The 57,049-nt window shown below is 70.7% G+C and carries 53 protein-coding genes (1 of these 53 only partly in view); 20 read left to right on the top strand and 33 right to left on the bottom strand.

Annotated features, from left to right (window positions below):
- Positions 1–100: 100 nt before the first annotated feature.
- Positions 101–1,447, bottom strand: a complete 1,347-nt coding sequence (glnA, locus tag HEB94_RS37750; protein WP_202896766.1) for a type I glutamate--ammonia ligase — start codon at positions 1,445–1,447, stop codon at positions 101–103.
- Between the two features lie 418 nt (positions 1,448–1,865).
- Here glnA and HEB94_RS37755 point away from each other — a divergent pair, with 418 nt between their 5' ends.
- From HEB94_RS37755 to HEB94_RS37765, 3 genes are read left to right on the top strand one after another with little or no spacing between them, the layout of a single operon-like run.
- On the top strand, positions 1,866–3,671 hold the full coding sequence (locus HEB94_RS37755) for an NAD+ synthase (protein ID WP_192754274.1): 1,806 nt from the start codon (positions 1,866–1,868) through the stop codon (positions 3,669–3,671).
- A 14-nt stretch (positions 3,672–3,685) separates the two neighbouring features.
- A complete protein-coding gene (locus tag HEB94_RS37760; protein ID WP_192754275.1) occupies positions 3,686–4,660 on the top strand; it encodes an EamA family transporter in 975 nt (324 codons plus the stop codon).
- Positions 4,657–4,818, top strand: a complete 162-nt coding sequence (locus HEB94_RS37765; protein ID WP_192754276.1) for a hypothetical protein — start codon at positions 4,657–4,659, stop codon at positions 4,816–4,818. Before HEB94_RS37760 ends, HEB94_RS37765 begins: the two co-directional genes overlap by 4 nt.
- A gap of 3 nt (positions 4,819–4,821) precedes the next feature.
- Here HEB94_RS37765 and HEB94_RS37770 read toward each other — a convergent pair whose 3' ends face one another.
- Entirely contained in the window at positions 4,822–5,307 is a 486-nt protein-coding gene (locus HEB94_RS37770; RefSeq protein WP_192754277.1) for an Rrf2 family transcriptional regulator, read from the bottom strand.
- A 71-nt stretch (positions 5,308–5,378) separates the two neighbouring features.
- Here HEB94_RS37770 and HEB94_RS37775 point away from each other — a divergent pair, with 71 nt between their 5' ends.
- Complete coding sequence (locus tag HEB94_RS37775) at positions 5,379–6,836, top strand: MFS transporter (RefSeq protein ID WP_202896767.1); 1,458 nt, start codon at positions 5,379–5,381, stop codon at positions 6,834–6,836.
- On the opposite strand, the gene HEB94_RS37780 is transcribed toward HEB94_RS37775, so the two are convergent.
- From HEB94_RS37780 to HEB94_RS37800, 5 genes are all read right to left on the bottom strand, one after another.
- A complete protein-coding gene (locus HEB94_RS37780; RefSeq protein WP_192754278.1) occupies positions 6,805–7,368 on the bottom strand; it encodes a GNAT family N-acetyltransferase in 564 nt (187 codons plus the stop codon). The two genes, HEB94_RS37775 and HEB94_RS37780, sit on opposite strands and share 32 nt — an antisense overlap.
- Positions 7,369–7,401: 33 nt before the next feature.
- Positions 7,402–8,094: a hypothetical protein gene (locus HEB94_RS37785; protein WP_192754279.1), complete on the bottom strand. Its 693-nt coding sequence runs from the start codon at positions 8,092–8,094 to the stop codon at positions 7,402–7,404.
- A gap of 225 nt (positions 8,095–8,319) precedes the next feature.
- Positions 8,320–9,789, bottom strand: coding sequence for a catalase (locus tag HEB94_RS37790; protein WP_192754280.1), 1,470 nt, complete (start codon positions 9,787–9,789; stop codon positions 8,320–8,322).
- A 57-nt stretch (positions 9,790–9,846) separates the two neighbouring features.
- Positions 9,847–10,017 carry a hypothetical protein gene (locus HEB94_RS37795; RefSeq protein WP_192754281.1) on the bottom strand — a complete coding sequence of 57 codons (171 nt, stop codon included), beginning with the start codon at positions 10,015–10,017 and terminating at the stop codon, positions 9,847–9,849.
- A gap of 230 nt (positions 10,018–10,247) precedes the next feature.
- Positions 10,248–11,243 (bottom strand): TIGR03557 family F420-dependent LLM class oxidoreductase, encoded by a 996-nt coding sequence (locus HEB94_RS37800; RefSeq protein WP_192754282.1) that lies wholly within the window; start codon positions 11,241–11,243, stop codon positions 10,248–10,250.
- 73 nt (positions 11,244–11,316) lie between these two features.
- On the opposite strand from HEB94_RS37800, the gene HEB94_RS37805 reads away from it, so the two are divergent.
- A complete protein-coding gene (locus HEB94_RS37805) occupies positions 11,317–11,955 on the top strand; it encodes a hypothetical protein (RefSeq protein WP_192754283.1) in 639 nt (212 codons plus the stop codon).
- Between the two features lie 183 nt (positions 11,956–12,138).
- On the opposite strand, the gene HEB94_RS37810 is transcribed toward HEB94_RS37805, so the two are convergent.
- Complete coding sequence (locus HEB94_RS37810) at positions 12,139–12,753, bottom strand: hypothetical protein (protein WP_192754284.1); 615 nt, start codon at positions 12,751–12,753, stop codon at positions 12,139–12,141.
- Positions 12,754–12,926: 173 nt separating this feature from the next.
- Positions 12,927–13,130: an SPOR domain-containing protein gene (locus HEB94_RS37815; RefSeq protein ID WP_192754285.1), complete on the bottom strand. Its 204-nt coding sequence runs from the start codon at positions 13,128–13,130 to the stop codon at positions 12,927–12,929.
- 80 nt (positions 13,131–13,210) lie between these two features.
- Between HEB94_RS37815 and map the strand changes: the two genes are divergently transcribed.
- On the top strand, positions 13,211–14,068 hold the full coding sequence (map, locus tag HEB94_RS37820; protein WP_192754286.1) for a type I methionyl aminopeptidase: 858 nt from the start codon (positions 13,211–13,213) through the stop codon (positions 14,066–14,068).
- 60 nt (positions 14,069–14,128) lie between these two features.
- Here the strand turns inward: map and HEB94_RS37825 are convergent, their stop codons facing one another.
- The 7 genes from HEB94_RS37825 to HEB94_RS37855 form a co-directional block, all read right to left on the bottom strand.
- Positions 14,129–15,541 carry a glycosyltransferase family 39 protein gene (locus HEB94_RS37825; protein WP_192754287.1) on the bottom strand — a complete coding sequence of 471 codons (1,413 nt, stop codon included), beginning with the start codon at positions 15,539–15,541 and terminating at the stop codon, positions 14,129–14,131.
- Positions 15,542–15,575: 34 nt separating this feature from the next.
- Positions 15,576–15,728 (bottom strand): hypothetical protein, encoded by a 153-nt coding sequence (locus HEB94_RS37830; protein WP_192754288.1) that lies wholly within the window; start codon positions 15,726–15,728, stop codon positions 15,576–15,578.
- 133 nt (positions 15,729–15,861) lie between these two features.
- Entirely contained in the window at positions 15,862–16,371 is a 510-nt protein-coding gene (locus HEB94_RS37835) for a PH domain-containing protein (RefSeq protein ID WP_202896768.1), read from the bottom strand.
- 11 nt (positions 16,372–16,382) lie between these two features.
- On the bottom strand, positions 16,383–17,228 hold the full coding sequence (gene hisG / locus HEB94_RS37840; protein WP_192756922.1) for an ATP phosphoribosyltransferase: 846 nt from the start codon (positions 17,226–17,228) through the stop codon (positions 16,383–16,385).
- Between the two features lie 69 nt (positions 17,229–17,297).
- Positions 17,298–17,561 carry a phosphoribosyl-ATP diphosphatase gene (locus tag HEB94_RS37845; RefSeq protein WP_192754289.1) on the bottom strand — a complete coding sequence of 88 codons (264 nt, stop codon included), beginning with the start codon at positions 17,559–17,561 and terminating at the stop codon, positions 17,298–17,300.
- 146 nt (positions 17,562–17,707) lie between these two features.
- Positions 17,708–18,412: a response regulator transcription factor gene (locus HEB94_RS37850; RefSeq protein WP_337918191.1), complete on the bottom strand. Its 705-nt coding sequence runs from the start codon at positions 18,410–18,412 to the stop codon at positions 17,708–17,710.
- A complete protein-coding gene (locus HEB94_RS37855; RefSeq protein WP_192754290.1) occupies positions 18,405–19,556 on the bottom strand; it encodes a GAF domain-containing sensor histidine kinase in 1,152 nt (383 codons plus the stop codon). Before HEB94_RS37855 ends, HEB94_RS37850 begins: the two co-directional genes overlap by 8 nt.
- A 187-nt stretch (positions 19,557–19,743) precedes the next feature.
- Here HEB94_RS37855 and HEB94_RS37860 point away from each other — a divergent pair, with 187 nt between their 5' ends.
- From HEB94_RS37860 to HEB94_RS37875, 4 genes are all read left to right on the top strand, one after another.
- Complete coding sequence (locus HEB94_RS37860) at positions 19,744–20,466, top strand: SDR family NAD(P)-dependent oxidoreductase (RefSeq protein WP_192754291.1); 723 nt, start codon at positions 19,744–19,746, stop codon at positions 20,464–20,466.
- Entirely contained in the window at positions 20,463–21,575 is a 1,113-nt protein-coding gene (locus tag HEB94_RS37865; protein WP_192754292.1) for an S-adenosylmethionine:tRNA ribosyltransferase-isomerase, read from the top strand. Before HEB94_RS37860 ends, HEB94_RS37865 begins: the two co-directional genes overlap by 4 nt.
- Positions 21,576–21,706: 131 nt before the next feature.
- Positions 21,707–22,330, top strand: coding sequence for an SGNH/GDSL hydrolase family protein (locus HEB94_RS37870; protein WP_337918192.1), 624 nt, complete (start codon positions 21,707–21,709; stop codon positions 22,328–22,330).
- A 37-nt stretch (positions 22,331–22,367) separates the two neighbouring features.
- Positions 22,368–23,528: an RtcB family protein gene (locus HEB94_RS37875; protein WP_192754293.1), complete on the top strand. Its 1,161-nt coding sequence runs from the start codon at positions 22,368–22,370 to the stop codon at positions 23,526–23,528.
- A gap of 50 nt (positions 23,529–23,578) precedes the next feature.
- On the opposite strand, the gene HEB94_RS37880 is transcribed toward HEB94_RS37875, so the two are convergent.
- Positions 23,579–26,284: a VPS10 domain-containing protein gene (locus HEB94_RS37880; RefSeq protein ID WP_192754294.1), complete on the bottom strand. Its 2,706-nt coding sequence runs from the start codon at positions 26,282–26,284 to the stop codon at positions 23,579–23,581.
- A gap of 145 nt (positions 26,285–26,429) precedes the next feature.
- Entirely contained in the window at positions 26,430–27,302 is an 873-nt protein-coding gene (locus tag HEB94_RS37885) for a helix-turn-helix domain-containing protein (RefSeq protein WP_192754295.1), read from the bottom strand.
- 101 nt (positions 27,303–27,403) lie between these two features.
- Here HEB94_RS37885 and HEB94_RS37890 point away from each other — a divergent pair, with 101 nt between their 5' ends.
- On the top strand, positions 27,404–28,330 hold the full coding sequence (locus HEB94_RS37890; RefSeq protein WP_192754296.1) for an SDR family NAD(P)-dependent oxidoreductase: 927 nt from the start codon (positions 27,404–27,406) through the stop codon (positions 28,328–28,330).
- Positions 28,331–28,384: 54 nt separating this feature from the next.
- Here the strand turns inward: HEB94_RS37890 and fabI are convergent, their stop codons facing one another.
- A complete protein-coding gene (gene fabI, locus HEB94_RS37895) occupies positions 28,385–29,155 on the bottom strand; it encodes an enoyl-ACP reductase FabI (protein WP_192754297.1) in 771 nt (256 codons plus the stop codon).
- Positions 29,156–29,157: 2 nt separating this feature from the next.
- Entirely contained in the window at positions 29,158–29,862 is a 705-nt protein-coding gene (locus HEB94_RS37900) for a 3-oxoacyl-ACP reductase FabG (RefSeq protein WP_192754298.1), read from the bottom strand.
- A 377-nt stretch (positions 29,863–30,239) separates the two neighbouring features.
- Between HEB94_RS37900 and HEB94_RS37905 the strand changes: the two genes are divergently transcribed.
- Positions 30,240–31,283 carry an alpha-hydroxy acid oxidase gene (locus tag HEB94_RS37905; protein WP_192754299.1) on the top strand — a complete coding sequence of 348 codons (1,044 nt, stop codon included), beginning with the start codon at positions 30,240–30,242 and terminating at the stop codon, positions 31,281–31,283.
- A 15-nt stretch (positions 31,284–31,298) separates the two neighbouring features.
- On the opposite strand, the gene HEB94_RS37910 is transcribed toward HEB94_RS37905, so the two are convergent.
- Positions 31,299–33,083, bottom strand: coding sequence for an ABC transporter ATP-binding protein (locus HEB94_RS37910; protein WP_192754300.1), 1,785 nt, complete (start codon positions 33,081–33,083; stop codon positions 31,299–31,301).
- Complete coding sequence (locus HEB94_RS37915; RefSeq protein WP_192754301.1) at positions 33,076–35,127, bottom strand: ABC transporter ATP-binding protein; 2,052 nt, start codon at positions 35,125–35,127, stop codon at positions 33,076–33,078. Before HEB94_RS37915 ends, HEB94_RS37910 begins: the two co-directional genes overlap by 8 nt.
- Before the next feature lie 153 nt (positions 35,128–35,280).
- On the opposite strand from HEB94_RS37915, the gene HEB94_RS37920 reads away from it, so the two are divergent.
- Complete coding sequence (locus tag HEB94_RS37920) at positions 35,281–36,996, top strand: CocE/NonD family hydrolase (protein WP_192754302.1); 1,716 nt, start codon at positions 35,281–35,283, stop codon at positions 36,994–36,996.
- A complete protein-coding gene (locus HEB94_RS37925) occupies positions 36,993–38,432 on the top strand; it encodes a serine hydrolase domain-containing protein (protein WP_192754303.1) in 1,440 nt (479 codons plus the stop codon). The genes HEB94_RS37920 and HEB94_RS37925 overlap by 4 nt, the downstream gene beginning before the upstream one ends.
- A 39-nt stretch (positions 38,433–38,471) precedes the next feature.
- On the opposite strand, the gene HEB94_RS37930 is transcribed toward HEB94_RS37925, so the two are convergent.
- The 4 genes from HEB94_RS37930 to HEB94_RS37945 are packed head-to-tail and all read right to left on the bottom strand — an operon-like array spanning position 38,472 to position 41,927.
- Complete coding sequence (locus tag HEB94_RS37930; RefSeq protein WP_192754304.1) at positions 38,472–39,086, bottom strand: response regulator; 615 nt, start codon at positions 39,084–39,086, stop codon at positions 38,472–38,474.
- On the bottom strand, positions 39,083–40,207 hold the full coding sequence (locus tag HEB94_RS37935; RefSeq protein WP_238362969.1) for a sensor histidine kinase: 1,125 nt from the start codon (positions 40,205–40,207) through the stop codon (positions 39,083–39,085). Before HEB94_RS37935 ends, HEB94_RS37930 begins: the two co-directional genes overlap by 4 nt.
- A gap of 26 nt (positions 40,208–40,233) precedes the next feature.
- Positions 40,234–40,968 carry an ABC transporter permease gene (locus HEB94_RS37940; protein WP_192754305.1) on the bottom strand — a complete coding sequence of 245 codons (735 nt, stop codon included), beginning with the start codon at positions 40,966–40,968 and terminating at the stop codon, positions 40,234–40,236.
- The gene (locus HEB94_RS37945; RefSeq protein WP_337918194.1) at positions 40,965–41,927 is read right to left on the bottom strand and encodes an ABC transporter ATP-binding protein; all 963 of its coding nucleotides are present in this window, start codon (positions 41,925–41,927) and stop codon (positions 40,965–40,967) included. The genes HEB94_RS37940 and HEB94_RS37945 overlap by 4 nt, the downstream gene beginning before the upstream one ends.
- Positions 41,928–42,091: 164 nt before the next feature.
- Between HEB94_RS37945 and HEB94_RS37950 the strand changes: the two genes are divergently transcribed.
- Together HEB94_RS37950 and HEB94_RS37955 are read left to right on the top strand one after the other, a co-directional pair.
- Complete coding sequence (locus HEB94_RS37950) at positions 42,092–42,421, top strand: DUF3099 domain-containing protein (protein ID WP_192754306.1); 330 nt, start codon at positions 42,092–42,094, stop codon at positions 42,419–42,421.
- Positions 42,422–42,706: 285 nt separating this feature from the next.
- Positions 42,707–42,931, top strand: a complete 225-nt coding sequence (locus tag HEB94_RS37955) for a hypothetical protein (RefSeq protein WP_192754307.1) — start codon at positions 42,707–42,709, stop codon at positions 42,929–42,931.
- Positions 42,932–42,992: 61 nt separating this feature from the next.
- On the opposite strand, the gene moaA is transcribed toward HEB94_RS37955, so the two are convergent.
- The gene (moaA, locus tag HEB94_RS37960) at positions 42,993–43,991 is read right to left on the bottom strand and encodes a GTP 3',8-cyclase MoaA (protein WP_192754308.1); all 999 of its coding nucleotides are present in this window, start codon (positions 43,989–43,991) and stop codon (positions 42,993–42,995) included.
- Positions 43,992–44,164: 173 nt separating this feature from the next.
- Between moaA and HEB94_RS37965 the strand changes: the two genes are divergently transcribed.
- Positions 44,165–45,139, top strand: coding sequence for an SURF1 family cytochrome oxidase biogenesis protein (locus HEB94_RS37965; RefSeq protein WP_192754309.1), 975 nt, complete (start codon positions 44,165–44,167; stop codon positions 45,137–45,139).
- Positions 45,140–45,205: 66 nt separating this feature from the next.
- Here the strand turns inward: HEB94_RS37965 and alaS are convergent, their stop codons facing one another.
- The 3 genes from alaS to HEB94_RS37980 form a co-directional block, all read right to left on the bottom strand.
- On the bottom strand, positions 45,206–47,917 hold the full coding sequence (gene alaS / locus HEB94_RS37970; protein WP_192754310.1) for an alanine--tRNA ligase: 2,712 nt from the start codon (positions 47,915–47,917) through the stop codon (positions 45,206–45,208).
- Between the two features lie 240 nt (positions 47,918–48,157).
- Positions 48,158–49,477 (bottom strand): alpha-L-fucosidase, encoded by a 1,320-nt coding sequence (locus HEB94_RS37975; protein ID WP_192754311.1) that lies wholly within the window; start codon positions 49,475–49,477, stop codon positions 48,158–48,160.
- Entirely contained in the window at positions 49,474–50,253 is a 780-nt protein-coding gene (locus HEB94_RS37980) for an SIR2 family NAD-dependent protein deacylase (RefSeq protein ID WP_192754312.1), read from the bottom strand. Before HEB94_RS37980 ends, HEB94_RS37975 begins: the two co-directional genes overlap by 4 nt.
- Positions 50,254–50,454: 201 nt before the next feature.
- Between HEB94_RS37980 and HEB94_RS37985 the strand changes: the two genes are divergently transcribed.
- Entirely contained in the window at positions 50,455–51,201 is a 747-nt protein-coding gene (locus HEB94_RS37985; RefSeq protein WP_337918196.1) for an SDR family oxidoreductase, read from the top strand.
- Here the strand turns inward: HEB94_RS37985 and HEB94_RS37990 are convergent.
- From HEB94_RS37990 to HEB94_RS38000, 3 genes are all read right to left on the bottom strand, one after another.
- Positions 51,198–53,078: an ABC transporter ATP-binding protein gene (locus tag HEB94_RS37990; RefSeq protein ID WP_192756927.1), complete on the bottom strand. Its 1,881-nt coding sequence runs from the start codon at positions 53,076–53,078 to the stop codon at positions 51,198–51,200. The two genes, HEB94_RS37985 and HEB94_RS37990, sit on opposite strands and share 4 nt — an antisense overlap.
- Before the next feature lie 206 nt (positions 53,079–53,284).
- The gene (locus HEB94_RS37995) at positions 53,285–53,503 is read right to left on the bottom strand and encodes a helix-turn-helix domain-containing protein (RefSeq protein ID WP_192754314.1); all 219 of its coding nucleotides are present in this window, start codon (positions 53,501–53,503) and stop codon (positions 53,285–53,287) included.
- A 201-nt stretch (positions 53,504–53,704) separates the two neighbouring features.
- A complete protein-coding gene (locus HEB94_RS38000) occupies positions 53,705–55,303 on the bottom strand; it encodes an ATP-binding cassette domain-containing protein (protein WP_192754315.1) in 1,599 nt (532 codons plus the stop codon).
- A gap of 363 nt (positions 55,304–55,666) precedes the next feature.
- On the opposite strand from HEB94_RS38000, the gene HEB94_RS38005 reads away from it, so the two are divergent.
- The gene (locus HEB94_RS38005; RefSeq protein WP_192754316.1) at positions 55,667–56,269 is read left to right on the top strand and encodes a biotin transporter BioY; all 603 of its coding nucleotides are present in this window, start codon (positions 55,667–55,669) and stop codon (positions 56,267–56,269) included.
- A gap of 62 nt (positions 56,270–56,331) precedes the next feature.
- Positions 56,332–57,049 carry the 5' portion of a class I adenylate-forming enzyme family protein gene (locus tag HEB94_RS38010; protein WP_192754317.1) on the top strand. The gene runs 578 nt beyond the window's last position, so the window shows 718 of its 1,296 coding nt (coding positions 1–718); the start codon lies at positions 56,332–56,334; its stop codon lies beyond the right edge, outside the window.

Raw genomic sequence — 57,049 nt, forward strand, 5'->3', positions numbered from 1 at the left:
GGCCCAGAGACGGCCCAGGGGCAGTGAGACGCGATGGGGCCACCGGTCCACGACCGTTGGCCCCATGCCGAATCAGCGGGAAACCCGCTCTGACCTGCGCCTAAATCACTGGCAGCAGCCGGTCGCGTTCGAAGGCGGTCACCTGCTGGCGGTATTCCTCCCACTCGGCCTGCTTGTTGCGCAGGAAGAAGTCGAAGACGTGCTCGCCGAGGGTCTCGGCGACCAGCTCGCTGTTCTCCATGATCCGGATCGCCTCGTCGAGGCTCTGCGGCAGCGGATCGATGCCGAGCGCCCGACGCTCGCCCTCGGTCAGCGACCACACGTCGTCCTCCGCGCCCGGAGGCAGCTCGTACCCCTCCTCGACGCCCTTCAGTCCGGCGGCGAGCAGGACGGCGTAGGCGAGGTAGGGGTTTGCGGCGGAGTCCAGGGAACGGAACTCGATCCGGGTCGACTGTCCCTTGTCCGGCTTGTACATGGGCACGCGCACCAGCGCAGACCGGTTGTTGTGGCCCCAGCAGACGTAGGCCGGTGCCTCGCCGCCGCCCCAGAGCCGCTTGTAGGAGTTGACCCACTGGTTGGTGACGGCGGTGATCTCACCGGCGTGACGCAGCAGCCCGGCGATGAAGGACCTGGCGACCTTGGACAGGTGGTACTCGGCTCCGGACTCGAAGAAGGCGTTGCGGTCGCCCTCGAACAGCGACATGTGCGTGTGCATCCCCGAACCCGGCCACTCGGTGAACGGCTTCGGCATGAACGACGCCGAGATCCCCTGACCGAGCGCGACCTCCTTGACCACCACCCGGAACGTCATGACGTTGTCGGCGGTCGCCAGCGCGTCGGCGTAGCGGAGGTCGATCTCCTGCTGGCCGGGCGCCCCCTCGTGGTGGCTGAACTCGACCGAGATGCCCATCGCCTCGAGCATCGTGATCGCCTCGCGGCGGAAGTCCTGGCTCATGCCGTGGGCGGTGTGGTCGAAGTAGCCGCTCCGGTCGACCGGAATCGGCGTACGGCCGTTCTCGTGCCGGTCCTCGAACAGGAAGAACTCGATCTCGGGGTGGGTGTAGAAGGTGAAGCCGAGATCGGCCGCCTTCCCGAGGGTCCGCTTGAGGACGTAGCGGGGATCGGCGTACGACGGTGAGCCGTCCGGCATCAGGATGTCGCAGAACATCCGGGCCGTGGCCGGCGGACTGCCGCGCCACGGCAGGACCTGGAAGGTCGAGGGGTCGGGACGGGCCACCATGTCGGCCTCGTAGACGCGCGCGAACCCCTCGATCGCCGACCCGTCGAACCCGATGCCCTCGGCGAAGGCGCCCTCGAGTTCGGCCGGTGCGATGGCGACCGACTTGAGGAAACCGAGCACGTCGGTGAACCACAGTCGGACGAACCGCACGTCTCGCTCCTCGAGAGTGCGGAGTACGAACTCTTCTTGTTTGTCCACTGGTCCCATCTCCGCTCGGGTAGCACGCTGCCGACCGACGCCCATCCTTGTCCGGCCGCGTTTCTAGCACGTTACCGCCCGGAAGCGCACTCGCCGCGCGGTCCGACGCCCGCCTCGTGGCAGGGCAGGTCACGGACCTGGCTCGCCCGTGGTTCGCCCCAGGGTTCAGCGCTGGTTCGGCGCTGCTTCGACACCGTTCGACACCGTTTCGGCGGGCCTTCGAGGCCGTCCCGGAAACCTATGACCGAACCCGTCCCCCACACCGTGCTCCAGTCCCTCGCCGACATGTTGTCGACGTGCGTCTCCGCGCCGGTCGACGCGAACCCGCGCACAGTGCCACCGCGCGGGCGCAGACCGTGATCGAGCGGGCGAAATCCGACGTCCGGTCGGCTCCTGCCGCCCCGCTCTCACCCACTACGCTCAGGACGTGGCACAAATCCGCCTTGCGCTCGCGCAGCTCAACGTCACGGTCGGAGACATCGCCGGGAACGCCGAGGCCATCCAGAGGTGGGCACAGCATGCCGCCGACCGCGGTGCCCACGTCGTCGCCTTCCCGGAGATGGCGCTGACCGGCTACCCGGTCGAGGACCTCGCCCTGCGTTCTTCCTTCGTCGAGGCGAGCCGCGCGGCGATCGAGGAGCTCGCGGCGAAGCTCGCCGCGGCCGGCCTCGGACACCTGGTGGTGATCTGTGGCTACCTCGACCGAGACGAGAGCACCTTCGCCCACGGCGCCGGGCCGAAGGGATCGCCGCAGAACGCCGCCGCGGTGCTGCACCGGGGCCAGGTGGTCGCCCGTGCCGTCAAGCACCACTTGCCCAACTACGGCGTCTTCGACGAGTTCCGCTACTTCGTGCCGGGCGACACTCTCCAGATCCTCACCGTCCACGGCGTCGACATCGCCCTCGTGATCTGTGAGGACCTCTGGCAGGAGGGCGGCCCCGTGCGGGCGGCTCGCGCGGCCGGCGCCGGCCTCCTCCTCACCATCAACGCGTCGCCGTACGAACGCGCGAAGGACGACGAGCGGCTCAACCTCGTCACCCGTCGCGCCCGCGAGGCCATGTGCCCGCTCGCCTACGTCAACACGGTCGGCGGCCAGGACGAGCTCGTCTTCGACGGCGACTCCCTCGTCGTGGACGAGGTCGGCAAGGTTCTGACGCGGGCACCACAGTTCACCGAGGGCCTGCTCACGGTCGACCTCGACCTCGCCACCACCACCCACGGCGCGGACGAGTACGCCGGAATCCGGGTCGAGCGCACGGTAGTCAGCGACACCCCGGTCCCTGCCTACACCGCCACCCGTTCGGGCGTCGCACCGCGCCTGGAGGAGGAGGCCGAGATCTACACGGCCGTGGTGACCGGCCTGCGCGACTACGTCCACAAGAACGGCTACCACAGCGTCGCCCTCGGCCTCTCCGGCGGCATCGACTCCGCGCTCGCGGCGACCATCGCCTGTGACGCCCTCGGCCCGGAGAACGTCTACGCCATCTCCAACCCGAGCAAGTACTCCACCGACCACTCCAAGGACGACGCCGCCGACCTCGCCGAGCGCACCGGTCTCAACTACCGCGTGATCCCGATCGAGCCGATCGTGTCGACCTTCCTCGACAACGTCCCCTTGACAGGGGTCGCCGAGGAGAACCTCCAGGCCCGGATCCGCGGCATGATCTGGATGGGAATCGCCAACCAGGAAGGCCATCTGGTCATCGCGACCGGCAACAAGAGCGAACTCGCCGTCGGCTACTCCACGATGTACGGCGACGCGGTCGGTGCGTTCGCGCCGTTGAAGGACCTGCCCAAGACCAAGGTGTGGGCGCTCGCCCGTTGGCGCAACCAGGCCGCGCTCGACCTCGGCGAGACCCCGCCGATCCCGGAGAACTCCATCACCAAGGAGCCGTCGGCGGAGCTCCGCCCCGGCCAGCTCGACATCGACTCTCTACCGCCCTACGACCTCCTCGACCAGATGCTCGAGGACTACGTCGAGGAGGACGCCGGCGCGGGCGACCTCATCGCGGCCGGGTTCGACCCCGACCTCGTCGAGCGCGTGATCCGGATGGTCGACGCGGCGGAGTTCAAGCGTCGGCAGTACCCGCCGGGTCCGAAGATCAGCTTCAAGGCGTTCGGGCGTGACCGCAGGCTGCCGATCACCAACGGGTGGCGCGAGGCGACGATGCAGGGTCACCACCCGGTCGCCCCGCCTCGGACCGCACCGCCCGGTGAGGGACCTCGGACCTGACCACGGCCTGGAGCATGTCAGCAGTACCCAGATCAGTAATACCCCGAAGGAACGACCGCGAGGGACATGCGGTCGTCCTGGTCCTCGCCAGCGCCGTCTCCCTGCAGTGCGGTGCCGCCTTCGCCGTGCTCCTGCTGGACCGGGTGGGGCCGGTCGGAGCCGTCACGCTGCGGATGGTGCTCGCGGCGATCCTGGTTCTCACGGTGGTTCGACCCCGGTTGCGCGGCTACGGCCGACGGGATCTCGCGATCGGTGTCGCGTTCGGGCTGACGCTCGCGTTGATGAACTTCTGCTTCTACTCCGCCGTGGCGAGGCTGCCACTCGGCGCGGCGGTGACGCTTGAGTTCCTCGGGCCACTCGGCCTGGCCGTGGTGACCTCCCGCAGGATCCGGGACCTGGTCTGGGTCGGGGTCGCGGGTCTCGGCGTGATTCTGCTGAGCGAGACGGGCTTCGAACGGCTGAACCCGACCGGCGTCGCGTTCGCGCTCGGCGCCGGACTGTGCTGGGCGGGCTACATCCTGCTGGGCGCGCAGGCCGGCCGCCGGCTGTCGGGGGCCAACGCCCTCGCCGTCGCGCTCGCGGTCGCGAGCATCGCGATCGTTCCGGCGGCGGCGTTCACCAGCGGGCCGAACCTGTTCGAGCCGGTCACCTTGGCGCTCGGACTCGGCGTCGCCGTGCTCTCCTCGGCACTGCCGTACTCGATGGAACTCGCGGCACTGCGCCGGATCCCCGCGCGTACCTTCGGCGTCCTGATGAGCCTCGAGCCCGTGGTGGCCGTCCTCGTCGGCCTCCTCATCCTCCACCAGCGGCTCACCACGTGGCAGCTTCTCGCGATCGGGCTGGTCGTGGTGGCCAGCGCCGGCGCAACCCGTTCTGCCGGCGGACCCCGGCGGGGTGAGCGTGACGGGCCGGCGTCGTCCGTGCCGTCGCTGCCACCCGCCGATCCCCCCGAGGCTGCGGCCGGCCTCTCCCGGAGGGCGAAGCGATGAAGATCGTCTGTCCGAGGTGCGGCGGCAGCGGCATCGTCACGGCGGAGCGGGCGGCGATCGAGTTGTCCGGGACGCGAACCGGGACGGGGCTGGTCCACGAGCCCTGCGACACCTGCGCGGAGAACGGCTGGCTGCTCGACGTCGCCGGGTTCGTCTGAGGGTCACCGATCGCCGGTCGGCTCCCCCGTCAACCGCGCCCGGTTGCGCTTACGGGTGTGTGAGGGCACGAGCGCGACCAGATCGGCGACCGTCACCGAGGCGAGAGAGCCACGCCACGCCTCGTCGGCCTTGGCCATGACGACGCTGACCCCGCAGGGCCGGGTGCAGTCCTCCGGCGGGACGGCGCCGGTGCCGCGCTGGCGAATCTCCTGGCACAGAAAGGCCGGCGCTGTGCCCTCGATGGCCTCCAGGATCTCCAGCGCGGTGATCTGCTCGTCGGGCCGGGCGAGCCGGAACCCACCTCGCGGGCCGGGCGTCGCCGTGAGGACGCCGGCCCGGACCAACGCCTGCAGGTGCTTGGCGAGGTAGGCCTCGGGCAGCCCGTAGTGCTCGGACAGCAGCCGACGCGAGACAGCGATCCCGTCCGGCGCCTGCGCGACCAGCGCCGTGCAGTGCAGTCCCCACTCCACGCCTTGCGACAGCTTCACACCCCGATCCTAAACGTAGATAATGTGGACATACAATCACCACAAATTCCGGTCGCTCGGAAGGACGCCACGTGTCGGACGGTACGAGACAGCCGGTCGCGACGGCGGCAAGCCGCGAAGCGACGCTCCAGCTGCCGCGGGGACGCGTCCTCGCCGTGTTGTTGTCAGCGACGTTCATGGGACAGTTCGACTTCTTCGTGGTCAACGTCGCCGCTCCGTCCCTGCGGCAGGCCCTCGGCGCGGGAGACGCCGCGCTGGAGCTGATCGTCGGCGGTTACGCCTTCGCCTACGCGGCCGCGCTGATCTCCGGCGGCCGGCTGGGCGACCTGCTTGGCCACCGGCGCGTGTTCGTCACCGGCATGCTCGCGTTCGCCGTGACGTCCCTGCTGTGTGGCCTCGCGACGAGCCCGGGCACCCTCGTCGCCGCCCGCCTCGCCCAGGGGCTGGCGGCCGCGGCGATGCTCCCGCAGGTGCTGGCGCTCATCACGGCGACCTTTCCGCCGGCCGAGCGGAGTCGGGCCCTGGCGTGGTACGGCGTGGCCGGCGGCGTCGGCTCCGTGGCCGGACAGGTACTCGGCGGATTGCTGGTGTCGAGCGACCTCGGCGGCCTCGGCTGGCGGCTGATCTTCCTGGTGAACGTTCCCGTCGGCCTCGTCGCCGCGCTGCTCGCCCGTCGCATGCTGCCTGCTGGCGGCGCGAGGTCACGCGCGGCCGTGGATCCCCTCGGCGCGCTGGGGATCGCGGTCACCCTCGCCCTGGTGCTGGTACCCCTCACCCTCGGACGCACCGCGGGCTGGCCCCTGTGGACCTGGCTCAGCATGGCCCTCGCCGTACCCGTCGGAGTCGTCACGATCCGCTGGCAGCACCACCTGCACCGCCGCGGTGGAACCCCCGTCCTGGACCTGACGCTGGTGCGTGAGCCGGCCTTCCGCGCCGGCCTGGTGGCCAACGGCGCGTTCATGCTCTACTTCGCGAGCTTCATGTTCACCCTCACCCTGCTCCTGCAGGCGGGGCTGCGGCTGACGCCGTTCACCGCCGGGCTGGCCTTCGCCCCCGCGGGGATCGCCTTCGCCTCGAGCGCGCTGGCCGCCCGACCGTTGCTTCACCGGTACGGCACCCGGGTGATGCTCGCGGGCTGCGCCCTGATCATCACCGGCCTCGCCCTGCTGACCGCCTTCATGCTCGGGACCGGTCCCACGACCTCGGCGGTGTGGGTCTCCGTGTGCGCGGCGATCGCGAGCCTCGGGAACGGCCTCGTTCTGCCGTCCCTCATCGGCGCCGCGCTGACCAAGGTCCAGGCCCACCACGCCGGCGCGGCGGCCGGGGTGCTCACCACGGCCCAGCAGTTCGCGAGCGCGGCCGGCGTCGCATTGCTCGGAACGGTCTTCCTGGCCACCACCGACGCCCATCCAGGCACGACCGGCTACTCCGCCGGCATGGTCCGGTCGGCGGCACTCGACATCGCGCTCGTCCTCGCTGTGGCGCTGTCCGTCCACCTCATCCGTCGGGTGAACCGCGCCGAGCGCTGACCTCGTCGGAGACCGGACGGCCGGCGCGCAGCAGCACCCCGACCCCACCGGCGAACGTGATGCCCTGGAACGACGGGCTGCGGTCGGCCTCTACGAACCCGAAGGTCTCGTGGAGCGCGAGCGACGCGAGGTTCTGGACGTTGCTGAAGTACCACGCCACCTCCGAACGCCGCCAGATCCAGGCCAGCCGCGCCGCCGTCAGATCCGCCGCCAGCCCGCGACGTCGCCAGCGCCGCGCCACGGTCACTCCGGCCAGGTAGTAGCCAGCGGGCGCGTCGTCCACGTCTCTCGCGAGGTAGGCGACCCGGCCGTAGCCCACGGGTTCGGAGTCGACCGAGGCCAGGACGACCAGGTGCTCGGGGTCCTCGACCGCGTCGCACAGGCTGGCGATCCGGGCGTCCACGTCACCGGGGCGGACGCCCTGCTCGAGCAGTGCCAGCACGGTCGCGTCGGACCTGGTGGCGGTGCGGATCTCGGCCGCCGGCGCCGTCCCGCCTTCCCGATCCGGCTCGTACGCGGCGATGAACGACATGAGGCGATTGTCCAGCAGGGCCGTGGCGCTCACTCACGGTCGGAACTGAACCTGGATGACGATGGAGGTGGAAAAGGTCGTACCGTCGACCTGGATGCCGTAACACCCCGGCTCGCGAAACCACGTCAGACCGGTCCACGCACGGTAGCCGTCCACGACGTTGACGCCACGGCCGGGCGGGATCTGCACGGCGAGGGCATGCGGGCGACCCGCGCCGAAGGCGACCTCACCGGGCTGGTCCAGGCGGGTGCCGCGCAGGAGCACCGGCCCGGTGTAGGACGGCGCGGAGAACCACAGCGTCTTCCCGCCGTACCAGCCCTGCCGGGGCTGGACCTCCAGCTGCAGTGTTCCGGCGACAGCGGCCTTCGCGTCGTGCTGCAGGAGGACGCCGCGCACCGGCCCCGATCCGACCGCGACCCCGCCGAAGGGCAGTCCGTCCGGTAGCCGCCGACCGCCGGTGACGGGGCATTTCTGTCCGGTGCTGGGGAAGTGCAGCGGACGCCGGAGTTGAACGGGTACGGCACCCGGTCGGGCCCGGCAGATCTGCGGTTGCAGCGAGCACGACTCGCGGTAGTTGGCCGGAGTGGTCGGTCCTCCCGGAGTGGGCGTCAGGACCGGCCGCGGGCTGGCCGCCTTGTGTGGCGTCACGCTGGCCTTGGGGCGCGCGGGTTCCTCATCCCCACCGCCGCAGGCGCTGACGAGGAACGCCGCCGCGGTGAGCACCACCAGGACCCGCCTCCACCGCAATGGACCACTCCGTGCTCTCTCACCGGTCGCGTCCAAGCCGCCCAGGACATCCCGAGCCACCCACGCCGAAGGTTCCCGGGATCTCTGGACGGGAGTACCTGGCGAAGGTCACGCGATGATGTGAATGCTCCCATGCGAGCGCAGGGCACAGGAAACGGCGGGCACCCCCGCACCTGGGTGCCCGCCGTCGTCCTGTCGGTGCCCCTACTCGACACCGACCCCGGTGGCCACCTTGTCGCCGAGGTTCTTGTCCACGCCGCGCCAGTAGGCGACGACCCGGGCCCTGATCTCCGGCGTCACGCCGTTGGAGACGTGGCCGATGATGTTCGACGCCAGCCGCTCGCGGGCCGCGTCGTCCATGACCTCCCGGACGAGGGTCCCCGGCTGTCCGAAGTCGTCGTCGTCCCTGCGCAGGGTGTAGGCCGACCGCACCATGTCGCCGTCGGTCTCCCACACGTGGTCGGCGAAGGGATCGTCCGGCACGCTCGGTCCGCTGTAGGAGTTCGGCGCGTAGACCGGGCTGTCACCGCTGTGCTGGTAGGCCATCGGGCCGTCGAACACGTAGCTGTTGACCGGCACCCTGGGTTGGTTGACCGGAAGCTGCGCGTAGTTGGCGCCGATCCGGTAGCGGTGGGTGTCGGCGTAGGCGAAGATCCGGCCGAGCAGCATCTTGTCCGGGGACACACCGATTCCAGGCACCAGGTTGCTCGGTTCGAAGGCCGCCTGCTCGATCTGGGCGAAGAAGTTCTCCGGGTTGCGGTTCAGGGTCATCCGGCCGACCCTGATCAGCGGGTAGTCGCTGTGCGGCCACACCTTGGTCAGGTCGAACGGGTTGAACCGGTAGTCGTGCGCGTCGGCGTACGGCATCACCTGCACCGAGAGCGTCCAACTCGGGGCGTCGCCGCGCTCGATAGCGTCGTACAGGTCGCGCAGATGGTAGTCCGGGTCATCGCCGCGGATGGTCCGCGCCTCCGACTCGGTGAGGAACTCCACGCCCTGGTCGGTCTTGAAGTGGTACTTGACCCAGAACCGCGCACCGGCCGCGTTCACCCACATGTACGTGTGGGAGCTGAAGCCGTCCATGTTGCGCCACGTCCTTGGCAGGCCCCGGTCGCCCATCAGCCAGGTCACCTGGTGCGCCGACTCCGGGTTGCGGGTCCAGAAGTCCCACTGCATGTTGTTGTCGCGGACGTGGCGGCGCGGCAGCCGTTTCTGGGAACGGATGAAGTGCGGGAACTTCATCGGGTCCCGGATGAAGAAGACCGGCGTGTTGTTGCCCACCAGGTCGTAGTTGCCTTCGGAGGTGTAGAACTTCAGCGCGAACCCGCGCGGGTCGCGCTGGGTGTCGGCCGAGCCCAACTCCCCTGCCACCGTGGAGAAGCGGGCCAGCATCTCGGTCCGCACGCCGGGCTGGAACAACGCCGCGCGGGTGAACTCGCTCAGGTCCTCGGTGATCTCCAGCACACCGAACGCGCCGCCGCCCTTGGCATGCACGTTGCGTTCGGGGATGCGCTCCCGGTTGAAGTTCGCCATCTGCTGGATGAAGTGATGGTCATGGAGCAGGATCGGGCCGTTGGGTCCGAGTGTCAGCGAGTGTTCGTCACTGGGCGCAGGTGCGCCGGCCTCGTTGGTGGACCGGGAGGGCCGGCCGGCGGACGGGGCGGTGTCGGTCACGGCTTCGACTCCTTCGTTGCGTGCTCACGGGTCCGGATGGTCGCTGAACCTGATGTCTTACAGGCCTTCGGGCGTACTCGCTCCTTCGCTGGTGGGGGCCTGGCTGGTGGGATCGGCCGATGCCACCTGGCACTCGGGGCACACGTTGTCGCCCACCCGACGCTCGTCCTGCTCACGCACGGCCACGGCGACCTCCTCGGCGGACAGGTGCGGTGCTGCCGAACTCACGCGGCCATCCAAGCAGCTTTTCTGGAACAACTCAAGATAAGTTCGTTGTGCCGCCGCGCGCACACGGACCGTGAGACGGCTCCGTGGCGAGGAAACACCCGGGTGTCGGTCGTGCGGGCGCCGGACGCGCAGATGCGCCGACCGAAGCACTCGGTCGGCGCACCTGGTGGCGAGGACAGCGGCCGACGACGGACCGCCTGGGCGGGCCCGAAGGCCCGCGAGGAGTCCGGTCAGGAGAAGCGGTCCCGCAGTTTGGGCAGTACGTCGCGGGCGAAGAGCTCGAGGAACCGCGCCTGGTCGTTGCCCGGACCGTGGAACACGAGTTCGGTGAATCCCAGGTCGACGTACGGCGCGATCTTCTCGACCACCTCGTCAGGGTCGTCGGACACGATGAACCGCTTGGCGCCGACGAGCGGGTCGGCGTCGGCCAGGCGTTCGAGCTCCAACGGGTCGTCGACGCCCTGCTTCTGCTCCGGGCTCAGACCGAGCGCGGCCCACCAGGTGCAGGCCTCCTTCGCGGCCTGCAGGTCGGTGTCGTACGACACCTTGATCTCGATCTGGTTCGGGAGCTTCGCCGGGTCCTTGCCCGCGGCCTGCGCGCCCTCAGCGACCTTGCCGAGCACGCTCTCGTACAGCTCGGGTGCCTTGCCGCTGGTCTGGATAACGCCGTCACCGATCCGACCGGCGAGCTTGCCCGCCAGCGGCCCGGAGGCGGCGAGGTAGATGGGCACGAGCACGTCGGGACGCTCGTACACGGTCGCCTTGTCGGTCCGGTAGTAGGTGCCGTCGAAGGTCACCCGCTCCCGCGTCCACAGCTCGCGGATCAGCGTCACGGCCTCCGCCAGGCGCGCGCGGCGTTCTTTCCCGCCGGGCCAGGCGGTGCCGGTCGCCGGCACCTCGTTCATCGCCTCACCGGTACCCACGCCGAGGTAGACCCGGCCCGGCGCCAGCTTCTCGATGGTGCCGAAACCCTGGGCGACAACGGACGGGTGGTAACGAAGCATCGGTGTCAGCACGCTCGTACCGATGGTGAGACGCTCCGACGCGTGCGCGAGCGCACCAAGCCAGCTGAAGACCAGTGGTGCGTGACCTCCGTGGTGGCGCCAGGGCTGGAAGTGGTCGGACACCGCGACGATCTCGAACCCGAGTCGTTCGGCCAGGAGCGCGTAGTCAAGAAGCTCACGGGTGCCGAACTGCTCCGCCGAGGCCTTGTAGCCGTATTTCACTCAAGCTCCCCTCTCGCTTCGCAGCTGTGAAGAGCTGCGTGTACGCCACCGTCAGTCTGGCACGCTAGGGGCGATGGACCTTCAGCAGGCGAGAATGCTCCGCGACGTTCTCTCGGACACGGCGTGGTGGGACCGCACCCGCGCGTTCGGTCGCGCCCTTCGAACCTCCACCAGGACCCCGGGTGGCCTGCTCCTGATCGGTCCACCCGCCGCCGAGCCCTGGCATCTCACCGCCCATCTCGATGACGAGGCCCGCTTCGCCGGGCTCCCCGAGATGTCTCCGACCCTGGTGCGCTGGGATCCACCACGCGGTGCGCCAAGCCAACTCGCGGTCGGGCTCGAGCGCCTGTCGACCGCCAAGCGCGGCGAGTCAGTGCTCGTGGTGGCGGAGACGGCACCGGAAGCGCTGCTCGAGCGCGTCCACGACGTACGCCGCGGCGGGGCGACCATCTTCGCTCTCGACACGGGTCACACAGAACTCGCGGGCATCGCGCACGAGGTCCTCTCCGTCGACACCGGAGTGGTTCCGGCAGGCAATGCCGCACGGACCGATCCTCTGGTCGAGCACCCGGCCGCCGGTCCGGCGATCTCCTTCGAGGGAGCACAACACCTGCTGAGCCTCGCGGCCGCGGAAGCCGAGCCAGGGATGCCGAAAGGATTGCGATCCAGGCTCGCCCGACTGCTCGACGCCATCTCCGGGCCGGATGCCTGAAGCGCCCGAGTGGGCTGTCTTGGTCCTGAATTCCTCGATTGAATAGTTGTCACTAATTCGCCCCGGCTCGAAGAATTGCCCGACCAGAGAAATCCGCCAAACCCCGCACTGATCAAGGAAATGCTTCGCTGTCAAGGGTTTACGAGACCGCCGAATGTCGCAAGATCCACTGAGATGGCGGGGCTACGTCCTTGCCACAGCAACGGTCCGGTAAATACCGGATGTCCCCGCAGAGGGAGGCAGTGCGGTGCCCACATCAGTGACATCAGCAGCAAAAAAGACCGCGAAGAAGGTCGCTCGAAAGGCCACGAAGGCTGTGGCTGGAAAAAGGACGACGGCGAAGCGGACGACCGCCAAGCGAACCACCGCGAAGCGGACGACCGCCAAGCGCGCCACGGCCAAGAGGACCACCGCGAAGCGCGCCACGGCCAAGAAGACCCCCGCGAAGCGCGCGACCGCGAAGAGAGCCGCCAAGAAGACCACCAAGAAGGCGGCGGCGAAGAAGACCACCAAGAAGGCGGCCGCCAAGAAGACCACCAAGAAGGCGGCCGCCAAGAAGACCACCGCGAAGCGGACGGCGAAGAAGGCCGCCAAGCGCGCTCCGACCAAGAAGTCGACCGCCAAGCGCGCCCCCGCCAAGAAGGCCGCGGCGAAGCGCACGACGGCGAAGAAGTCGACCGCCAAGCGGACGACCGCGAAGAAGACCACCGCCCGGAAGACCGCGCGGAAGCTGACGGCGGGCCGGCGGACCCGGCCGGCGTTGGTGGACACGGCGATGGCGATGGTGGACTCCACCATGGCAATGGCTCGTCCCTCGCCCCGGCGGTCCACGCGGAAGCGGTAGCCGCGCTGCCTGGGTGTGGAGGCGTGACTGCTGGCACGTCACCACACCCACGCGTCACCGTGCTCACCGGTGCACGGGCCTGCGGGCCGCCGCACGACGGCGGCCTGCGCCCACGCGCCGGTCCACGTCAGCGACTGGCTTCGTCCTCATCGTCGGACCACCGCGGGTCGTGGTCCCACGTTTCGTTGCGCTCGGCGACCTTGTCGAGGGCGCGTTCGGCTTCGGCCCGGCTCGGGTAGGGGCCGAGCCGGTCCGCGGCCTTACAGCCCTCCCGCGGCTCGACCGTGTGATGACGGAGACAAAAGAACCATTCCGGCTGCTCCATGCTCATGCCCATGAGCTTTCCCCAGCACGGCGGCCGCGGCAACTCCTGACGGCGCCGCGCGGGTCGCACCGTAGAATCCGGGAATCATGGGCACTCTCGTTCCGGCGACCATCTCCCCCCGCCGCAAGGTTCCGCACACCATCGAGCGTCCGGAGTACGTCGACAAGCCTGGTCCGTCCAGGTTCACCGGGACCGAGGTCAAGGACGCTGACACGATCGCCCGGATGCGGGGCGCGGGGCGGCTCGCGGCGCAGGCCCTGCAGGAGGTCGGCCGGCACGTGGCGCCCGGGGTGACCACGGACGAACTCGACCGGATCGGGCACGAGTTCCTCACCGACGCCGGCGCCTATCCCTCCACCCTCGGTTATCGCGGCTTCCCGAAGTCGCTGTGCACCTCGGTCAACGAGGTCATCTGTCACGGCATCCCCGACGCGCGGCCGCTGGAGGACGGCGACCTCGTCAACATCGACATCACCGCCTTCATCGGCGGGGTGCACGGCGACACCAACGCCACCTTCCTCGCGGGCGAGGTCGCGGAGGACCGCCGGCTGCTGGTCGAGCGCACGCACGAGGCGATGATGCGCGGCATCAAGGCCGTACGCCCCGGTCGTGAGGTCAACGTGATCGGCCGGGTGATCGCGTCGTACGCCAAGCGCTTCGGGTACGGCGTGGTGGAGGAGTTCACCGGACACGGCATCGGTACGTCGTTCCACTCCGGCCTGATCATTCCGCACTACGACGAGCCACGCTTCGACACGGTGATCGAGGCCGGCATGACGTTCACCATCGAGCCGATGCTCACCCTCGGCACCCACGAGTGGGACATGTGGGAGGACGGCTGGACCGTGCTGACCAAGGATCGCCGAGCCTCGGCGCAGTTCGAGCACACGATCCTGGTGACCGACTCCGGTGCGGAGATCCTGACCCTCGTCGACGCCGCCTGAGCGGCCGGGCGCCGCGGTACGCGGACGCCGTCCCGTTCATGCGGCCCGTGAGCCGGTTGGTCAGCCAGACCCGGGCGCACCGGTGCGTGCGCGCGTCCACAGGCTCACTCGCAGACCCGCGAAGGTCTGCGTGCGGAGCTGGCGCAGCCCGGTCACGCCGGACGGCTTCGTCCGCTGCCAGTCCGGCTGCAGCACCCAGACGCGGTGGACGCTTGCCGGCAGGGCGCCGCTCACGCGTCGCGGCTGGCAGGAGCCGTCCCGGAGGTAATAGCGCAGCGCGCGCACGGTGTCCAGCGTCTCCTGGACGGCGTCGTCCGCACGGCAGTCGGCGGCGATCATCCGCGCCGCCGAACGGTAGTCCGGACCATGGCCGGCCGGCCCGCGCATCTGCGTGAGCGGTACCCAGGCGACCGCGAGGGCGAGCAGGCCGACGAGTCCGGCCTGCCAGGAGCCGAAGCGCCGGAACGCCGCGCCCGCCAGCAGGGCCAGCGCCGGCGCGCACACGAGCAGGTAACGCGGCAGGAACGCCGGAGTCAGCAGGCCGAGGATCGCGAGAAGAAGCGGAGGTAGGCCGAACCACGCGACCAGCGCGACGCTCAGCCGATCGCGGCGCAGGCCGAGCACCGCGAGCGTTGCGAGCAGCACCAGGAAGGCGGTCGTTCCGGCCATCGCGGTGAAGGCATCGCCAAGCGTGGACAGGCTCGGGGGCTCGATCCAGGAGATGGTCGCACGCTGTCGGAACGCCGCGGCTCCCACCAACGCCGGCGCGACGAGGCCGGCGGCCACGGCGATGAGCCAGGCCTTCCACGGCCGTGTCCCGCCGGCTCCGTCGGCACGCCGGGCGGCCACCAGGAGGGGATGCGCCACGAGCGTGAGCAGCGCGAAGACGTGGACGACACCGAGCAGGGCGACCGCCACGGCGTAGCCGATCCAGCCGACTCGGCCAACCCAGCCGACCCGACCAGGGCGCGTGCCGGCGCGCCACAGACACCAGACCGCCGCGACCGCGAGGAACAACGCCAGCGCGTAGGGCCGGGCCTCCTGTGCGTACCGCGAAGCCATCGGTGAGAGGGCGAGCAGGAGGCCGCTCGCGACGGCACTGGAGTTGCCCCACCAGCGGCGGGCGAGGTCGGCGACCAGCGCCACCGCCGCGACCATCGCGAGCGCCGACGGCAACCGTAGCCAGGCCTCACCCTCGCCGAGACGGGTCCACCCGTGCAGCAGGAGATAGTAGGCGCCGAGGCCGGCGTCTCGATGGGAGAGGAAGTCGATCAGGCTGCCGAGTGAGCGGTCGGTGTCCTGTGCGGTCGCCGCCTCGTCCAGCCAGAGTGCCGGAGTCCCGATCCGCCAGAGATGGAGAACGAGCGCGCAGAGCACCGGAAGCGCAAGAGCCGCGACGGCGGCCGGGCTGCGCCTGCGTGGGCTGCGGGTCGGGGGCGGCGTGGGCGACACGGTCGAGACGACCTGCGCCACACCCACACCCCCTCAGACGCCCGCGGCCCCGCGGTCAGATCTGGGACTGTCCGCGGCGTAGTTCGGAGACGATCTGCTCGGCGTCACGCCTCGTCATGTCGAGGCGTGGAATCCACCAGTCGTCGTTGTCCGCGTCCCAGATGCCGTAACCATAGTCGGTCTGTCGTACGACGAATCGCTCGCTCACCAGATGACCTCCCCATGCCCAATGAACAAAAGACTATCGAACGCGTGTTCGAACGCAAGTGCCGACCAGGATGCGGACAGCCGGACGCCCACGCCCCGCGCGGTCGCTGCGAGGGGTGTGCGAGCGTTCTCCGTCAGTCGTCGCGAGTGGTGCGGGTCTGAACGGCGACGAGCCGTGCCAGCTCCCGAACCGCGGCACGGGCACGCGGCCCGTCGGCGGACTGGATCGCCATCACCGACACGGTCGTGCCGTCGTCAAGATCGAGTTGGACCCAGGGATCACCCGAGCGCAGGCCGACCCGTACGACCTGGGCCCATTCCAACGTGCGGGTCCTGGTCAGGTTGACCACGGTGAGTCCCCGCTCGTCGGCGCAGACCCGCATCCGGGCGACCCTTTGCAGGCCGAACAGGATGGCGAGCAACACGAGGAGCAGTGTCACCGTCTGGAGCAGGTTGAACTGGGCGCGCACCTCAGCGGGAAAGGCGATCCACATCGCGGCGGCCGCGGCGGCGAGCACCACCCCCATCACGACGGCGACGGCCGGACCCAGGCGGGGCCGCCAGGTGTGCGGCAGCGCCGGCACGCCGGCAGACTCGGCGGGGCCGGTCGGCTCGGGAGCGGACCCGGGCTCACGTGATGACATGGACGCACCGATCAGAGTCGGCAGGCGTGGATACTCGTCACCAGAATGGCACGAGCCCCGATCTCCCACAGCTCGTCCATCAATCGCTGGGCGTCCTTCCGGGGCACCATCACGCGCACCGCGACCCAGCCGGCCCGATGCAGCGGCGACACGGTCGGCCCTTCGAGTCCGGGCGCGATCGCCGACGCCTCGTCCACCCGGTCCGCGGCGATGTCGAAGTCCATCAACACGTAGTCGCGCGCGACCAGAACGCCCTGCAACCGACGGAGCAGCAGCTCGAGCCCGGCGGGGTCGGCGGTGCCGTCCCGCTTGACGAGGACCGCCTCGGACTGAAGGATCGGGTCCCCGAACAGGACCAGGCCCGCCTGCCGCAGCGTCGCGCCGGTCTCCACCACGTCGGCGATCACGTCGGCCACCCCGAGCTGGATGGCCGTCTCGACGGCGCCGTCCAGGTGGGTCACGTGCGCGTTGACGTTGTGGTCGGCGAGGTACTTCGTGACCAGACCGGTGTAGGACGTGGCCACCCGCATGCCCTCGAGGTCGGCAACGGATGCCGCCGTGCCCGGCCTGCTCGCGAGCCGGAACGTCGAGCGGGCGAAGCCGAGGGTGAGAAGCTCCTTCGCCGGCGCCCCGGCGTCGAGCAGCAGGTCGCGACCGGTGACGCCGACGTCGAGAGTGCCCTCACCGACGTAGATCGCGATGTCCTTCGGGCGCAGGTAGTAGAACTCGATCTGGTTCTCGGGATCGATCAGGACCAGTTCTTTGGAGCTGCCGCGCTGGCGATAACCGGCCTCGCGCAACATCTGGGTGGCGGGTTCGGCGAGAGCACCCTTGTTCGGAATGGCGACACGCAACATTGGGTTTCGACTCATTTCCTCAGCCTGGACGGGATTCGTACGTCGATCAGGGGTGAGGGTCACTCACCCTTACAGATGCGCGTACACGTCGTCGAGGTCGAGATCGCAAGCGAGCATCAGCACCTGGGCGTGGTAGAGCAACTGGGAGATCTCCTCGGCGGCCCGTTCCCGTGACTCGTGTTCGGCCGCCATCCATGCCTCGGCCGCCTCCTCGACGAGCTTCTTGCCGATGGCATGGACGCCCGCGTCCAGCTCCGCGACGGTGCCCGAGCCCTCCGGACGCGTCACGGCCTTCGCGGCCAGCTCGGCAAACAACTCCTCGAACGTCTTCATGCGGGTTGGGTTCCTGGGATCGAAGTTCGATGGTGCGTGGACGGGCTCAAGACTAGGGCCTGTGCCACGAACGAGGATCGTTGGGTGAGTAGCTGATCCACCCCTCCCGGGCCGCGGCGCCAACGGCGAAAGGCCTGGCCGCGGGCTCAGGCGAGGCCGGAACGCACGGCGTACAACGCGGCCTGGGTCCGGTCGGCCAGGTTGAGCTTCGCGAGGATCGAGGACACGTGCGTCTTCACGGTCTTCTCCGACAGCACCAGTGCGCGTGCGATCTCCCGGTTTGAGCGGCCATGGGCGATCTCGACCAGAACCTCGCGTTCACGGTCGGTGAGCGCGTCGGTACGTTCGTCGGCGTTCTCGCCGCGCAGCAACGCTCCGGCGACCTCCGGCTCGAGCAGGATCTGACCGGAGTGGACGGCGCGGATCGCCTGGGCCAGCGCGTCCGGGTCCACGTCCTTGAAGAGGTAACCCGCGGCACCGGCGCGCAGCGCGGGAACGACCGTGGCCGGCTCGGTGAACGACGTGAGGACGAGCACCCGCGTCGTGGTGCCGCGGTCACGAAGGATGCGCAGTGCCTCCACGCCGTCGATGCCCGGCAGTTGCAGGTCGAGCAACATCACGTCGGGCCGCAACTCCTCGACCCTGGCCACCGCCGCCTCACCGTCACCGGCCTCGCCCACGACCTCGATGTCGTCCTGGATGTCCAGGAACGTCCGCAGCCCGTGCCGGACCACCTGGTGGTCGTCGACCACGAGCACCCGGATCGGACCGCTGCGCTCGTTGGTCTCGCGTCCGTCCGCCACGTGTGCTGCCACCTCGTCCACCCCACCGTCGGTCACGCTGTCAGTCACGCGGGATCTCCAACCTGATCGTCGTTCCCGCGCCCGTGTCCGACTCCACCCGCAACCGGCCACCGGCCTGCCGGGCCCGCTCCCGCATCGAGGTGATCCCGAGGTGGTGCCCGCCGGCCTTGGCGGGATCGGCGACGAACCCCTTGCCGTCGTCGGCGACCTCGAGCACGACCGCCTCCTCCGGAGTCCGCAGGGTGATGTCGACGGTGGTGGCATCGGCGTGCCGGAGCGCGTTGTGGAGCGCCTCCTGCGCGACCCGGAAGACCGCGTCCTCCACCGCGCTCCCGAGTTCGCACCGGCCGTCGCAGTCGGAGTCGAAACGCACGGCGACCGTGTGGGCACGAGAGATGACCGCGACGTGCTTGCGCAGGGCGGGGACGAGCCCGTCCTCGCGCACGGCGGGTGGCCGGAGTTCGGTGACGACCGCGCGGAGTTCGTCGAGGGCGGACCCGGCGAGTTCCTTCACCCGGGTGAACTGCTCCCGTGCGCGTTCGGGATCGCCCTTCAGGGCCAGGGCTTCGGCGGCACCCACGGTGAGCCGGAGACTGAAGAGCTTCTGCGCGACGGCGTCGTGCAGGTCCCGGGCGATCCGGGAGCGCTCCTCGGCGAGAGTGAGTTCGCGGTCGCGTTCGAACATCCGCGCGCGGGTCAACGCGATCGCCGCGTGTGCGGCGAGGATGCCGAGGAGGCGTTCGTCGTCGGCGCTGAACTCCGGCGCGTCCGGCCCGTTGGCGACGTAGACCGCGCCGAGGATCTCGCCCCGGTCGACGATCGGGACGCCGAGAAAGCCCCGCATGTCTGGATGTGCCGAGGGCCAGCCGGAGAACCGCTCGTCGGTCTTGACGTCGGACGTGCGGTAGGGCGCCGCCTCCCGCATCATCACGCTCAGCAGCCCGTGCGCGCGGGGCACCGGGCCGATCTCACGCCACTGCTCGTCGCTCACCCCGCTGGCGTAGAACTCCGCGAACCGACCGCGTTCGTCGGGGAGCCCGAGGGCGGAGTAGTCGGACCGGACCAGGGTGCGTGCCGACTCCACGATCATCTGCATGACCTCGCGCGTGGCGGTCTGCTCGGTGACGGCGAGCAGGGCGCGGGACAGCGCGTCGAGATCGTCTCGGCAGACCGTGGGATCAGGCTGGGCCATCCACCGAACGCTACCCGTTCGCGGCCGGCACGGGACCTGCCGTTCGGCCGGACCTCACTCGGTAGCGGGACCTAGGCCTAAGGGCGGAGGCGCCACCGAGCGGCGGACCGATGGCCGAGAGAGCTCGCGTCACTACGTTCGATCACATCGACGCAGGAGCTTCACCTTCACAGCCTGGGAGGAACTTATGCCCGTCGCCATCGTCACCGGCGCCTCGCGCGGCCTCGGACTCGCCGTCGCCGCCGACCTCGCCGACCACGGCTGGTCTCTCGTCGTCGACGCCCGAAACGCCGCACCGCTGCGGGACGCCGAAGCCGAACTCAGGTCCCGTGCCGGCTCGCGGCAGCAGATCATCGCCCTGGCGGGTTCCGTCGCCGACGCAGACCACCGCGCCGACCTGGTGGCGGCCGCCGACGACCTCGGCGGCCTCGACCTTCTGGTCAACAACGCGGGCATTCTCGGGCCGAGCCCACTGCCCGGACTGTCCGTCCTCGGCGCCGCGGCGTACCGCGAGATCCTCGAGATCGGTGTCGTGGCGCCGCTCAGCCTGACCCAGCTCGCCCTCCCGTCGCTCCGGCGCCACCACGGCGCGATCGTCAACGTGACCAGTGACGCCGCGGTCGAGGCCTACGCCGGCTGGGGTGGGTACGGCTCGGCCAAGGCCGCGCTGGAGCAGTGGTCGCGGGTCCTCTCCGTCGAGCTCGCCGAGTCCGGCGAGGACGTGCGCGTCTGGTGGGTCGATCCAGGCGACCTCCGCACCGAGATGCACCAGGACGCCTTCCCTGGCGAGGACATCTCCGACCGCCCCCTGCCCGACACGGTGGCAGCGGCGTTCCGACGGCTCGCCGCCGAACGCCCCGCGAGCGGCCGCCACCGCGCCGCCGACATCCTGACGGGAGCCCCGGCATGACCCTGACCACCCAGCACCCGCGTTCCGCACTCCAGCACCCGCGCGAGGCCGCCCTTCCCCGGGCGGCCGGGCAGCCGGGCGAGCTTCCCGGGCCCTCGCTCGACTTCGTGCTCCCGCCCGAGCTCGAGGCACACGAACCACCGGAGGCACGCGGCCTGACCCGGGACGGCGTGCGCCTGCTGCTCGGCGCACAGGACGGGAAGCAGACGCGGGTGAGCCACCACCGGTTCGCCGACCTGGCCGACCTGCTCGCACCCGGTGACGTCCTGGTCGTGAACCGCTCCGGAACCATCCCCGCGGCCGTGGACCTGGACCGCGACAGCGCGGGCGATCGATCGGTCCACTTCTCCACCCTGGCTCCCGACGGGACATGGCTCGTCGAGCTTCGACGGGGCGAGAGACCCGATCCCGGCGGTCGGCCCGGCGAGCGGATCGCGCTGCCCGAGGACGCCGCACTCGTCCTGCGGGAGCGGCACGTCTCCGGACGTCTGTGGCACGCCGTACCGACCTTCCCCGACGTACCCGGCTATCTCGCCCGCAACGGCCGGCCGATCCGTTACGGCTACGTCGCGCGGTCGTGGCCGCTCGACGCCTACCAGACCGCCTTCGCCACCGTGCCGGGCAGCGCGGAGATGCCGAGCGCGGGTCGTCCGTTCACTCCGGAGATCGTGACCAGGCTGGTCGCGAACGGTGTCCTCGTCGTACCGGTGACCCTGCACACCGGAGTGGCGTCACCGGAGTTCCACGAACCGCCGTACGCCGAATGGTTCGAGGTGCCCGAGGCGACCGCACGCGTGGTGAACGACGCGACCGTGCGGGGCGCCCGGGTCGTCGCGGTCGGCACGACGGTGGTCCGGGCACTGGAGTCGGCCGGCGCCGGCGGCGCGGTGGTCGCCGGACAGGGATGGACGGATCTGGTGATCACCCCCGAACGCGGCGTCTCGGTCGTCTCGGGGCTGCTGACCGGCTTCCACGAGCCACGGGCCTCGCACCTGCTGATGCTCGAGGCGATGGCCGGGCCGGAGCTGGTCCGCCGCTGCTACGCGGCCGCGGTCGACGCGGGCTACCTGTGGCACGAGTTCGGCGACGTCAACCTGCTCCTGCCCTGACGGCCAGACCGGACGTCGACCAATGTCCGGTCTGGCCTGTCAAGGGCAGGTTGGCAGGGCGCGCGGCGCGGGCGTGTCCGGTCCCGGACCCGACCGCGCGACCAAGGGCCCGGACCGCCTAGGTTCGGAGTGTGAGCGTGCTGAAACCACAGTCGAAGGTGCTCTTCATCGGCGACAGCATCACCGACGCCGGCCGGGACCGCACCGATCCCGACGATCTCGGTCGCGGCTACCCGCGCCTGGTCGCCGCCACCTACGCCGAGGCCCACCCAGGAGACGGGGTCCGGTTCCTCAACCGGGGCATCAGCGGCAACCGGGTCCGCGACCTGCGCGCCCGCTGGGAGCCCGACTGTCTGGATCTCGCCCCCGACGTGGTGTCGGTCATGATCGGCATCAACGACACCTGGCGGCGCTACGACCGCGCGGACGCCACCTCGGCCGAGGACTTCGCCGCCGACTACGAGCGGATCCTCGCGCTCACCACGGACCGGCTCACCGCCCGGCTGGTTCTGGTCGAGCCCTTCCTGCTCCCGGTCCGCCCGGGCCAGGACTCCTGGCGGGAGGACCTCGACCCCAAGATCGCCGTCGTCCGCCGGCTGGCCCGGGAGTACGCCGCCACCCTGGTGCCACTCGACACGATCGTCACGGCGGCCGCCGCAAACCGCGACGCCGCCGAACTCGCGGGCGACGGCGTACACCCCACCATGGAAGGACACGCACTCATCGCCGGCTCCTGGCTCGAGGCGACGACCTGAGACGCCGCCGCGGGCGGGTGCCCGCCAGGGAGTCTCCATGGAGAAGATCAGCGAACGGCTCCTGAGCTGGGCCTCGGTCCTGGAACCGAGGACCAGGCAGCAGGCCGAGACGACGGCGGGCATGCCGTTCATCTACCCGCATATGGCACTGATGCCCGACGCGCACCTCGGCAAGGGGGCGACGGTCGGCTCGGTGATCCCGACGTTGGGCGCGATCATCCCCGCCGCGGTCGGCGTCGACATCGGGTGCGGCATGATCGCCGTCCGCACGCGGTTCGACGTCGACGACCTCGGTGACCGCGACCGGAAGGTGTTACGGCACTCGATCGAACGTGCCGTCCCCCTGTCGGCGGGACACCACAACAAGGCGCTCACCGACACCGCCCGCAAGCGGATCGCCCACCTCGAGGACCTGGCCGAGGTCGACTACGACGACGTGTCCCGCACCTGGCGGTCGCAGCTCGGTTCGCTCGGATCCGGCAACCACTTCATCGAGGTCAGTGTGGACGAGGAACGCCGGGTCTGGCTCTTCCTCCACTCCGGCTCCCGCGGCATCGGCAACAAGCTCGCCACCCGGCACATCGACGTGGCGAGGACCCAACTGAGCAGGCAGCACGTCCAGTTGCCCGACCCCGACCTCGCGTACCTCCAGGAAGGTACGAAGGAGTTCGACACCTACATCCGGGACCTTCGCTGGGCACAGGAGTTCGCGTTGCTGAACCGCGAGGAGATGATGGACCGGCTGGTCGACCGCTTCGAGCGTTGGATGGGTACGCCGATCGAGGAGGTGGAGCGCATCAACTGCCACCACAACTTCACCCAGCGGGAGACACACTTCGGCAGGCAGGTCTGGCTCAGCCGCAAAGGAGCGATCGAGGCGACCTTGGGCAAGCCCGGGTTGATCCCGGGCTCGATGGGCACCGCGAGCTACGTCGTGACCGGGAAGGGCAATTCGGTCGCGCTGAACTCCTCACCGCACGGAGCCGGCCGCGCCTACTCCCGCCGGGCGGCGCGCAAGACCTTCACCCGCGAGCAGTTGCGGGCGGCGATGAAGGGCATCGAGTACCGCGACACCCCCGCGTTCCTCGACGAGATTCCCCAGGCGTACAAGGACATCGACCAGGTGATGGCCGACGCCGCCGACCTGGTGGAGATCCAGCACACCCTCCACCAGATAGTCAACGTCAAAGGCGACTGAGGGTCGCGACGTCCCGCATCCACGCTGGCGGCGTTGTCGTCCTCCCGACCTCACTTCACGTGGACGGTGGTGGTGCCGAGCAGCGGCGTGCCGTCGCGCGTCTCACCGACCAGCCGAGCGGTCTGCTCGCCGGTCTGGAAACGCGTCCCGTCGACCCGGAACCGCAGCACGAGGCTGCCGTCCCGCACTCGTCCCCGGCCCACCGGTCGCGCGCCACGTGTCCCGGTCGCGTAGTCGGCCGACCCGAAACGCAGCGACGCCACGTCCACCGAGGTCGTCGGGTCGAACCCGTTCCTGCGGCCGACCACCACCTCCACCAGGCCGTGCCCGTCGCCGCGGACCGTCGACGTCACCTCCACGTCCACCAGGACAGGGAGATCGGTGAAGAAGTAACTGCTCCCACCGGGCCCCACGACGAGCCGGTCCCGCACGAAGGCCATGTTGAACGCGAAGTTCTGGTCGTTGATCCGCTCCAGCGCCTCGAACGTCGTTCCTCGGTCGTCGCTGTAGAGCACGTGGGGTTCGTCCTCGAGGGCGACCGCGATCCGCTCCGGATGGTGCGCGTCGTAGGCCACCGCGTTGACCCGCGCGTCGACGAGCTTTCGCCACGTACGACCGCCGTCCAGGGTCTCCCACGCGCCGCCCTGTCCGGAGGAGATCGCGACCAGGAACCGTCCGTCGGTGCTCGGGTCCGCGGTCACCTGGTAGGCCTCGCCACCGAAGTCGACCTCGGGAACGAACCACTCGCCGGTCCGGGCGTCCCAGCACTGGAGCGGGCCGTCATACCAGGGCGCGAGGACGATCGTGCCGTCGCCGGACATCGCGAGCGGGTCGTTGTAGGAGAAGGTCTGCGCGGGAACCGAGCCGGTGAGAGTACCCGGCAGTTCCGCCCAGGTGGCACCACCATCGGTCGAGCGGTAGACGCCAACACCTCCTTGACGACCGGTGCCTTCCGGGAAACCGCCCCAACTGGTGCCGGTGTACTGCTCGTAGGTGCCCCCGATGGCCGCCACGACGTACTCCGCGTCCTTGGGGTGCACGGCGAGACCCATCACCGCCGGCGACACCGGGTTGGGGTCGCCGTCACTGGGGCCGTAGAAGTCCTCGTACCACGCGAGCGACTCGTTCAACTCCACCGCGGGCAGGCCGCCCTTCGCGGCGTCGACCGACGTCCACGTCACGCCCTTGTCGGTACTGACGCAGATCCGGCCGACCGGAGGCTCGGTGTTGTAGTTGGCCGACGCGGCGTAGATCCGGTTCGGGTCCGCCGGGCTCACCGCGAGGGTGTTGAGGATGTGGATGTCGGGGTAGCGGTGGAACTCGTAGCGTTCACCCTGGTCACCCAACCGGAAGTACATCCAGTCCGCGGTCGCCGCGTGCACGAGGTCGCTACCGGGTGCCGGATCCTGGACGACCTCCATGGTCACCATCTCCTCCAGGCCCATGCTGGAGTACGTCCACTGCCGACCGGCGTCGGTGCTCCGGTACGTCGCGTAGGTGGACGTGAGGTACCACTCGTCCGGGTCGGCGGGGTTGAACGCCACCGCGGACACGTCGTCGATCGTCGGCCGGCGGGTCTCCTCCCACCAGGCGTCGTCGTCGACCGTGCTCTGGTTCCCGTCGCTGTAGGCCTCCCACGTCGACCCGCCGGCGGGAAGCCGCCAGATGCTCACGCCGTAGTCGGGCTCGCCGCTGAACAGCAGGACCTCACCGGGCCGGGTCTCGATCAGCTGGAAGTTGGTCTGCGGCAGTCCCGCCATGAACGGCGCCCAGGTCCGTCCGCCGTCGGTGGAGCGCTTGACCGTGGGGCCCACGCCCATGCCGATGTCGGGATCGAAGTAGCCGTAGAGCACGTCCGCGTGGTCGGGATCGAACCGGAACTCCGAGGGGTACTCCTGCGTGAGCTTGGTCCAGGTGTCACCCCGGTCGGTGCTGCGCCACAGGCCCGGTACGAAGGTCCGGCCGGAGCTGCGGTCCTGCGGCTGGGACACGACGTACACCGTGCCGGGGTGGTGCGGGTCGAAGTGCACGTCGGCGGTCTGGATGCCGGCCGGGCTGGTCGCCAGCAGCGTCCAGGTGGCACCGCCGTCGGTCGAGCGGTACAGGCAGGGTTTCCCGCCGGCGTCGGCGAGAGTGCCCGCGACCAGGACGTCGGGGTTCGTCGGGTCACGGTCGATGACACTCCCCCGGCCGCGGAAGGTGCCGTTGGTCTCCGCGAAGTTCCGCCGTTCGACCGGATGACTCCAGACATCATCGAGGGTGAGGTCGGGGTCGCGGTACTGCGCGGTCACCCGCGTCGAGTGGTAGATGCCGTCCTGCTTGACGAGGACCAGCGTCTGCGCGTCGCGCGGGTCGACGCTCAGCGAACGCGCCGGCTGACCGTCGTCGACCATGTACCAGTACGCGCCGCGGTCGTCGCTGCGGTAGGTCCCGCTGGCGTCGTTGCGGAGGTAGACGACGTCCGGGTTCGCCGGCGTGGTGTGGATCCCGGTGACGTAACCGCCCGCGCCGAGGAACGTGTGCGTCCACGCGCCGTACGTTGGCATTCCGGTGGGCCCGTAGCGAGGCGGTCCCTGGTAGGCAAAGCTCGGCGTCGGGCCCGCGCCCGACGCGACCCCGGGTGCGGACGTGGGGACAGGGGACGCCTGCGCTGTGCCCTCCCGGCCGGCGAGGACACTCGCGGCACCCACCGCTGTGGCCGCGAGGAGCGTGCGCCGGGACAGCGGGAGTCCGCGCGCGGACAGGTCAGCATTCATGTCGAAACCTCACGCCGTAGGCGAACCGAGGGCTGGCTCCCACCAGAGCTGGAAGCGACATGCGACTGCCCGACCAGGCAAGCAGTGGCCTCCGGGCCGGTCAAGGGTGGCGACCGTAACCAGCCGCGGCGTGGCCGGACGGCGGTCAGATGCGCGGCCGATGAACCTGGCGGTGCGTCCCGCCCTCGCCAGACCGGGATTCCTCCGCCAGGTGGGCGAGCAGGAGCAGCCGCTCATGGGACTCCGTCCCTCGCTCGGCGTGGTAGGTGACGAGCATCTGGCCATGCGTACCGGGCAGGGCGAGCTTCTCGTACTGGAGGTCGAGCGGACCGACCTGCGGGTGCAGGAGGCGGGTGAGCCCACTGGTCTGCTGGCGGACGTCCTGGCGAGCCCACAGCGTCCGGAACCGCTCGCTGCGCAGGCTGAGTTCGCCGACGAGTTCCACCAGCCCGGGATCGTCGAGCCCGCCGCCGATGATCGACCGCAGGTAGGCCACCGCCTTCGCGGTCATTTCGCCCCAGTCGCGGTAGAACTCCCGCATCTCCGGCTCGAGGAAGGCCGCTCGCAGGGTGTTGGTGCCCGGCGCGAAGTACGGGCTGAGCGCGACGGCCAGGGAGTTCGCGGCCAGAGTCGTGAGGTAGCGGCTCTGGACCATCGCCGGCGTGGTGGTCCAGTTGTCGATCAGGGTCTGGACGCTGGCGCTGACCCGCTCCGACCGGGCGGGGCGGTGGCGGGCGGATCGCGCCGGGCGGGCGAGGTCGCGCAGGTAGGTCTCCGCGTCCGGATCGAGTCGCATGGCCCCTGCGATGGCGTCGAGGACCTGGTCGGAGGGGTGCTGGTCGCGGCCCTGCTCCAGGCGCAGGTAGTACTCCACGCTGATGCCGGCCAGGAGAGCGACCTCCTCCCGGCGCAGCCCTGGCACCCGACGGCGGCCTCCGGGGGGCAGCCCGACCTCCTCCGGGCGCAGACGTTCGCGGCGAACCCGCAGGTAGTCGCCCAGTCTGCTGCCCGTCGCCATGGTCCCCAGCGTAGGAGGCGGCCGGACGCGCAACCTGCCCCCGCGAGTACTAGTGTCAACAGGGTCTTACTGTCGGTGATGAGCGGCCGCACGATCGATCCATGACTGATCTTCACGTTCCTGGTACGCCGTTCGGATTCGCCTCGACCGCCGACGACGTCCTCGCCGGGGTGGACCTGTCCGGCACCCGAGCGCTCGTCACCGGCGCCACGTCGGGCATCGGCACCGAGACCGCCCGTGCCCTCGCCGCCGCGGGTGCCACGGTCGTACTCGGCGTCCGCGATGTCGACGCGGGTTCGAAGACCGCCGCCGGGATCTCGGCGTCGACCGGCAACCAGGAGGTCGGTGTCGGTCGCATCGACCTCGCCGACCTGGCCTCGGTCCGCGCGTTCGTCGGCACCTGGCGGGGACCGCTGCACATGCTCGTCACCAACGCGGGGATCATGGCGCTGCCGGAGCTTACCCGTACCCCCGAGGGCCGGGAGATGCAGTTCGCGGTGAACTTCCTGGGACATTTCGTCCTCGCCGTCGGCCTGCACGACGCCCTCGCCCGGGCGGACGGCGCACGCGTCGTGTCCCTCAGCTCCAGCGCCCACCTGGCCGGTCCGCCGGTCCTCGACGACGTCGACTACCGCTTCCGGCCCTACCACCCGGTGGGTGCCTACGCCGAATCGAAGACGGCGACGGCGCTGCTGGCGGTCGGCGCCACCCGGCGATGGGCGGATGACGGCATCCTGGCGAACGCCGTCAACCCCGGAGCCATCGCCACCAACCTCCAGAAGCACACCGGCGGCCTGCAGACACCGCCCGAACGCCGTAAGACCGTCGCGCAGGGCGCGGCGACGTCGGTGCTGTTGGCCGCCTCACCACTCCTGGCCGGAGTCGGGGGGCGCTACTTCGAGGACTGCGCCGAGGCCGAGGTCGTGACCGAACGGCCGGCGGGGTTCAGGGGCGGTGTCGCGCCCTACGCGCTGGACCCCGGCAACGCCGAACGGCTGTGGGAGCTCGCCTCCCGTCTGGTCTCCTGAGTCCGCAGGAGACCGACGGAGGCGAACTCGGGTGTGCTCGGGGACAACCGGGGGTCAGGCGCCCATCGCGTGATAGCCACCGTCGACGTGCACGATCTCCCCCGTCGTCTTCGGGAAGAAGTCCGACAGGAGCGCGACGACCGCGCGCCCGGTGGCGTCGCTGTCGGTCGTGTCCCAGCCGAGCGGCGCCCGCTCGCTCCAGATGTTCTCGACCCGTTCGATGCCGGGGATGCCACCGGCCGCGATGGTCTTGGTGTAACCCGCCGAGACCAGGTTGACCCGGATCCCCCTCGGACCGAGGTCACGGGCGAGGTAGCGCGCGCACGACTCCAGGCCGGCCTTCGCCACGCCCATCCAGTCATAGGACGGCCAGGCCACCGAGGCGTCGAAGGTGAGTCCGACGACCGAGGAACCCTCGCTCAGCAGCGGCAGCACGGCCGTCGTCAGCGACTTCAGCGAGTACGCCGACACCTGCAGCGCGGTGGCCGCGTCGGGCCAGCTGGTGTCGAGGAAGTTGCCGCCGAGCGCCTCCTGCGGGGCGAAGGCGATCGAGTGCACCACGCCGTCGAGACCGTCGACGTGTGCCCGCAGGGAGTCGGCGAGCCCGGCGAGGTGTTCGTCGTTCGTGACGTCGAGCTCGAGCACCGCCGGCTCGACCGGCAGCCGCTTCGCGATCCGGCGCGTGATCGACAGCGCCCGGCCGAAGTTGGTGATGACGACCTGCGCGCCCTGCTCCTGTGCGACCCTCGCCGCCGCGAAGCCGAGCGAGGAGTCCATGGTCACGCCCGCGACCAGGATGCGCTTGCCCTCGAGAATCCCGCCCATTGTCAGTGCCCCATCCCTAGTCCGCCGTCAACCGGGATGACGGCCCCGGTGATGTATGCCGCCTCATCGCTTGCCACCCACCGGATCACCCGCGCCACTTCTTCGGTGCTGGTGTACCTGGCCAGCGGAATCTGCTTGAGGTACTGCTTTTGTAGCTCCTCCGACAGCACCTCGGTCAGGGCGGTTTCCACAAAACCAGGTGCCACGACGTTGGCGGTAATGCCCCTCGAACCGAGCTCACGGGCGATCGAACGGGCCATCCCGACCATCCCGGCCTTGCTGGCCGCGTAGTTGACCTGGCCGGCGCCGCCGAAGAGTCCGACGACGGACGACACCAGGACGATCCGGCCGCGACGCAGCCGCAGCATCCCCTTGGCGGCCCGCTTCGCGACCCGGAACGCGCCGGAGAGGTTGGTCTCGATGACGCTCGACCAGTCCTCCTCGCTCATCCGCAGCAGCAGGGTGTCGCGGGTGATGCCGGCGTTGGCGACCAGGACCTCGACCGGCCCCTGCTTCTCCTCGATCTCCGCGAACGCGGCCTCGACGGTGTCGGGCTCGGTCACGTCGCACTTCACCGCGAGGAAGCCCTCCGGTGGCTCGCCGCCACGGTAGGTGACGGCCACGTCGTCGCCCGCCTCCCGGAACGCCTGCGCGGTCGCCAACCCGATGCCCCGGGTGCCGCCAGTCACCAGCACCGATCGACCCACGAACGCCTCCCTGGTCCTGTGCCGGGGGCGCGGTCCTGCCACCCGGCCTTAGCTCTGTCCGGCCCGTTCGCCGGGCCCTACGATCCGGTCCGGCCGTGTCGACGGCCCCGTTCTGGCCCCGTCGTCCGGTCTGTTCTCTGGTCACGGAACGCTAGCAGCCGTGCTGTCGATCATCCGTCCTGAGGCTTGTCGGACCGGGGTCCGCTGCCTTCGTCCCGTCGTACCACGGAGCTGACCGCTTCCGGCCGGCGGCGCGCCCGTTTCGTCCTCGATCCGTGCCCTGATACGTGGACTCGACCTGGCGGGCGGCGTGGGCGGCCGACCTGGTCCGGACGCCGGGCTGCCGCGGCACCAGGTCGGTCCACGACAATGCCCCGATGACGAATCTTGGGTCACTCGGGCCAACCGGACCAGCGAGGCTCGAAGCGGCGGCCCGGTCGGCGATGTCGGGGCACGTGTACGACTACATCGCCACCGGCTCAGGTGTGGAGGAAACCCTCGCGGCGAACGAGGCGGCCTGGCGAGACCTCCTCCTGCGGCCGCGCGTCCTGCGCGACGTGACGACCGTCGACACCTCGACGACGGTGCTCGGCACGCCGGTCTCGGCGCCGGTGCTGGTCGCCCCGACCGGCTACCAGCGGCTCGTCCACCCCGAGGGCGAGGTCGGCATGGCCGCCGGTTCGGCGCGGGCGGGATCCCTGCTGACGCTGTCGACACGGGCCACCGTGACCTTCGAGGAGCTGGTGGAGGTGTCCGGACCCTGGTGGCTGCAGCTTTACATCCTGCGCGACCGCGGCCTCACCGAGACGATCGTGCAGCGTGCCGCCGCGGCGGGGGCGAGGGCGCTGGTGCTGACCGTCGACACGCCCTACGTCGCGCGCAAGGCCCGGCGGACGCCGTTCCCGCCGGACGTCGTCTCGCCGGTGCTGGTGCCCGAACTCCAGGCCCGCGACGACAAGGGGGTCTGGCAGGACCCGGGCGTGACGGTCGCGGACCTCGCCTGGCTGGCAGAGATCTCCGGCCTGCCGCTCGTCGTCAAGGGCGTCCTGCGTGGGGACGAGGCACGCGCGTGCGTCGACGCGGGCGCCGCCGCGATCTGGGTCTCCAACCACGGTGGCCGCCAACTGGACGGCGTCGTACCGACCGCGACCGCGCTGGCGGAGGTACGCGCCGCGGTGCCCGAGGAGGTTGAGGTCTACGTCGACGGCGGCCTCCGCACCGGTCGCGACGTCCTGCGGGCGCTGGCGCTCGGCGCCACGGCGACCTTCGTCGGCCGCCCGGCCGTGTGGGCCCTCGCGACCGAAGGCGCCGCCGGGGTGCACGACCTCCTGGTCTCACTGCGGGCCGAACTCGAGGAGGCCATGGCGCTGGCCGGCTGCCGCACCGTCGCGGAGGTGGCACCGGACCTCCTCCACCCGTGAGCGTCCCGACGTGAGCTAGCGGTACGCCTTGGACTGCAGGTCGTACAGCTCCGCGTACAGCCCGCCGTGCTCCATCAGCTCGGCGTGGCTGCCCTGCTCGAGCACCCGTCCCTTCGACAGGACGACGATCAGGTCGGCCATCCGGACAGTCGAGAAGCGGTGCGAGACCAGCAGCGTCACCGCACCGCGGCCGGCTCCGGTGCGCGCCGCCTGCGCGAAGCGCTCGAACATCGCGTGCTCCGTCTGCGCGTCCAGAGCGGCCGTGGGTTCGTCGAAGACGACCAGCAGCGGGTCGGACCGCATCAACCCGCGCCCGAGGGCGAGGCGCTGCCACTGGCCACCGGACAGGTCGACGCCACCGTCCCAGGACTTGCCGAGTTGGGTCTCGAGTCCGTTCGGCAACGCGGTGAGGACGCCGCTCGCCCCGGCGCGTTCCAGCCCGGCGAGGACGGCCGCGTCGTCGCCGATCCGCGGCTGGTCGGCGACCCCGACCGTCTCCCGGGCGAGGAACTCGAAGGCCACATGGTCCTGGAACGCCGCGCTCACCCGCGCCCGCCACCGCTCGACCGGAATCCGCGCGAGCGGCGTGCCGTCGACCAGGATCTGCCCTGTGTCGGGGCGGTAGAAGTCGCAGAGCATCTTCACCAGCGTCGTCTTTCCGGCGCCGTTCTCGCCGACGAGCGCGACGACCGTGCCGGCCGGCAGGTGCAGCGACAGCCGGTCGAGCACGGTGCGCGAGGTGTCCGGGTAGCCGAAGGAGACGTCCCGCAGTTCGATCCCCTGGGTCAGCCGGTCCGGCACGTCCGCCGGGTCGCTCGGCACGTACGCCGTGTCCCGCGCGTAGTCCTCCAGCCACACCAGCCGAACGCCGATCCGGAGTACCCACATGAAGTGCGTGCCGTACATGACGGCGCTGTAGACGATGCCGGTGAGCTGCGCGGCCAGCCCGATCGCGAGGACCACGTCACCGGGGCTCGCCTGCCCACGAACGGCCCGTAGGAGGACGAACGCGATCGCCGCGACGTAGGCCAGCGCGAACACCAGCGCGTCGACCACGCCGAGTGCCGCTCCCTGCCAGGTCGCGCGGTTGCGTTCGTCGATCACCTTCCGCGCGACGGCGTGGTGCCGGTCCAGCAGTTCGCCAGTGAGCCCGAAGACCCGGAGTTCCTTGCCGGACGGCGCGGAGGTGGCGATGTCGAAGATGTGCCGCCGCAGCCGCTCCGGTTCGGTGGTGAGCTCCTGCGCGGTGACGTCGAGGTCCCTGGCCCGCTTGCCGACCGCGATGGAGACCACGGCGACGAACGGCAGCGCCAGCAGGACCGGATGGATCTGCGCGAGGAGAACCCCTGCCGCGCCCAGCGAGACCACCGCGCGGAGGATGCCGGCGGTGGCGTTGGTCATCGAACCGAGCGCGCCGCTCTCCTCGCGGATGCGCTGAACCTGGTCGAGGTACTCCGGTCGTTCGTGGTGGGCGAGCCCGTCGACGCCGCCCATCAGCTCCATCAGCCGGCGGTCGGCGTATGCCCGGGCGCGCTCCATCACTCCGAAGGCACAGTCGACGTAGTAGAAGACGGTGACGAGGTTGACCGCCACCATCACGGCGACGAGGACGCCCGCGAGGACCCCCAGCCGCAGGTCGTGGGCGACCACGGCGTCGATCAGCAGCTTCCCGCCGTAGGCGGCGACCGGAGCACCGAGCGACATGATCACTCCGGTCACCAGCTGGAACGTCGCCTGCCAGGGCGCGGCACGGAAGCCGATCCGGATCAGCATCCGGTAGGCGCGCAACGTCTCACGCATGGCGGTCGGTCCCTTCTGCGTGCTGGGCGTGGGAGGACCCGCGCGAGGTCGAGGTCGAGGTCGCGTCGTCGAGGAAGCGGGCCGCCTGCAGGGTGAACATCCGTGCGTAGCGACCGTCCAGGTCGAGGAGCTCCTCGTGGGTACCGTCCTCGACCACGCCACCGTCGGAGAGGACGACGATCCGGTCGGCCCGTCGGACGGTCGAGAAGCGGTGCGAGATCAGGCACGTGGTGAGGCCCTCGGTGAGTTCGAGGAAGCGGTCGTACAGCTGCGCCTCGGCGCGGACGTCGAGCGCCGCGGTCGGCTCGTCGAGGATGAGCAGCCGGGCCCCGGCGCCGACGGCGAACATCGCGCGGGCGAGCGCGACGCGTTGCCACTGGCCGCCGGAGAGGTCGACGCCGCCGGTGTACTCCCGGGACAGCACCGTGTCCCATCCGCGCGGCAGCGACTCGATCAGGTCGAGGACTCCCGCCTTCTCGGCGGCGGCACGCAGCCGCTCCTCGTCGTGGGCGTACGCCGGAGCACCGAGCCCGATGTTGTCCCGGACCGGCAGGTGATAGCGGGCGAAGTCCTGGAACAGCACCGCCACGCGATCCCGCCAGGCGCGTTCGTCCAGGTCGGCCAGGTTGTGGCCGTCGACGCGAAGCCGGCCGCTCGTGGGCGGGTAGAGGCCGCAGAGCAGCTTGACCAGTGAGGTCTTGCCGGCGCCGTTCTCCCCCACGATCGCGAGCGAGCGTCCGGCCGGGATCGTCAGGTCGAGACCCGCGAGGGCGGAGCGCTCGCTGCGTGGATACCGGAAGGTGACGTCCTCGAACCGGATCCGCGTCCGTGGCGCGTCCGGTGGAAGCGCGACGTCGGGCGTCGCGGTGCGCGGGCGGGTCGTCGCGACGCCCGTCGCCGCTGTCGTCCGGGCGTCCGTCACGTCGGTACCGGGCGTCTCAGTCAGGCGGGCGTCGAGCGCGAGGATCTTGGGGACCGACACGGCGCCGAAGGACAGGTGGGCGTTGTGGTCGTCGAAGGCGGTGTAGGAGTTCACCCCGGCGAGCGCCCGGGTGTAGACGGCCAGCGCCGCGAGCCCGAGGTCGCCCCGGATCGCCGCCCACACCAGCACCACGAAGGACGCGAGATTGATCACCAGCACGGCACCGCTCGCGCCGAACACCACCCGCGCACGAGGCTGGCGTACCTCCCACACCGGCCCCATCGCGGATCGCCAGGCCTGTTCGAACGCCGCGATCAGCCAGCCCAGCATTCCCCACACCCGCACCTCCTTGCCGGCCGGCGGGTTGAGTGCCAGGTCGCGGAGGTACTCCGCACGGCGCAGCGCGTCGCTGCGGCCGTAACCGACCTCGCCCACCCGGAGGTACTCTCGCTGCATCACGAACACCACGAGCGGCCAGACCACCAACCAGGCAAGGCCGACCCACCACGAGAAGAACAGCAGCACCACCGCCGAGCCCAGGGCCTGCAGCCAGGACGGCAGCACATAGGCCAGCGCCTCGACGGCGAGGCCGGGCCGGTTGGCGTCGACTCCCAGTCCCCTGACCAGCCGGACCTCGGACAGGACTGCCGGGTCCTCCAGATGGGCGATCCCGCTGGGCCGGCCGACCGCGGCGATGACGCGTTCCTGGAGGTAGCGGTCGGTCTCCCGGCCGAGGGTGACGGTGAGGGCGCTCAGCAGCGGCGCGACCACGCGCGTGACGACGATGAGGCCGCCCACCCCTCCGAGCAACCAGAGCGTCGTCCGTCCGCTCGGGGAGTCCAGTCCGGCGCGGACCGCCGTCGGGATCGACCCGATCAGCAACCCGGTCAGGACGGCGGTCGCGACCGGGAGCGCCGCCGCGATCGCCACCCCGACGGCGAGCAGGGCGGGCTTGCGCCGACTCACCCGGGGCAGCAGCCGAAGCAGGGCCACGATCCCCTGGATGGACGCCGAATGCGTCCACCGTCGCAGGAGGGAACGGACCGCACCCGATCCGGACCGGCGGGCGATCCCGTCGGGGCGGTTGGCCTGGTCGGTTTGGGCGGATACCGGAGAACGCATGACGGCATAATGGCGTCATCAAGACGTCTAGTCAACGGGAAGACGATGTCGTTCTGCCGTCGTACTGTGTCGCCGGAGTCCGGGGTGACCGAGGAAGGACAGCCCAGCGGACGGCGCGCCGTCCGCGCCGGCGCGGAAACGTAGGCTCCGAGGGTGAACCGAGCCGCGCGCATCCTGAGTCTCGACACCACCGTCACGACGCCTGACGGCGCAGCACTCGCGACTGACGTCACCGTCGCCGACGACGGCCAACGCCATCCCGTCCTGCTGATCCGTACGCCGTACGGACGGGCCTCCGTCCGAGGGATGCACGACGCCATCGGCCTCGCCCGGCTCGGCTTCGCGGTCGTCACCCAGGACGTCCGCGGCCGCTGGGACTCCGGCGGAGCCTTCTCGCCGTTCCAGAGCGAGCGCGCCGACGGCGCCCACACGGTCGACTGGTGCGCTTCCCAGCCCTGGTCGAACGGCGCGGTCGCGATGGCGGGCGCCTCCTACAACGGCTTCACCCAGTGGCTCGCCCTCGCGGAGCGACCCGCCGCCCTTCGGGTGGTCGCGCCGAGCGTCGCGGGACCAGACATCCGTTCCGCGGTGTATGAGGGTGGGGCCCTGCAACTCGGGGTCTTCTCGTCCTGGACGCTCGGGATCGGCGCCCTCGGCAGCAACCTCGACGGCGACATCCGCCGCGCCTCGATCGGCGCGCTGGACACCTGGCCGGCCTCCATCGACCACGACCACGACGTCCTGGCCCGGATCAGCCCGAACTGGGGCCGCTGGCTCAGCCCGGACGGGAGCGGCCCGAGCGGTGCCGTCCTCGCGGGCGCACCCGGCGCGAACCCCGACGGCGCGGCCGGCCGACGCGCGTCCGACGGAGCAGTCGGCGCCGACGGCGTTGACGGCGTTGACGGCGCCGCGTTCGCCGATGCCGACCTGTGGGGACCACTCGACGCGACGCCCGCGTTGGCCGGCGGGACCGACGTGGCCGGCTACCACCTCGCCGGGTGGCACGACCTGTTCTGCGAAAGCACGATCCGGGGCTACACCCTGCTCGCGGGCGCCGAGGAGCAGACCGCGAAGCGCCAGCGACTCGTTGTCGGTCCCTGGTCACACGCGACGATGCTGCGACGTACGACCGGGCAACTCGACTTCGGCGTGACCGCACAGGGCGACTTCAACGGGCTCGTGGAGGAACAGGTCGCCTTCGCCGCCGCCGGGATGGCTGGCGGCGACGTGCCCCACGGCGTGCGGGTCTACGTCATGGGCGCCAACCGTTGGCTCGACCTGGACGCGTGGCCACCCACGCGGGACACCGTCACCCTGCACCTGGCGGCCGACGGCCGGCTGGAGTCCTCGCCCCCGCAGACGACCGGCGCCGACCACTACCGGCACGACCCGACCGACCCGGTGCCGACCAGCGGCGGTCGCACCCTGCATCCCGTCCTGCCCGAGGCAGGTCCGCGCGACCAGCGAGCCGTGGAGGAACGCCGCGACGTCCTCGTCTACACCGGTGAGGTGCTCCCGGCCGACCTCACCGTGCTCGGCACGGTTCGCGCCCAGCTCACCTTCGCCTCGAGCGCCCCCGTCACCGACGTCACGGTGAAACTCGTCGACGTCCACCCTGACGGCGCCGCCATGCTCGTCGTCGACTCGATCCGGCGAGTCCGGGCGACACCGGGATCGACGAGCGAGGTGGAGGTCGAGGTCGGCTCGACCGCGATGACGTTCGCCGCCGGGCACCGCGTCCGGATCGAGATCGCCTCCTCCAACTACCCCCGCTTCGACCTCTCCCCCGCCGCCGACCAGACCGTCCGTCACGGAGGTCGCGCGACGTCCCGCATCGTCCTGCCCACCTACGCCGGGAGCCTTCGATGACCCGAACCAGCGCGCCGGAGTGGCCCGCCGTCCGACCCGACTACGAGTCGCTCGCCGCCTGTGTGGGAGGCGAGGCGGGCCGCTGGAACGTGCCCGGTGTCGCGGTCGGCGTCCTGCAGGACGGTCACCTCGAGACCCTTGCGTACGGCGTCACGAGCGTGGAGACCCGCCAGCCGGTGACACCCGACACGATCTTCCAGGTGGGCTCGATCTCCAAGGTCGTCACCGCGACCCTCGTCATGCGGCTGGTCGAGGACGGGCTGTTGGATCTCGACACTCCCGTGGTGGAGTACCTCCCCGACCTCGTGCTCGCCGACGCGACCGCGCGTCGGTCGATCACGCTGCGCCAGTTGCTCGCCCACGCGAGCGGACTGGAGGGCGATCGATTCATCGACTACGGACGAGGTGACGACGGTCTCGCCAACGCGGTCGCGACGTACTCCACGCTGCGTCAGTGGGCCGCGCCCGGCACGTTGTGGACCTACAGCAACGCCGGCTTCTCCCTGGTGGGGCGGGTCGTCGAGGCGGTGACGAAGGAGACGTTCGAGGGCGCCATCAGGACCAGGTTGTTCGAACCGCTCGGGCTCGAACGCACCGTCTACTTCGCCGAGGAGGCGATCACCTGGCCGCATGCGGTCGGGCACCACCTGAAGAGTCCCGCCGCGAGCCACCAGGTCGCCCGGCCGTACTCCTTCCCGCGCCACGTCAACCCCGCGGGCGGCATCGTCAGCTCCGTCGGCGAACTCCTGCGCTTCGCCGCCCTGCACATCGGCGACGGCGAGGTCGACGGGCAGCGGCTGCTGCGCGCCGCGTCGGCCCAGGCGATGCGCGAGCCGTTCGTGGAGGCCGGGAACTTCGGCCGGTCCTACGGCATCGGCTGGTCCGTCTGGGACGTCGCCGACGGCGAGGGGAACGCTGTCCGCATCGTCGACCACGGTGGTGCCACCCGCGGCTTCCGGGCCCAGCTCACCGTGGTGCCCGAACGCGGCTTCGCGCTCGCCCAGCTTACGAACGGCGAGTCCGGTACCCAGGCGATGGCGCAGATCGAGGCGTGGGCGCTCCGGCACTACCGCGGGCTCGCGAAACGGCCCGAGGTGGGCGTCGTCCGGCTGTCGGAGGGCGACCTCGGCGCGTTCGCCGGCGTCTACGAGCGTCATGACGGTCGGTTCGTGATCGCGCCGGAGCAGGGCACCGGGCGACTGACCGTCGAGGTGACCGAGATCGACGAGGAGAACGCCGAGGAGAGCGAACAGCCCGCGCTGGTGCTCGAGCCGGTCGGTGCCCGCAGGTTCCGCAGCGTCCAGGGTCCGTCCAAGGACGCGATCGTCGACTTCCTGACGCTCGCGGACGACGCCGGCCAGACCCGCACGCTGGTCCGGATCAGTGGCCGGCTCGCCGAACGCGGCCGGACCGAGAGCGGCGCGGCCGACGCCTGACCCCCGCCCCTGGTGATCGCGGGAAGGGAGGGCGGAACGTCAAAGCCAGCCCTGGGAGTCGGCGATCCGCACGGCCTCGGCCCGGGTACGCGCACCCGTCTTCCCGATCGCGCTCGAGAGATGGTTGCGCACCGTCCCCTCCGACAGCGACAGCGCCCGCGCGATGTCGGCAACGGTGCCGCCACCGCGGGTCTCCTGGAGTACGTCGCGCTCCCGCCGGGTCAGCGGGCTGTCCCCGGACGCCAGCGACTCCACGGCCAGCGTCGGGTCCACGACCCGCAGTCCCTGGTGGACCCGGCGGATGCTGTCGGCGAGTTGCGAGGCCGGGGTGTCCTTCACCACGAAGCCGCTCGCCCCCGCCTCGAGCGCCCGGCGCAGGTAGCCCGGCCGCCCGAACGTCGTGACCACGAGCACCCGACACGCCGGCAGCCCCACCCGCAACTCGCGCGTGGCGGTGATCCCGTCGCCGCCCGGCATCTCCACGTCGAGCAGCGCCACGTCGGGCCGGGTCTCGCGGGCCTTCGCGAGTACCTCGTCGCCCCTGCCCACCTCGCCCACGACCTCGATGTCGGGTTCGAGGGACAGCAACGCCGCCAGCGCACCGCGCACGAGGTGCTGGTCGTCAGCGAGCAGGATCCTGATCGCCTCACTCACTGGGGTACCTCCGCACGGAGTCGGAAACCGCCTTCGGCTCGTGGGCCCGCCAGCAGGGTGCCGCCGACCGCGACCACGCGCTCCCGCAGTCCGGTGAGGCCGTTCCCGTGGTGGGAGGCGTCCGGGCAGTGCTCGAGGTCGAAGGGCGCTCCCGCGCCGACACCGACCCCGTCGTCGACGACCTCCACGCTGGTCGGCGTCAACCGGACGCTGCACGACGTCGCCCTGCTGTGGCGTACGACGTTGGTGATGCCCTCCCGCACCACCCAGCCGAACAGGTCGCGATGGGGGCCGGTGACCTCGTCCACGGCGCTGGGAAGCACGGCGGTGATGCCGGCCGCCTCGAGGGAGCGCCGGGCCTGGCTGACCTCGGCCGCGAGGCTGCTCGCGCGGTAGCCGGCCACCGTCGCGCGAACGTCGGACAGCGCCTCCCGCGCGAGCCGCTCGACGTCGGCGATCTCGGTCGCCGCGCGGTCGGGGTTGCCCTCGACCAACCGGCCTGCTAGCTCCGACTTGACGGTGATCACGGTGAGGCTGTGTCCGAGGATGTCGTGCAGGTCGCGCGAGAAGCGCAGGCGCTCGTCGGCCACCGCGAGCCGGGCGATCTCGCTCTGCGCCTCGCGAAGCTCCCAGTTGCGGCGCAGCAGTTGCACGAACCCAGAGGCCGCCATCGCGCCCAGCAGCACCGACATCGTGCCCGACGGCTCGATCGTCCAGCCGGGGACGACCAGGGGCAGCAGGACGGTGAGCCCGACCCACGTCCCGGTCCACAGGGCGGACTGGCGCTCGGAGAGTACGACCCCTCCCGCGGCACCCAGGAAGACGAAGCTGAAGATGCCGTCCTCGCCCGCGAGGAGGCAGAACCCTCCGGCCGTGAGCGCGAGCCCGGCGAGCAGGGCCGGACCGACCCACCTGGCCGGAGCGGTCGCCGCGAGCAGCGGGAAGATCGCGATGTACAGCAGGCAGAAGACGGACGTCACGGCGATCACGACGGCCCGCATGCCAACGTCGGGGTGCCGTTGCAGGGCCTCGGACACCGGGCTGGCCAGGAAGATCAGCCAGACGGCTCCGAAGATCAGTCCCCGGCCGCGTTTGCGGCCGGGGACTTGCGTCTCGGGCATGCTCACGGGGACCGACTCTAAGCCGCTCAGGCCCGGGCGGTGTCGATGCGGTATCGCCGCGCCACGATCAGCGCGATGACCAGAGCCCACCCGAGCAGGACAGGGATGGCTTTCCACTCGAATCCGGCCAGACCGAGCGGACTGCGCCCGATGATGCCGAGCCAGTACGACGGGAGCACCTGCGCGATGTTGGCCATCACCTTGGGCATGACCTCGACGGGGATGAAGATCCCGCCGAACAGCGACAGGGTCATGAAGGTCGCCGGGAAGATCGCCTGCGCGCTGTCGGGCGAGGCGACGTAGCCGATCAGGATCCCGAGCGCCGCGAACGGGATCAGCGCGAGCCAGAGCCCGACCCCGGACACCGCCCACTCCCAGGCCGAGAGGTGGACGTGCTCGATGAGGGCGCCGGCGGCGTAGACGAGGATGATCGCCGGCAACGCGACCAGCATGCCGACGCTGCCCTTGGCGAGCAGGTAGGACAGGGGGCGGAGCGGGGTCAGCCGCAATTGGCGGTTCCAGCCGCTCTGACGTTCGAGCGCGATCCTGCTGCCGGCCGACATCGAGCCGCTCATCGCGCCGAACGCCGCCATGCTGACCATGAGGTACGCGCGGGCGCTGACGCCGTTGATGCCCTGCTCCTCGCCGTACAACTGGACGTAGATGAGGAAGAGCGCGACCGGCATCGCCACGGTGAAGAAGAGGAACCGCTTGTTGCGGTAGGCGCGGCGCGCCTCGAGGAGGAGGTAGCGCGAGGTCACGACAGGCTCCTGGTGTCCTGGGTGGATTGGCTGAGCGCGCCGGAGGGTTCGGCCGCGTCTGAGGTGAGGGCGACAACCGCGTCCTCGAGGTCGACACTTCGGACCTCGACGTCGCGGGCGTCGGTGTACGTCGCGAGCAGGGACCGCAGCGCGGCGTCGGAGTCCTTGCAGCGCAGCACCACCTGGTCGCCGCGCGTCTCGACCTCCGTGACGCCGGGCAGGCCGGCCAGTCGCGCGCGGTCGGCGCCCGGGAGTGTGGCGGTGATGCTGCGGCCGGCGACCTGGCTCTTGATCGCGGCCGAGGTGCCGTCGGCGATGACCCGGCCGCCCCGCATCAGCACCACCCGGTCGGCGTACGAGTCGGCCTCGTCGAGGTAGTGCGTGGCGAAGAGCACCGTCCGGCCGGCGGCCGTGAGCTTGTGCATCGCCGCCCAGAATGCCCGGCGGGACTCCACGTCCATGCCCACCGTCGGCTCGTCCAGGACGAGGAGGTCGGGGTTCGGTACGACGGCCAGCGCGAACCGAACGCGCTGGGCCTGACCACCGGACAGCTTCGCGGTCGGTCGCTGGGCGAGGTCGGCGATACCGGCCTGCTCGAGCGCTTCCTGGACCGGGAGGGAGTCGCGGTGCAATGCGGCGAACATCTCGACCAGTTCGCCCACGGTCGCGTCCGGAAGGAGGGTGCCGGACTGCAGCATCGCGCCGACGTAGCCCTGCGCGACGGCCCGGTGCGGTTCGACGTCGAACACTGTGACGTTGCCCTGGTCCGGTCGGGCCAGGCCGAGCAGCATGTCGATCGTCGTCGACTTGCCGGCGCCGTTCGGGCCGAGCAGCGCCACGACCTCACCGGGTGCGATGTCGAGGTCCACGCCACGGACGGCCTGGACGGTCCCGTAACTCTTCACCAGACCGGTCAGGCGGACCGCCATCCCCGTCGTGGTGGCTGTTGGTGTGTTCACGTGGACCACGATCGTCGACCGGCCGAACGTGGACCTGCGCCGGCAATCGTGACCTCGCCATGACATCTGTCACAAGGGACCCGTAAGTTCCTGCCCCCAGGTCACATCCGCGGCGGCAGCACCGTCGTACTGGGCGTAACGTGGCATGCGACGCGGGAGGTGGGATGAACCAGAAGTCGGACCAGCCGGTCTTCCGGATCTCGGGGGCCCCGCGAAGCCTCAAGGCTGACGTGCGTTCCCGTGAAGTCCGCTACCTGATCTCGATGGGTGTGCGAACCGCGTGCTTCATCGGGGCCTTCGTCACGCACGGCATTCTTCGGTGGCTGCTCATCGTGGCCGCCTTCCTCCTGCCGTATATCGCGGTCGTAATCGCCAACGCCGGACGTGAGCGCCGCAACAGCGCGCCACCGGCCTTCCTCCCCGACCATGCCGGGGAGCTTCCACCCGCTCCCAATCACGCCAGGCCGCCGCAAAATAACGCGGGGACCGGCTAGACCTGGCTGGCCCCTTCGTGCCAGACTCTTTCTGCGCGCTCCGCTTCCCCCGTCGGAGTGCGACGTGATGCGATGCCGGGCGGCTTCCCCCGTGGCTGCCCGGCATCGCTTCTTTTGTTGTCTACAGAAACTCACCCGTTACGCAGCGCATTCGAATGCGCGAATTGCGGCTTTTCCCCAACACTCTTCGAAGTCGGGTCCGCTCTATACTGGGGACGCTTCACGGCAATTCCCTATCGAATAGGGCACTTCGCCGCTCTCTCTCGCGGTTGCCCAGAGGTACTCATGACCGAACCAACCGCGGCACCGGATGCCATCTGCTCCGCGAAGGGCTGCACTCGAACAGCCACGTGGGCGCTGTTGTGGAACAACCCGCGCATCCACACCCCTGACCGGCGCAAGACCTGGCTCGCCTGCGACGAGCATCGGCGTCAACTCTCCGACTTCCTGTCGGCGCGAAGCTTCCTCCGCGACGTCGAACCGTTCCAGGGCGATCAACCGCGGGAGTGACCCGCGTCACGTCGCGGGTGCCCTCGACTCCCAGCTGGCCGGTGAGACTTGCCGGCGCGACCTAGCCGCCGATCGCGGACATCGGCCGGGCCGGTTGGAGAAAGCTCGGATCGTCGATGCCGTGACCGGGCCGCTTGGTGGCGACCGCCGCCTGCCACCGCCGCGCGAGTTCGGCGTCGTCGGCCCCGGCCCGCAGCGCGGTGCGCAGGTCGGACTCCTCGCGGGCGAACAGGCAGTTGCGCACCTGTCCGTCGGCGGTGAGCCGCACCCGGTCGCAGTCACCGCAGAACGGCCTGGTCACCGACGCGATGATGCCCACCCGACCCGGTCCGCCGTCGACGACGAACGTCTCGGCCGGTGCGCTGCCGCGCTGGCGCGGGTCGTCCGGTGTCAGGACGAAAGACTCCTGCAGCTGCGCGAGGACCTCATCGGCGGTCACCATCGTGTCGCGGCTCCACTTGTGCAGCGCGTCGAGGGGCATCTGCTCGATGAAGCGCAGCTCGTAGCCGCGCTCGAGGCACCAGGACAACAGGTCGGCGGCCTCGAACTCGTTGACCCCCCGCATCAGGACGGCGTTGACCTTGACCGGCGTCAGGCCGGCCCCCTCGGCTGCCGCGAGTCCGGCGACGACGTCGGACCACCGGTTGCGTCGGGTCAGCTCCGCGAACGTCTCCGGCCGCAGGGTGTCGAAAGAGACGTTGATCCGGTCGAGGCCCGCGTCTTTCAGTGGCTGCGCCAACCGGGTGAGTCCGATGCCGTTGGTCGTCAGGGAGATCTCCGGACGCGGCGCCAACCGCGCCGTGCGAGCCACGATGTCGACCAGACCGCGCCGGATCAGCGGCTCGCCCCCGGTGAAGCGCACGTCACGCACGCCGAGCAGAGAGACCGCCACGTCGACCAACCGGAGGACCTCGTCGTCGGTGAGCACCTCCGGCGCCGGCAACCATGGCAGCCCCTCAGGGGGCATGCAGTAGCTGCACCGCAGGTTGCACCGGTCGGTCAGCGAGACCCGCAGGTCGGTCGCCACCCGGGAGTAGCCGTCCATCAGCCGCGCAGCCATCCCTCAACCCTAGGCCATGTCTCCCCGGGAGCGGGTGATCGTGACAGCGGTCGAAGCGAGGGTCGGCGAAGATCGTTTCCGGTCCCGGTCGGCTCCGCCGCCCGGCCCCCGACAGGTGCGCCACGGACCCCGATGGGAGGCTCGCACAGGTCTGTCGGTTAGCGTCACTGCTCGTGTACCGCTTTCTGCTGCGGCCACGCTGGATCGGTTTCATGGTCGGGGTCGCACTGCTCGTGACGGTGTTCGGTCTCCTGGGCCAGTGGCAGCTCCACCGCCTGGACCAACGCCGTGCGAACAACGCCATCATCACGAGCAACAGCGGGGTGACCGCGCGCCCGGCCGACGACGTACTCGCTCCCGGCCGCGAGGTTGGCGCCAAGCAGGAGTGGCAGACGGTCAAGGCACGCGGCACCTACGACGCGAAGCACCAGATTCTGGTGCGATACCGCCCATTGGAGGGCGAGCCCGGCTTCAACGTGCTCACGCCGTTCCGGATCGCCGGGAGTCCCGGCGGCGAGGCGGTCCTGGTCAACCGGGGCTGGATCCCGAGCCTGAGGTCGACCGGAGCGCCGACGCCGCCCGCGCCGGCCGGTGGCGAGGTCACCATGATCGGCCGGGTACGCCAGAGCGAGGCCGGCGCGGGCAACCCGGGCCTGGGCAACGGGCAGACCCGCTTCATCGACGTGTCGGCGATCGCCGCGATCCTCCCCTACCCGGTCGTCGGCGGCTACGTCGAACTCGCCGGCGGGGTACCGGAGCCGGCCGACGGCGGCGGCCAACCGCACCTCCTCCCGCCGCCGGAGCTGTCCGAAGGACCTCACCTCGCCTACGCGTTCCAGTGGTTCCTCTTCGCGGTGATCGGCGTCGGTGGTGTGGGCGTGCTCGCCTACGACGAGGCACACGCCGGCCAACTCCGCGACCGGCTGCGCTCCACCCGGGTCGAGCCGAGCGCGCGGGCGGTCGCCGGGCGTGCCGGCTCCACGTCCCGGACCGCCGGGTCAGGCGGCACCGGGTCACGCGGCACCGGAACGCCCCGCCCGACCGGAACGCCCCGGCCCGCGCAGCCAGCGCGCGAAACCGAGGCGGCACGCGACCGGAAGACGCCCGCCGACGCGCCGGCGAAGGACCAGGGCACGCCCGTCGACTGACGTGCGGCGGCCCGGTCCTCCCTCGCACCGGCCGAGCTTCAACGACCGAGCTTCAACGGCCGAGCTTCACCGGCGGGGATCGGCGATGCTGGACGCGAGCTCTTCGGCCGCGAGTGCGAGCGCCGCGTCGAGCCGTTCGGCGTCACGACCACCCGCGTGCGCGAGCCGCCCGACCCCGCCCGCACCCCCGCCGATGCCGCGGCCCGCCGGCGTGAGCAGGTCACGCGCTCGTACGCCGGTTCGCGCCAACGGCTCGTTGACGACGAGGACGAGCTGGGCCTTGCCGTCGTGGACCCGACCAAGGACCACTCCGCCGGGCCGTTCGCCCGGCCCGGCCGCGAGGACCGCCTCGACCAACTCCCGTAGCTCCGCTCCACCGGCCCGGCGTCGCTCGCTCCCACCCCCGCCGCCGTCGGACCCGTCGACGCGCACCGCGACCAGCCAGCCGCCCGGGACGTCCCGGCGCCTCCCCGCGAGTTCCCGCGCCCACGACGCGAGCTCGACCCGGCGCGACTCCGCGAGTTCCCGCTCCGCGTCCGCCAACGCACCGAGCCGGTTCCGGAGCCGGTCGAGAACCTGGTCGGTCGGGCTGTCGCCGAGCAACGCCTCGACCTGCTCGAGCAACCGGCGTTCGTGGTCGGCGTAGCGCAACGCGTCGAGCCCGGTCAGCGCCTCGATCCGCCGTACGCCGGACCCGACCGAGCCCTCCGCGACGATCCGCACCGGGCCCGCGGAGCTCCCGTGCGCGACGTGGGTTCCGCCACACAGCTCGCGGGAGAAGTCACCGATGTCGACCACCCGGACGACCTCGCCGTAGGTCTCGCCGAACAACGCGATCGCACCCGCGGTCTGCGCCTCCGCCCGGCTCGCCTCCCACACGCGTACCTCCGGGTCGGCGAGCAGGCGCTGGTTGACGTCCTCCTGGATCCTCGCGAGCACCTCGGAGTCGAGCGCGCCGAAGTGGGCGAAGTCGAACCGCAGTCGCCCGGGCGCCACCAGCGATCCCTGCTGGCGCGCGTGGTCGCCGAGCGTCGAGCGGAGCACCGCGTGCAGCACATGAGTGGAACTGTGCGAGCGGGCGGTGGCCTCCCGCCGGTCCTGGTCGACGACGCTCTGGACGAGTTCGCCGACGCCGATCGCCCCCCGCGTCACCTCGACGGCGTGGACGTGCAGCCCGTCCCCGCCACGCTGGGTGTCGAGCACGCGCACCTCCGCGCCCGACGCCGTCCGCACGATGCCCGTGTCGCCCACCTGGCCGCCGGACTCGGCGTACATCGGGGTGCGGTCGAGGAGGAGTTCGACGCGTTCACCCTCGCTCGCCGAGACCACCTCGAGGCCGTCTCGCACCAGCCCGAGCACGGTGCCCTCCGCGGTGGAGTGGGCATAGCCGACGAAGCTGGTCGGGCCGTGCCGGGTGACGAGGCGCCGGTACGTGTCGTCCCGACCGGAGTCCGCCTCCCGGGGCGCCCGCGCACGCTGCGCCCGTCGTCGTTGCGCGTCCATCAGCGTCGCGAAGCGTTCGGTGTCGACGTCGAGACCGGCCTCCTGCGCGACCTCGACCGTGAGGTCGACCGGGAAGCCGTAGGTGTCGTGCAGTTCGAACGCCGTCCGGCCGGACAGCGTGGGTTCGCGGCGCTCGCGAGTACGCCGGATCGCCGTGTCGAGCAGCCTCGTGCCCTGCGCCAGCGTGCGGTCGAACGCGTCCTCCTCGTGCGCGAGCGCCTGGCGGACCAGGTCCCGCTGGCCGGTGAGCTCGGGCCACGCCTCCTCGTGCGAGTCGATCACGTCGCCGCCGAGGTCGGCGAGGACCGGCTCGGTCGCGCCGAGCAGCCGCGTGTGCCGGACCGCGCGGCGGATCAGCCGCCGCAGGACGTATCCGCGACCGTCGTGCGCCGGAAGCACCCCGTCGGCGAGCAGGAACGCTGCCGCCCGCACATGGTCGACGACCACGCGCGCGGACAGCTCACGGTCGGCGCCGTCCAGCTCGTCGGGTCCGTCGAGACCGACGTGCCGCGCCAACCGCTCCAGGACGGGCAGCAGCGCGTCGGTGCGGTGGATGTGGGGGACGTCCTGTAGGACCACCGCCGCCCGCTCGACGCCCAGGCCGGACTCGACGCAGGATTGGGGCAGGTCACCGATCAGGGGGTAGTCCTCCAGCTCGGGACCCGCACCGCGGATGTGCCGCATGAAGACGAGGTTCCACACCTCGAGGTACCGGTCGGTGTCGATGGCCGGGCCGCCCTCGCGCCCGAACTCCGGCCCGCGATCGTAGAAGATCTCCGAGCACGGCCCGCACGGACCAGGCCCGCGGGTGGACCAGAAGTTGTCGGCCATGCCCAGCCGCTGGATGCGTTCGGCCGGGATGCCCAGCTCCTGCCACAGCGCCGGGGTCTCGTCGTCGTCACGGTAGACCGTCGCCCACAGCCGGTCCGGGTCCATGCCGAGATGCTCGGTGAGGAGCTCATACGCCCACGGCACCACTTCGCTGGGGCCGTAGTCGCCGAAGGAGAAGTTGCCGAGCATCTCGAAGAACGTCGTGTGCCGGTCGGTACGCCCGACGCTTTCGATGTCACCGGTGCGGACGCATTTCTGCGCCGAGGTCAGCCGCGCCCGCGGCGGCGCGGACGTGCCCAGGAAGTACGGCTTGAACTGCACCATGCCGGCGGTGGTGAGCAGCATGGTGGCGTCGTCGGGGATCAGGGAGGAGGACGGCACGACCAGGTGGCCGTGCTGTCGGAAGAAGTCGAGGAAGGTACGACGGATGTCGACGGAGCGCACGGGAGCCTCTCAGCGGAACGGCGTCGCGGACAGGAGGTCACTGCGATGACAGGGATCGCAGCTGTCACTGCACACGCCGAGCCGGACCGAGGGGGCCGGCAGAGGGGTCAGTGGTGACGGATCTCGGCGCCCGGCTCGGCGCACGTAGCTCGCTGTCCCACCGACATGAGTCGCGTCTCCTTCACGGATTCGTCGTCCGGGCCAGTATGCCGGGCCTCGACGGAACCGCACCACCGGGTTTCAGTGCGCGGGCTCGTCCACGGAGTCCACGGAGTCGACCTTGTCGGCACGGAACGCCGGCTGCTCCTCCAGGGAGGGAGCCTCCGACCGCCCGGTGTGGTGCGCGGTCACGCAGGCGAGGCGGGCGCCGGCGCCACGCAGCCGGATCTCGATCCGCTCCGCGCTGACCGGCGCGAACGCGTGGATCCGGCGGACGCCGACGGTCCCTCCCGACGCGACCACGACACCGTCCACGACCACCTCGTGGCCGCTCACGTGCTGGCCGTCCGTGAGGTCCTCCGACAGCATCAGGTGGTCGAAGGTGGTCGGGCCGTCGAAGCGCACGCGGACGGCCTCGCCGCCGGACTCGGCCGTGCAGCTGCCGGCGTGGCCGGACCCGAACCGGCGGCGCAGCTCCCGCCCCAACCCCTCCAACCGCACGCGGTCGTGGTCGTCGAGGAGCCCGCGCCGATCCGGCGGAACGTTGAGCAGCAGACCCGCACCGAGGCCGACGGAGCGGTAGTAGATGGCGAGCAGGTGTTCCAGGCTCTTCAGGGTGTCGAGGTCGTCGGACTGCCAGAACCAGTGCCGCCGGATCGCGACGTCGCACTCCGGCGGGAGGTAGCGTCCACCGGCGAGCCAGGTCCGGTCACCGCCGTCGGTGTCGCCTCGCGTCGCGTCGACGACGTAGGTGCAGGGATCTGCGGCCAGACCGTCCTCGTTGCCCACCCAGCGGATCGTCGGCCGCCCCATGTTGAAGACCATCGCGCCCGGCTGGTGCTCCTGGACGACGCCCATGATGCGGTTCCAGTCATAGACCCGACCCTCCGAGCCCGCCCCGTCGAACCACACCTCGAACAGCGGGCCGTACCTCGTGCACAACTCCGTGAGCTGCCGTACGTAGAAGTCGTCGTAGGCCGCCGGATCGTCGTAGCAGCGCGCGTTCCGGTCCCAGGGAGACAGATAGAGCCCGAGACCGAGACCGGCGTCCTGACAGGCCAGCGCCAACTCCTCGACCACGTCGCCGCGGCCCGAGCGCCACAGGGACGAACGGACCGAGTAGTCGGTGGTATCGGTCGGCCAGAGACAGAAGCCGTCGTGGTGCTTGGCCGTGAGAACGACGTACTTCATGCCCGCGTCGACCGCGGTCGCCGCCCACTGCCGGGCGTCCAGGTCCGAGGGCGCGAAGCCCGCGGCGGGAAGCGTCCCGTCGCTCCACTCCTTGTCGTGGAAGGTGTTGACGCCGAAGTGGCAGAACATCCCGAAGCCGGCCCGCTGCCAGGCGAGCTGTTCGGCCGTGGGGCGATGGGAGGCCGGTGTCGTCGGGTCGTCGCTGGTCATCCTGCCTCCTGGCGGGTGGCGGCGTCGGCGAGGCGCGGGAGCACTTCGCCGATGGGTTCGTGGAGGACAGCCGAGGCCACCTCGTCGTAGGGCGTCGGCTGGGCGTTGACGACGACCAGGCGGGCGCCGCACCGCCGCGCGACGTCGCAGAGTCCCGCCGCCGGATGCACCTGGAGCGACGTGCCGACCGCGAGCATCAGGTCGCAGCCGGCGGCGGCCCGTTCGGCCGCGGCGAGGACCTGCCGGTCCAGAGCCTGGCCGAAGGAGATCGTCGCGGACTTCTGGATGCCGCCGCAGTGTGGGCACAGGGGGTCCGCCTCGCCGGCCTCCACCCGGGCCAGCACCTCCCGCATCGGGGTACGCAGGTCGCAGGACACACAGACGGCCCACCACACCGTGCCGTGAATCTCGATGACCTGCCGTGACCCGGCTCGCTGGTGCAGGCCGTCGATGTTCTGGGTGATGATCGCTCGTACGATCCCGGCGTCCTCGAGCCGCACCAGGGCCTGGTGGCCGGCGTTCGGCGACGCGGTCCACGCCGGGTGCTCCCGGCGTCGTTGCCACGATTCGACGCGGACCAGCGGGTCGGCGAGATAGTCCTGCAGGGTCGACAGCCGTTCGGCCGACGGGTCGCGGGTCCACACGCCGTTCGGGCCACGAAAGTCGGGGATACCAGAATCCGTCGAGATCCCGGCTCCGGTGAGTACAGTGACTGCCTTGGCCGCGCGCAGCCAGGCGCTGACCCGGGAGCCCTGCTCGCCGAGTTGGTCGGACATGACACCGACCGTACGCGAGTTCGGCGGCCGCCCCTCGACCGCCCGTCGCCATCGGACGGCGATTACCCTTCGAGGATCCATCGCACTGCGACGATGTTCGCAACCGGCCGCACGAGACGTCAGTAAATGTCGGAAGGGCAGTCGTGTCCGCATGCGCAGCGTGACCACCATGGGGAAAGATGAGGCAGCGTGGATCTTGGCGTGCGGGACCGAGTGTTCCTTCTCAGTGGAGCAAGTAGAGGGTTAGGCCGGGCTACCGCCGAGGTCCTGGTGGCCGAAGGCGCCTACGTCGTGATCTCGGCGCGGGGCGAGGACGGCGTCCAACGCGCCGCCGCGAGCCTCGGCACCGCGCGTGCTGTCGGGGTGGCGGCTGACAACGCCGAACCCGCCGCCGCCGAACGCCTCGTCGCGACGGCGATGGCCAAGTGGGGACGCCTCGACGGCGCGCTGATCAGCGTCGGTGGACCGGCACCGGGCTCCGCGCTCGACTCCCCCGAGGAACACTGGCGCGCCGCGTTCGACTCGGTCTTCATGGGCGGACTACGGCTCGCCCGCGCGGTCGCGGCCGCCTGTCGGGACGGCGGCTCCATCGCGTTCGTCCTGTCGAGTTCCGTCCGCTCGCCCATCCCCGGGCTCGCCATCTCCAACGGTCTGCGGCCCGGCCTCGCCGGCCTGGCCAAGACCCTCGCCGACGAGCTCGGGCCGGCCGGTGTCCGGGTCAACGGCCTCCTACCGGGAAGCTTCGACACCGAACGCACCCGGGAGATCGCCGCGCACAACGCCGATCCCGAGGCATACCGGCGTCGCCGGGAGGCCGAGATCCCGATGCGGCGTTACGGGTCACCGCCCGAGTTCGGCCGGGTGGCCGCCTTCATCCTGTCGCCGGTCGCGTCGTACATGACCGGTACCACTGTCGCCGTCGACGGTGGAGCGCTGCGCGCCATCTAGGATCCTGGACCCCGGCGGCTGTCCGCCGGGCTTCCCTCCGCCTCCTGCTGTGGGCGGAACTGCGTCCGGTACAGCTCGGCGTACAACCCGGCCCGCGCCAGGAGCTCCTCGTGGGCACCGGTCTCGGCGACCCGACCGCCGTCGAGCACCACGATGAGGTCCGCGTCGCGGACGGTCGAGAGCCGGTGCGCGATGACGAGGGACGTACGCCCGCGCAGCGCGGTGGCGAGCGCCTTCTGCACCGCCACCTCCGACTCGGAGTCCAGGTGGGCGGTCGCCTCGTCGAGGATGACGACGCGGGGCGCCTTGAGTAGCAACCGGGCGATCGCGAGGCGCTGCTTCTCCCCACCGGAGAGCCGGTAACCGCGTTCGCCCACCACCGTGTCCAGCCCGTCGCCGAGCCTCTCGACGAGACTCCAGATCTGGGCGGCCCGCAGTGCCTGGACGATCTCCTCGTCGGTGGCGTCGGGTCTGGCATAGCGCAGGTTGGCCCGGATCGTGTCATGGAACATGTGCGGGTCCTGGGTCACCACACCGATCGCGTCACGCAGGGACGTGAGAGACAGGTCGCGGACATCGATGCCGCCGATCCGGATGGCGCCGCCCGTCACGTCGTACATCCGGGTGACCAGGTTGGTCATCGTGGTCTTTCCGGCGCCGGACGGACCGACCAGCGCGACCAGTCGGCCCGCCTCCGCGCGCGCCGACACCTCGTGGAGCACCTGCGCGGGCGTGGTCTGGTCCAGTACCGCGACGGTCTCCAGGGACGCGAGCGAGACCTCCTCGGCACGCGGGTAGGAGAAGGTCACCCGGTCGAACTCCACGCTCGCGGGCGCGTCGTCCGGCAGGTCCCGCGCGTCCGGGTGCTCCCTCACGAGCGGCTCGAGGTCGAGCACCTCGAAGACCCGCTCGAAGCTCACCAGGGCCGTCATGACATCGACGTGCACGTTGGACAGGGCGGTGAGGGGTCCGTACAGGCGGGTCAGGTAGGCGGTCAACGCCACCAGGCTGCCGACGCTGAGGGTCCCGGCCACGGCCTGCAGACCGCCCCATCCATAGACCAGCGCGACCGACAGCGAGGCCACCAGGAGCAGGAAGAAGACCCGGCTGTACATCGCCTGGGTGACGCCGATGTCACGGACGCGCGCCGCCCGCCCCTGGAAGGCCTGGTCCTCCCGCTCGTGCCGGCCGAACAGCTTGACCAGCAGTGCGCCGGAGACGCCGAGCCGTTCGGTCAGCATGGCGTTCATCTGCGCGTTCAGGTCGTAGGACTCTCGGGTGATGGCCTGCAGCCTGCGACCGACCCACCGGGCCGGAAGGAGGAACAGCGGCAGCATGACCAGCGCGACGAGGGTGATCCGCCAGGAGAGCACGACCATCGCGGCGAGGGTGAAGACGGCGGTCAACAGATTGCTGACGACGTTGGACAGCGTGGAGGTGAACGCCTGCTGGGCGCCGAGGACGTCGTTGTTGAGTCGGGACACCAGCGCCCCGGTCTGGGTGCGGGTGAAGAACGCGAGCGGCATCCGCTGAAGATGGGCGAAGACCTGGGAGCGCATGTCGAAGATGAGGCCCTCGCCGATCCGGGATCCGCAGTACCGCTCGACCAGGCCGAGACCCGCCGTCACGACTGCGATCCCACCGACCACCAGTGCCAGGGTGACGACGCGCACGGCGTCCCTGCCGAGAACGCCGTGGTTGATGATCTCGCGGAACAGCAGGGGGGTGGTCGCGCCGAGTGCGGCGTCGACGGCGAGCAGAGCCGTGAGGGTGACCACGAACGACGTGTACGGGCGCGCGAAGGAGACGATCCGCTTCGTGGTGCCGGGCGCGAGGTGTTGCCTGGTCGCCGACCGGTCCCGGGTGAACGAGCGCATCGCGCCCCAGCCACCGAAGCCGCCCTGCAGACTCAAGGAGAGTCTCCTGCGCAACGGAACCCCCCGGCCGGGGAACGTCTTCCCGACCGGGGGGTTCGTCTCTTCGTTGTCATGGTGAACCGGCCCGCCTGCCCTGGAGACCCCCGCGCCCCCAGGGCTCTAGGAACCTAGAGCCCCTGGAACTCCAGATACGTACCTCGGCGGCCTTATGGACGCGCCTTCTTGGCCCGGGTGGCCCCGCCTCTACTCCGGAGTCTCACACCGGACTCGCTCAGGAGCCGGTGCACGAATCCGTAGGATCGCCCGGTCTCCGCGGCGATGGTGCGGATGCTTTTCCCGCCGTCGTACTTCCTTCTCAGGTCTGCGGCGAGCTTGTCACGCTGCGTACCGGTGACCCGGACGCCTTTCTTCAGGGTCTCGACCACGCCTGCCTCCCACTGACGAGTTGATGGTCGCGTTCGGCTCACCTGAACGGGAGCCGAAGCCTTCGATCAACTCACCAATGCCCCAAGATCCGCCGACCCATGCGCGGCAACCGGCGAAAGATCGGTGATGTTGCCAACGAAAAATCAGCGAGATCTCGTTACGGCAACGAATCCCACCACTATCCGGTGAAAATCCGGAAATCAGGCAAGCGAGACAAGGTCCGCATAGTCGGCGTTCCAGAGATCCTCGACGCCGTCGGGCAGGAGCAGGACACGCTCCGGCTCCAGAGCCTCCACCGCACCCTCGTCGTGGGTGACGAGGACGATGGCGCCCTTGTAGGAACGGATCGCTCCGAGGATCTCCTGACGGGACACCGGGTCGAGGTTGTTGGTCGGCTCGTCCAGCAACAGCACGTTCGCGCTGGAGCAGACCAGCCGGGCCAGGGCGAGCCGGGTCTTCTCCCCACCGGAGAGAACGCCCGCCGGCTTGTCCACGTCGTCGCCGGTGAACAGGAACGAGCCCAGCACCCGCCGCGCCTCGGTGTCGGTGAGGTGGGGGGCCTCCGCGAGCATGTTCTCCCGGACGGTGCGCTCCGTGTCGAGCGTCTCGTGTTCCTGCGCGTAGTAGCCGAGCCTGAGCCCGTGACCGGGTTCGACCTGGCCGGTGTCCGCCTGCTCGACACCCGACAGCACCCGCAGCAGGGTCGTCTTGCCGGCACCGTTCAGGCCGAGAATGACGACCCGACTGCCCTTGTCGATCGCCAGGTCGACGTCGGTGAAGACCTCGAGCGACCCATAGGACTTCGACAGCTCCGAGGCCGTCAACGGCGTCTTGCCGCACGGAGCGGGTTCGGGCAACCGGATCTTGGCGACCCGGTCGGCCTGGCGTTCGGCCTCCAGACCGGACATCAGTCGGTCGGCGCGGCGCGCCATGTTCTTCGCGGCGACCGCCTTGGTGGCCTTCGCCCGCATCTTGTCCGCCTGGGCCATCAGGGCGTTGGCCTTGCGCTCGGCGTTGGAGCGTTCGCGCTTGCGTCGCCGGTCGTCGGTCTCCCGCTGGGCGAGGTAGGCACGCCAGCCGATGTTGTAGACGTCGAGTTCGGCGCGGTTGGCGTCGAGGTGGAAGACCCGGTTGACGGTCGCCTCGAGCAGGCCGACGTCGTGGCTGATGACGACCAGACCGCCCTTGAACGCACGCAGGAACTCCCGCAGCCATCCGATGGAGTCGGCGTCGAGGTGGTTGGTCGGCTCGTCGAGCAGCAGTGTGTCGGCTCCGGAGAACAGGATCCGGGCGAGCTCGACACGGCGGCGCTGACCGCCGGAGAGGGTGCGCAGGGGCTGGGCGAGAACCCGGTCGGGCAGGCCAAGGCTGGCTGTGACCTGCGCGGCCTCCGACTCGGCCGCGTAGCCGCCCCTGGCGAGGAACTCCTCCTCTGCCCGGGCGTACTTCCGCATCGCCTTGTCGCGGCGGTCGCCGCCCACCGAGGCCATCTCGACTTCGGCGGCACGCAGGTCACCGACCACCTGGTCGAGGTCTCGTGCGGAGAGGACCCGGTTGCGGGCGGTGACGTCGAGGTCGCCGGTGCGCGGGTCCTGGGGAAGGTAGCCCACCGAACCAGCGTGGGCGACGCTGCCGGCGGCCGGCTGACCCTCACCGGCGAGGACGCGGGTGAGGGTGGTCTTGCCGGCCCCGTTACGGCCGACGAGTCCAACCTTGTCGCCGGCGGAGACACGGAACGACAGGTCGGACAGCAGAAGACGGGCGCCTGCGCGGAGTTCGAGATTGCTGGCGGTGATCACGAGGAAACTCTCCGGAGTCGATCGGACACAGGGGACACAAGGGCAGCGGAGTGTCCAGTCATGCAGTCCGGATGAGCATGCGCCCAGTGTAGAGGGGATCACCCACGAGCGCCGAAGTGGGCTCGGACGGGTGCTTTGTCTCGTGCGTGTCGCGACTCCTCACCGGTCCCCTCGCGAGCCCGGGCGTCGCGGTCCTGGGACCAGGCCGAGTTGTGAGATCAGGCCGAGTTGTGGGATCAGGCCAAGAGGGACGCACAGACGTTGGCGTGGTGGCCATCGTCGGAGGTGACGAGGTGGCGCATACCCTCGAAAACGGCCCGCACGGACACGGCCCCCCGCAGTACCGGAACGGAGTTCTCCCCCATGCCGCCAGCCCGCCGCCTGCCTACCAGGGACCTCGCGCTGATCGCGCTGTTCGCCGCCCTCATCGCCGTACTCGGCCTGCCCGGGTCGTTCTCCCTGTTCGGCAACGCCGTCCCCATCACCGCACAGAGCCTCGGCATCATGCTGTGCGGAGCGATCCTCGGCGCGAAGCGGGGCCTGCTCGCGGTGCTCACGTTCTGCGCCCTCGTCCTTGCCGGACTTCCCCTGCTGGCCGGTGGACGGGGTGGGCTCGCCGTCCTGGCCAGCGCCTCCGCCGGCTACTTCGTGGGATTCCCGTTGGGTGCCTGGGTCACCGGCTGGCTGACGGAGAAGATGCTGCCGCGCTACACGGTCCCGGTCGGCCTGATCGCCAACATCGTCGGCGGGATCGCCGTCGTGTACGCCATCGGCATCCCGGTCCAGGCCTGGCGTACCGACACCTCCGGCGTGGTCGCGACGCTCGTGGCCTCCGCCGTGTTCCTGCCGGGCGACCTGATCAAGGCGGTGGTGGCGACCGTCATCGCCAAGGGGGTGCACGCGGGCTACCCGACCCTCGGCTCCGACCGCACGGAGCCCCCCAGCCGGATCCGATCCGGCCGCTGAGCGCCTCCCCGACCTGGGCAGGAGGGACCTGTCCAGGCCGGGGAGAGGTACCGTTCGCCACGATGCCCATCTCCCGAGACGTGATGAGACGCGCGGCCGCCGATCCCGATCGGCCCGCCGTGGTCGGCCCCTGTGGTCCGGTCAGTTTCGGTGAGTTGGGCGAGCGTGCGCGACGACGGGCGGAGGCACTCGCCGACTCCGGGGTGGTCGCCGGTCAGGGCGTGGTCTGCGCCGAGGAGGATCCGAGCGCCGTCCTCGTCTCGCTGGTCGCCGCCGACCTCCTCGGCGCCGCCGCCATCGTCACCGAGCCGGCCTGGCCCGACGCGGTCGCCGACGCCGCCGTCACCGCCGCCCGTGCGCTGGTCGACCAACACGGCAAGGCCGCGTCGCTGGTGGTGTTCAGTTCCGGGAGTACGGGGCTGCCGCACCCGATCGCGCGCACCCGGCGTTCCTGGACGTTCAGCTTTCCGACCTTCTCCGCCCTCACCGGCATCGGCGCCGACGACACGGTGCTCATCCCCGGTCGGCTGTCCGGCAGTCTCTTCCTCTACGGCGCGCTGCACGCGCTGACGATGGGTGCCGCGGTGCATCTGCTGCCGACCTGGTCACTGGGCCTCGCCGCCGAGGCGGCCGCGTCCACCACGGCCGTCCACCTGGTGCCCACGATGCTGGCCAGCCTCATCGAGCGGATCGACCCCGCGGCCAGCCGACTCCGGGTGGCGGTGTGCGCCGGCGCGCACCTGGACCAGCCGGTGGAATCCGCCGCGCGCTCGGCGGGGG

The sequence above is a fragment of the Actinopolymorpha pittospori genome (assembly GCF_014873875.1).
GTDB lineage: Bacteria > Actinomycetota > Actinomycetes > Propionibacteriales > Actinopolymorphaceae > Actinopolymorpha > Actinopolymorpha pittospori.

Coding starts and splice junctions, on each gene's coding strand:
- HEB94_RS37805 (WP_192754283.1), top strand. CDS start 11,317: ATGGACCTTCAGCAGGCGAGAATGCTCCGCGACGTTCTCTCGGACACG.
- HEB94_RS37880 (WP_192754294.1), bottom strand. CDS start 26,284: ATGAATGCTGACCTGTCCGCGCGCGGACTCCCGCTGTCCCGGCGCACG.
- HEB94_RS37765 (WP_192754276.1), top strand. CDS start 4,657: ATGAAGATCGTCTGTCCGAGGTGCGGCGGCAGCGGCATCGTCACGGCG.
- HEB94_RS38005 (WP_192754316.1), top strand. CDS start 55,667: ATGCCGCCAGCCCGCCGCCTGCCTACCAGGGACCTCGCGCTGATCGCG.
- HEB94_RS37980 (WP_192754312.1), bottom strand. CDS start 50,253: ATGTCCGACCAACTCGGCGAGCAGGGCTCCCGGGTCAGCGCCTGGCTG.
- HEB94_RS37810 (WP_192754284.1), bottom strand. CDS start 12,753: ATGGTGGAGTCCACCATCGCCATCGCCGTGTCCACCAACGCCGGCCGG.
- HEB94_RS37780 (WP_192754278.1), bottom strand. CDS start 7,368: ATGTCGTTCATCGCCGCGTACGAGCCGGATCGGGAAGGCGGGACGGCG.
- HEB94_RS37905 (WP_192754299.1), top strand. CDS start 30,240: ATGACGAATCTTGGGTCACTCGGGCCAACCGGACCAGCGAGGCTCGAA.
- HEB94_RS37955 (WP_192754307.1), top strand. CDS start 42,707: ATGACCGAACCAACCGCGGCACCGGATGCCATCTGCTCCGCGAAGGGC.
- HEB94_RS37815 (WP_192754285.1), bottom strand. CDS start 13,130: ATGAGCATGGAGCAGCCGGAATGGTTCTTTTGTCTCCGTCATCACACG.
- HEB94_RS37855 (WP_192754290.1), bottom strand. CDS start 19,556: ATGGCCCAGCCTGATCCCACGGTCTGCCGAGACGATCTCGACGCGCTG.
- glnA (WP_202896766.1), bottom strand. CDS start 1,447: ATGGGACCAGTGGACAAACAAGAAGAGTTCGTACTCCGCACTCTCGAG.
- HEB94_RS37925 (WP_192754303.1), top strand. CDS start 36,993: ATGACCCGAACCAGCGCGCCGGAGTGGCCCGCCGTCCGACCCGACTAC.
- HEB94_RS37845 (WP_192754289.1), bottom strand. CDS start 17,561: ATGAAGACGTTCGAGGAGTTGTTTGCCGAGCTGGCCGCGAAGGCCGTG.
- HEB94_RS37860 (WP_192754291.1), top strand. CDS start 19,744: ATGCCCGTCGCCATCGTCACCGGCGCCTCGCGCGGCCTCGGACTCGCC.
- HEB94_RS37865 (WP_192754292.1), top strand. CDS start 20,463: ATGACCCTGACCACCCAGCACCCGCGTTCCGCACTCCAGCACCCGCGC.
- HEB94_RS37935 (WP_238362969.1), bottom strand. CDS start 40,207: ATGCCCGAGACGCAAGTCCCCGGCCGCAAACGCGGCCGGGGACTGATC.
- HEB94_RS37875 (WP_192754293.1), top strand. CDS start 22,368: ATGGAGAAGATCAGCGAACGGCTCCTGAGCTGGGCCTCGGTCCTGGAA.
- HEB94_RS37835 (WP_202896768.1), bottom strand. CDS start 16,371: ATGTCATCACGTGAGCCCGGGTCCGCTCCCGAGCCGACCGGCCCCGCC.
- HEB94_RS37950 (WP_192754306.1), top strand. CDS start 42,092: ATGAACCAGAAGTCGGACCAGCCGGTCTTCCGGATCTCGGGGGCCCCG.
- fabI (WP_192754297.1), bottom strand. CDS start 29,155: ATGGGCGGGATTCTCGAGGGCAAGCGCATCCTGGTCGCGGGCGTGACC.
- HEB94_RS37910 (WP_192754300.1), bottom strand. CDS start 33,083: ATGCGTGAGACGTTGCGCGCCTACCGGATGCTGATCCGGATCGGCTTC.
- HEB94_RS37975 (WP_192754311.1), bottom strand. CDS start 49,477: ATGACCAGCGACGACCCGACGACACCGGCCTCCCATCGCCCCACGGCC.
- HEB94_RS37915 (WP_192754301.1), bottom strand. CDS start 35,127: ATGCGTTCTCCGGTATCCGCCCAAACCGACCAGGCCAACCGCCCCGAC.
- HEB94_RS37885 (WP_192754295.1), bottom strand. CDS start 27,302: ATGGCGACGGGCAGCAGACTGGGCGACTACCTGCGGGTTCGCCGCGAA.
- HEB94_RS37890 (WP_192754296.1), top strand. CDS start 27,404: ATGACTGATCTTCACGTTCCTGGTACGCCGTTCGGATTCGCCTCGACC.
- moaA (WP_192754308.1), bottom strand. CDS start 43,991: ATGGCTGCGCGGCTGATGGACGGCTACTCCCGGGTGGCGACCGACCTG.
- hisG (WP_192756922.1), bottom strand. CDS start 17,228: ATGTTGCGTGTCGCCATTCCGAACAAGGGTGCTCTCGCCGAACCCGCC.
- HEB94_RS37990 (WP_192756927.1), bottom strand. CDS start 53,078: ATGCGCTCGTTCACCCGGGACCGGTCGGCGACCAGGCAACACCTCGCG.
- HEB94_RS37760 (WP_192754275.1), top strand. CDS start 3,686: ATGTCAGCAGTACCCAGATCAGTAATACCCCGAAGGAACGACCGCGAG.
- map (WP_192754286.1), top strand. CDS start 13,211: ATGGGCACTCTCGTTCCGGCGACCATCTCCCCCCGCCGCAAGGTTCCG.